The 53,832-nt window shown below is 60.4% G+C and carries 58 protein-coding genes (2 of these 58 running past the window's edge); 32 read left to right on the plus strand and 26 right to left on the minus strand.

All coding sequences use genetic code 11. The features are described from left to right. From lolA to cysG, 5 genes are all read left to right on the plus strand, one after another. Window positions 1-616, plus strand: partial view of an outer membrane lipoprotein chaperone LolA gene (gene lolA, locus ACV8MC_RS17125; protein WP_016775262.1) — the 3' portion only. The gene continues 5 nt to the left of window position 1, outside the view; 616 of the gene's 621 nt are visible here — the last part of the coding sequence; the start codon falls outside the window, past its left edge; its stop codon occupies window positions 614-616. 195 nt (window positions 617-811) lie between these two features. After that, window positions 812-2,134, plus strand: a complete 1,323-nt coding sequence (locus ACV8MC_RS17130; RefSeq protein WP_042609225.1) for a replication-associated recombination protein A — start codon at window positions 812-814, stop codon at window positions 2,132-2,134. Then, window positions 2,134-2,508: a fluoride efflux transporter CrcB gene (crcB, locus tag ACV8MC_RS17135; protein ID WP_016775261.1), complete on the plus strand. Its 375-nt coding sequence runs from the start codon at window positions 2,134-2,136 to the stop codon at window positions 2,506-2,508. The genes ACV8MC_RS17130 and crcB overlap by 1 nt, the downstream gene beginning before the upstream one ends. A gap of 15 nt (window positions 2,509-2,523) precedes the next feature. Then, window positions 2,524-3,804 carry a serine--tRNA ligase gene (serS, locus tag ACV8MC_RS17140; protein WP_041477066.1) on the plus strand — a complete coding sequence of 427 codons (1,281 nt, stop codon included), beginning with the start codon at window positions 2,524-2,526 and terminating at the stop codon, window positions 3,802-3,804. Then, window positions 3,805-5,199 (plus strand): siroheme synthase CysG, encoded by a 1,395-nt coding sequence (gene cysG / locus ACV8MC_RS17145; protein WP_041477064.1) that lies wholly within the window; start codon window positions 3,805-3,807, stop codon window positions 5,197-5,199. Window positions 5,200-5,293: 94 nt separating this feature from the next. On the opposite strand, the gene ACV8MC_RS17150 is transcribed toward cysG, so the two are convergent. From ACV8MC_RS17150 to ACV8MC_RS17180, 7 genes are all read right to left on the minus strand, one after another. Beyond that, window positions 5,294-6,295, minus strand: a complete 1,002-nt coding sequence (locus tag ACV8MC_RS17150) for a glutathione S-transferase family protein (protein WP_150741138.1) — start codon at window positions 6,293-6,295, stop codon at window positions 5,294-5,296. Window positions 6,296-6,386: 91 nt separating this feature from the next. After that, a complete protein-coding gene (locus ACV8MC_RS17155) occupies window positions 6,387-7,388 on the minus strand; it encodes a glycosyl transferase family protein (protein ID WP_252886421.1) in 1,002 nt (333 codons plus the stop codon). Next, window positions 7,385-7,720 (minus strand): TusE/DsrC/DsvC family sulfur relay protein, encoded by a 336-nt coding sequence (locus tag ACV8MC_RS17160; RefSeq protein ID WP_016770652.1) that lies wholly within the window; start codon window positions 7,718-7,720, stop codon window positions 7,385-7,387. Before ACV8MC_RS17160 ends, ACV8MC_RS17155 begins: the two co-directional genes overlap by 4 nt. Then, window positions 7,717-8,010 (minus strand): sulfurtransferase complex subunit TusB, encoded by a 294-nt coding sequence (gene tusB, locus ACV8MC_RS17165; protein ID WP_457262726.1) that lies wholly within the window; start codon window positions 8,008-8,010, stop codon window positions 7,717-7,719. Before tusB ends, ACV8MC_RS17160 begins: the two co-directional genes overlap by 4 nt. Then, window positions 8,010-8,366, minus strand: coding sequence for a sulfurtransferase complex subunit TusC (gene tusC / locus ACV8MC_RS17170; protein ID WP_095182056.1), 357 nt, complete (start codon window positions 8,364-8,366; stop codon window positions 8,010-8,012). The genes tusB and tusC overlap by 1 nt, the downstream gene beginning before the upstream one ends. A 2-nt stretch (window positions 8,367-8,368) precedes the next feature. Continuing rightward, a complete protein-coding gene (tusD, locus tag ACV8MC_RS17175; RefSeq protein ID WP_457262728.1) occupies window positions 8,369-8,761 on the minus strand; it encodes a sulfurtransferase complex subunit TusD in 393 nt (130 codons plus the stop codon). Between the two features lie 164 nt (window positions 8,762-8,925). Further along, window positions 8,926-9,255 (minus strand): DUF6388 family protein, encoded by a 330-nt coding sequence (locus ACV8MC_RS17180; RefSeq protein WP_041477057.1) that lies wholly within the window; start codon window positions 9,253-9,255, stop codon window positions 8,926-8,928. Window positions 9,256-9,388: 133 nt separating this feature from the next. On the opposite strand from ACV8MC_RS17180, the gene ACV8MC_RS17185 reads away from it, so the two are divergent. Then, window positions 9,389-9,739 carry a hypothetical protein gene (locus ACV8MC_RS17185; RefSeq protein ID WP_024013401.1) on the plus strand — a complete coding sequence of 117 codons (351 nt, stop codon included), beginning with the start codon at window positions 9,389-9,391 and terminating at the stop codon, window positions 9,737-9,739. Between the two features lie 102 nt (window positions 9,740-9,841). Here ACV8MC_RS17185 and ACV8MC_RS17190 read toward each other — a convergent pair whose 3' ends face one another. Beyond that, on the minus strand, window positions 9,842-10,267 hold the full coding sequence (locus ACV8MC_RS17190; RefSeq protein WP_095182055.1) for a GNAT family N-acetyltransferase: 426 nt from the start codon (window positions 10,265-10,267) through the stop codon (window positions 9,842-9,844). Between the two features lie 152 nt (window positions 10,268-10,419). On the opposite strand from ACV8MC_RS17190, the gene ACV8MC_RS17195 reads away from it, so the two are divergent. The 5 genes from ACV8MC_RS17195 to ACV8MC_RS17215 all read left to right on the plus strand — a co-directional run bounded on the left by ACV8MC_RS17195 (window position 10,420) and on the right by ACV8MC_RS17215 (window position 14,863). After that, window positions 10,420-10,860: a hemerythrin domain-containing protein gene (locus ACV8MC_RS17195; RefSeq protein WP_252882277.1), complete on the plus strand. Its 441-nt coding sequence runs from the start codon at window positions 10,420-10,422 to the stop codon at window positions 10,858-10,860. 207 nt (window positions 10,861-11,067) lie between these two features. After that, window positions 11,068-11,703 carry a lytic polysaccharide monooxygenase auxiliary activity family 9 protein gene (locus tag ACV8MC_RS17200; RefSeq protein ID WP_041477375.1) on the plus strand — a complete coding sequence of 212 codons (636 nt, stop codon included), beginning with the start codon at window positions 11,068-11,070 and terminating at the stop codon, window positions 11,701-11,703. 98 nt (window positions 11,704-11,801) lie between these two features. After that, window positions 11,802-12,389 carry an NUDIX domain-containing protein gene (locus ACV8MC_RS17205; protein WP_252867859.1) on the plus strand — a complete coding sequence of 196 codons (588 nt, stop codon included), beginning with the start codon at window positions 11,802-11,804 and terminating at the stop codon, window positions 12,387-12,389. Window positions 12,390-12,537: 148 nt separating this feature from the next. Beyond that, window positions 12,538-14,265, plus strand: a complete 1,728-nt coding sequence (gene ggt / locus ACV8MC_RS17210; RefSeq protein ID WP_041477051.1) for a gamma-glutamyltransferase — start codon at window positions 12,538-12,540, stop codon at window positions 14,263-14,265. Between the two features lie 64 nt (window positions 14,266-14,329). Beyond that, on the plus strand, window positions 14,330-14,863 hold the full coding sequence (locus tag ACV8MC_RS17215) for a cysteine hydrolase family protein (protein ID WP_095182052.1): 534 nt from the start codon (window positions 14,330-14,332) through the stop codon (window positions 14,861-14,863). A gap of 156 nt (window positions 14,864-15,019) precedes the next feature. On the opposite strand, the gene ACV8MC_RS17220 is transcribed toward ACV8MC_RS17215, so the two are convergent. Beyond that, a complete protein-coding gene (locus ACV8MC_RS17220) occupies window positions 15,020-15,334 on the minus strand; it encodes a DUF7693 family protein (RefSeq protein WP_150741133.1) in 315 nt (104 codons plus the stop codon). A 160-nt stretch (window positions 15,335-15,494) separates the two neighbouring features. On the opposite strand from ACV8MC_RS17220, the gene ACV8MC_RS17225 reads away from it, so the two are divergent. After that, complete coding sequence (locus ACV8MC_RS17225; RefSeq protein WP_041477048.1) at window positions 15,495-16,940, plus strand: SulP family inorganic anion transporter; 1,446 nt, start codon at window positions 15,495-15,497, stop codon at window positions 16,938-16,940. On the opposite strand, the gene ACV8MC_RS17230 is transcribed toward ACV8MC_RS17225, so the two are convergent. Together ACV8MC_RS17230 and ACV8MC_RS17235 are read right to left on the minus strand one after the other, a co-directional pair. Then, entirely contained in the window at window positions 16,908-19,139 is a 2,232-nt protein-coding gene (locus ACV8MC_RS17230) for a response regulator (RefSeq protein WP_236168582.1), read from the minus strand. The two genes, ACV8MC_RS17225 and ACV8MC_RS17230, sit on opposite strands and share 33 nt — an antisense overlap. 186 nt (window positions 19,140-19,325) lie before the next feature. After that, window positions 19,326-19,844: a carboxymuconolactone decarboxylase family protein gene (locus ACV8MC_RS17235; protein WP_095182048.1), complete on the minus strand. Its 519-nt coding sequence runs from the start codon at window positions 19,842-19,844 to the stop codon at window positions 19,326-19,328. Window positions 19,845-19,975: 131 nt separating this feature from the next. On the opposite strand from ACV8MC_RS17235, the gene ACV8MC_RS17240 reads away from it, so the two are divergent. After that, complete coding sequence (locus tag ACV8MC_RS17240) at window positions 19,976-20,791, plus strand: cupin domain-containing protein (protein WP_457262732.1); 816 nt, start codon at window positions 19,976-19,978, stop codon at window positions 20,789-20,791. 3 nt (window positions 20,792-20,794) lie between these two features. Here the strand turns inward: ACV8MC_RS17240 and ACV8MC_RS17245 are convergent, their stop codons facing one another. Next, window positions 20,795-21,688, minus strand: coding sequence for a DMT family transporter (locus tag ACV8MC_RS17245; protein ID WP_457262734.1), 894 nt, complete (start codon window positions 21,686-21,688; stop codon window positions 20,795-20,797). Between the two features lie 89 nt (window positions 21,689-21,777). Between ACV8MC_RS17245 and ACV8MC_RS17250 the strand changes: the two genes are divergently transcribed. Beyond that, window positions 21,778-23,109: an aminotransferase-like domain-containing protein gene (locus ACV8MC_RS17250; RefSeq protein WP_457262735.1), complete on the plus strand. Its 1,332-nt coding sequence runs from the start codon at window positions 21,778-21,780 to the stop codon at window positions 23,107-23,109. A 40-nt stretch (window positions 23,110-23,149) separates the two neighbouring features. Continuing rightward, on the plus strand, window positions 23,150-23,527 hold the full coding sequence (locus ACV8MC_RS17255; RefSeq protein WP_236168584.1) for a c-type cytochrome: 378 nt from the start codon (window positions 23,150-23,152) through the stop codon (window positions 23,525-23,527). A 503-nt stretch (window positions 23,528-24,030) separates the two neighbouring features. On the opposite strand, the gene ACV8MC_RS17260 is transcribed toward ACV8MC_RS17255, so the two are convergent. Next, window positions 24,031-25,686: a sensor domain-containing diguanylate cyclase gene (locus ACV8MC_RS17260; RefSeq protein ID WP_457262737.1), complete on the minus strand. Its 1,656-nt coding sequence runs from the start codon at window positions 25,684-25,686 to the stop codon at window positions 24,031-24,033. A gap of 177 nt (window positions 25,687-25,863) precedes the next feature. Between ACV8MC_RS17260 and ACV8MC_RS17265 the strand changes: the two genes are divergently transcribed. Then, a complete protein-coding gene (locus ACV8MC_RS17265; RefSeq protein WP_024013386.1) occupies window positions 25,864-26,199 on the plus strand; it encodes a hypothetical protein in 336 nt (111 codons plus the stop codon). A 74-nt stretch (window positions 26,200-26,273) separates the two neighbouring features. Here ACV8MC_RS17265 and ACV8MC_RS17270 read toward each other — a convergent pair whose 3' ends face one another. Beyond that, window positions 26,274-26,753 (minus strand): phage infection protein, encoded by a 480-nt coding sequence (locus tag ACV8MC_RS17270; protein WP_252867851.1) that lies wholly within the window; start codon window positions 26,751-26,753, stop codon window positions 26,274-26,276. Between the two features lie 124 nt (window positions 26,754-26,877). Then, entirely contained in the window at window positions 26,878-27,447 is a 570-nt protein-coding gene (locus ACV8MC_RS17275) for a chorismate mutase (protein ID WP_150634961.1), read from the minus strand. A 198-nt stretch (window positions 27,448-27,645) separates the two neighbouring features. On the opposite strand from ACV8MC_RS17275, the gene ACV8MC_RS17280 reads away from it, so the two are divergent. The 4 genes from ACV8MC_RS17280 (at window position 27,646) to ACV8MC_RS17295 (ending at window position 31,512) form a co-directional block, all read left to right on the plus strand. Then, entirely contained in the window at window positions 27,646-29,004 is a 1,359-nt protein-coding gene (locus ACV8MC_RS17280; protein WP_095182040.1) for an MATE family efflux transporter, read from the plus strand. A 73-nt stretch (window positions 29,005-29,077) separates the two neighbouring features. Then, on the plus strand, window positions 29,078-30,118 hold the full coding sequence (locus ACV8MC_RS17285; protein WP_457262741.1) for an acyltransferase family protein: 1,041 nt from the start codon (window positions 29,078-29,080) through the stop codon (window positions 30,116-30,118). 62 nt (window positions 30,119-30,180) lie between these two features. After that, a complete protein-coding gene (locus ACV8MC_RS17290; protein ID WP_305381059.1) occupies window positions 30,181-30,738 on the plus strand; it encodes a YceI family protein in 558 nt (185 codons plus the stop codon). Between the two features lie 87 nt (window positions 30,739-30,825). Continuing rightward, window positions 30,826-31,512 carry a GNAT family N-acetyltransferase gene (locus ACV8MC_RS17295; RefSeq protein WP_110600861.1) on the plus strand — a complete coding sequence of 229 codons (687 nt, stop codon included), beginning with the start codon at window positions 30,826-30,828 and terminating at the stop codon, window positions 31,510-31,512. 62 nt (window positions 31,513-31,574) lie between these two features. Here the strand turns inward: ACV8MC_RS17295 and ACV8MC_RS17300 are convergent, their stop codons facing one another. Then, window positions 31,575-32,015, minus strand: a complete 441-nt coding sequence (locus tag ACV8MC_RS17300; RefSeq protein ID WP_095182037.1) for a hotdog fold domain-containing protein — start codon at window positions 32,013-32,015, stop codon at window positions 31,575-31,577. 158 nt (window positions 32,016-32,173) lie between these two features. Here ACV8MC_RS17300 and ACV8MC_RS17305 point away from each other — a divergent pair, with 158 nt between their 5' ends. After that, window positions 32,174-32,806 (plus strand): TetR/AcrR family transcriptional regulator, encoded by a 633-nt coding sequence (locus tag ACV8MC_RS17305; RefSeq protein ID WP_130899260.1) that lies wholly within the window; start codon window positions 32,174-32,176, stop codon window positions 32,804-32,806. A 217-nt stretch (window positions 32,807-33,023) separates the two neighbouring features. Here ACV8MC_RS17305 and ACV8MC_RS17310 read toward each other — a convergent pair whose 3' ends face one another. Both ACV8MC_RS17310 and ACV8MC_RS17315 read right to left on the minus strand, forming a co-directional pair. After that, a complete protein-coding gene (locus ACV8MC_RS17310) occupies window positions 33,024-34,148 on the minus strand; it encodes a DmpA family aminopeptidase (RefSeq protein ID WP_258706899.1) in 1,125 nt (374 codons plus the stop codon). Window positions 34,149-34,221: 73 nt separating this feature from the next. Next, on the minus strand, window positions 34,222-35,325 hold the full coding sequence (locus tag ACV8MC_RS17315) for a polyamine ABC transporter substrate-binding protein (RefSeq protein WP_305381056.1): 1,104 nt from the start codon (window positions 35,323-35,325) through the stop codon (window positions 34,222-34,224). A gap of 111 nt (window positions 35,326-35,436) precedes the next feature. Here ACV8MC_RS17315 and ACV8MC_RS17320 point away from each other — a divergent pair, with 111 nt between their 5' ends. Continuing rightward, on the plus strand, window positions 35,437-36,216 hold the full coding sequence (locus tag ACV8MC_RS17320; RefSeq protein ID WP_305381054.1) for a helix-turn-helix transcriptional regulator: 780 nt from the start codon (window positions 35,437-35,439) through the stop codon (window positions 36,214-36,216). A 122-nt stretch (window positions 36,217-36,338) separates the two neighbouring features. Here ACV8MC_RS17320 and ACV8MC_RS17325 read toward each other — a convergent pair whose 3' ends face one another. Further along, window positions 36,339-37,280 carry a class I SAM-dependent methyltransferase gene (locus ACV8MC_RS17325; RefSeq protein ID WP_457262746.1) on the minus strand — a complete coding sequence of 314 codons (942 nt, stop codon included), beginning with the start codon at window positions 37,278-37,280 and terminating at the stop codon, window positions 36,339-36,341. A 198-nt stretch (window positions 37,281-37,478) separates the two neighbouring features. On the opposite strand from ACV8MC_RS17325, the gene ACV8MC_RS17330 reads away from it, so the two are divergent. The 4 genes from ACV8MC_RS17330 (at window position 37,479) to ACV8MC_RS17345 (ending at window position 40,198) form a co-directional block, all read left to right on the plus strand. Beyond that, window positions 37,479-37,892, plus strand: a complete 414-nt coding sequence (locus tag ACV8MC_RS17330; protein ID WP_056788985.1) for a response regulator — start codon at window positions 37,479-37,481, stop codon at window positions 37,890-37,892. A 56-nt stretch (window positions 37,893-37,948) separates the two neighbouring features. Continuing rightward, window positions 37,949-38,617, plus strand: coding sequence for an HAD-IA family hydrolase (locus tag ACV8MC_RS17335; protein ID WP_305381051.1), 669 nt, complete (start codon window positions 37,949-37,951; stop codon window positions 38,615-38,617). Between the two features lie 351 nt (window positions 38,618-38,968). Beyond that, window positions 38,969-39,766, plus strand: a complete 798-nt coding sequence (locus ACV8MC_RS17340) for an SDR family NAD(P)-dependent oxidoreductase (RefSeq protein WP_457262748.1) — start codon at window positions 38,969-38,971, stop codon at window positions 39,764-39,766. A gap of 21 nt (window positions 39,767-39,787) precedes the next feature. Further along, window positions 39,788-40,198: an SRPBCC family protein gene (locus ACV8MC_RS17345; protein WP_095182031.1), complete on the plus strand. Its 411-nt coding sequence runs from the start codon at window positions 39,788-39,790 to the stop codon at window positions 40,196-40,198. Window positions 40,199-40,329: 131 nt separating this feature from the next. On the opposite strand, the gene ACV8MC_RS17350 is transcribed toward ACV8MC_RS17345, so the two are convergent. Both ACV8MC_RS17350 and ACV8MC_RS17355 read right to left on the minus strand, forming a co-directional pair. After that, entirely contained in the window at window positions 40,330-41,724 is a 1,395-nt protein-coding gene (locus ACV8MC_RS17350) for a sensor histidine kinase (RefSeq protein ID WP_217849334.1), read from the minus strand. Continuing rightward, complete coding sequence (locus ACV8MC_RS17355; RefSeq protein WP_056788996.1) at window positions 41,702-42,385, minus strand: response regulator transcription factor; 684 nt, start codon at window positions 42,383-42,385, stop codon at window positions 41,702-41,704. The genes ACV8MC_RS17350 and ACV8MC_RS17355 overlap by 23 nt, the downstream gene beginning before the upstream one ends. A gap of 307 nt (window positions 42,386-42,692) precedes the next feature. Here ACV8MC_RS17355 and ACV8MC_RS17360 point away from each other — a divergent pair, with 307 nt between their 5' ends. The 4 genes from ACV8MC_RS17360 (at window position 42,693) to hcnC (ending at window position 47,014) form a co-directional block, all read left to right on the plus strand. After that, entirely contained in the window at window positions 42,693-43,622 is a 930-nt protein-coding gene (locus tag ACV8MC_RS17360; RefSeq protein WP_056788998.1) for a hypothetical protein, read from the plus strand. 419 nt (window positions 43,623-44,041) lie between these two features. Continuing rightward, a complete protein-coding gene (locus ACV8MC_RS17365; protein ID WP_130927315.1) occupies window positions 44,042-44,356 on the plus strand; it encodes a (2Fe-2S)-binding protein in 315 nt (104 codons plus the stop codon). Then, window positions 44,353-45,762, plus strand: coding sequence for a cyanide-forming glycine dehydrogenase subunit HcnB (gene hcnB / locus ACV8MC_RS17370; protein WP_353187569.1), 1,410 nt, complete (start codon window positions 44,353-44,355; stop codon window positions 45,760-45,762). Before ACV8MC_RS17365 ends, hcnB begins: the two co-directional genes overlap by 4 nt. After that, the gene (gene hcnC / locus ACV8MC_RS17375) at window positions 45,755-47,014 is read left to right on the plus strand and encodes a cyanide-forming glycine dehydrogenase subunit HcnC (protein ID WP_041477018.1); all 1,260 of its coding nucleotides are present in this window, start codon (window positions 45,755-45,757) and stop codon (window positions 47,012-47,014) included. The genes hcnB and hcnC overlap by 8 nt, the downstream gene beginning before the upstream one ends. Window positions 47,015-47,135: 121 nt before the next feature. Here hcnC and ACV8MC_RS17380 read toward each other — a convergent pair whose 3' ends face one another. Then, the gene (locus ACV8MC_RS17380) at window positions 47,136-48,944 is read right to left on the minus strand and encodes a monovalent cation:proton antiporter-2 (CPA2) family protein (RefSeq protein ID WP_095182026.1); all 1,809 of its coding nucleotides are present in this window, start codon (window positions 48,942-48,944) and stop codon (window positions 47,136-47,138) included. Between the two features lie 250 nt (window positions 48,945-49,194). On the opposite strand from ACV8MC_RS17380, the gene ACV8MC_RS17385 reads away from it, so the two are divergent. Further along, window positions 49,195-50,109 (plus strand): LysR family transcriptional regulator, encoded by a 915-nt coding sequence (locus ACV8MC_RS17385; RefSeq protein WP_016775221.1) that lies wholly within the window; start codon window positions 49,195-49,197, stop codon window positions 50,107-50,109. Here ACV8MC_RS17385 and ACV8MC_RS17390 read toward each other — a convergent pair. Continuing rightward, complete coding sequence (locus ACV8MC_RS17390; RefSeq protein ID WP_122612173.1) at window positions 50,099-50,869, minus strand: substrate-binding domain-containing protein; 771 nt, start codon at window positions 50,867-50,869, stop codon at window positions 50,099-50,101. The two genes, ACV8MC_RS17385 and ACV8MC_RS17390, sit on opposite strands and share 11 nt — an antisense overlap. Window positions 50,870-50,881: 12 nt before the next feature. Further along, on the minus strand, window positions 50,882-52,174 hold the full coding sequence (gene tcuC / locus ACV8MC_RS17395; protein ID WP_016775219.1) for an MFS transporter: 1,293 nt from the start codon (window positions 52,172-52,174) through the stop codon (window positions 50,882-50,884). 890 nt (window positions 52,175-53,064) lie between these two features. Here tcuC and ACV8MC_RS17400 point away from each other — a divergent pair. Beyond that, window positions 53,065-53,373: an RcnB family protein gene (locus ACV8MC_RS17400; protein ID WP_056789015.1), complete on the plus strand. Its 309-nt coding sequence runs from the start codon at window positions 53,065-53,067 to the stop codon at window positions 53,371-53,373. A gap of 21 nt (window positions 53,374-53,394) precedes the next feature. Here ACV8MC_RS17400 and ACV8MC_RS17405 read toward each other — a convergent pair whose 3' ends face one another. Together ACV8MC_RS17405 and ACV8MC_RS17410 are read right to left on the minus strand one after the other, a co-directional pair. Then, the gene (locus tag ACV8MC_RS17405) at window positions 53,395-53,706 is read right to left on the minus strand and encodes a protealysin inhibitor emfourin (protein WP_041477010.1); all 312 of its coding nucleotides are present in this window, start codon (window positions 53,704-53,706) and stop codon (window positions 53,395-53,397) included. 14 nt (window positions 53,707-53,720) lie between these two features. Then, a protein-coding gene (locus ACV8MC_RS17410; RefSeq protein WP_457262754.1) for a M4 family metallopeptidase crosses the window boundary here: on the minus strand, window positions 53,721-53,832 show its final stretch. 935 nt of this gene lie beyond the right edge of the window; the window shows 112 of its 1,047 coding nt (coding positions 936-1,047); its start codon lies beyond the right edge, outside the window; it ends in the stop codon at window positions 53,721-53,723.

Raw genomic sequence — 53,832 nt, forward strand, 5'->3', positions numbered from 1 at the left:
CCTTATCCGCATGCTGTTGCCAGTACTGGCGCTGACCACACTCACGGCCCACGCCGATGAAAAGGACGTGGCGCGTCTGACCCAATTGCTCGAAACATCGAAAACCCTGTCGGCGAACTTTTCGCAGTTGACCCTCGATGGCACCGGCACCCAGTTGCAGGAAACCACCGGCAACATGACCCTGCAGCGTCCGGGCCTGTTCTACTGGCACACCAATGCGCCGGCCGAGCAGACCATGGTCTCCGATGGCAAGAAAGTCACCCTGTGGGACCCGGATCTGGAGCAGGCAACCATCAAGAAGCTCGATGAGCGTCTGACCCAGACGCCGGCCTTGCTGTTGTCCGGCGATGTCTCGAAGATCAGCCAGAGCTTCGATATCAGCGCGAAAGAGGCGGGCGGCGTGATCGACTTCACCCTGAAGCCGAAAACCAAGGACACCCTGTTCGACAATCTGCGCCTGTCGTTCCGCAACGGCCTGCTCAATGACATGCAACTGATTGACAGCGTCGGCCAGCGCACCAATATCCTGTTTACCGGGGTCAAGGCCAACGAAGCGGTGCCTGCGTCCAAGTTCAAATTCGACATTCCCAAAGGTGCCGACGTTATCCAGGAATAAACACCGGCACTTTGTGTCAGGGCCTTTGTGGTGAGGGCCTGCTATTGAGGGGCTATTGTGGCGAGGGGATTTATCCCCGTCCGGCTGCGCAGCAGTCGTCGCTTTTGGGGCCGCTTCGCAGCCCAACGGGGATAAATCCGCTCACCACAGGTTCTTCAGCAGATTTCAGAAAATCAGAGGTTTCAACGCTACGTGATGGATCTGTTTCGCAGTGCACCGATTGCCCAACCCTTGGCCGCCCGTCTGCGTGCGGCCAATCTGGATGAGTACGTCGGTCAGGAACACGTGCTCGCTCGCGGCAAGCCTTTGCGTGAGGCGCTGGAGCAGGGCGCGCTGCATTCGATGATCTTCTGGGGACCGCCGGGCGTGGGCAAGACCACCCTGGCGCGCTTGCTCGCAGAAGTCTCCGATGCGCACTTCGAAACGGTTTCGGCGGTGCTCGCCGGGGTCAAGGAAATCCGCCAGGCCGTTGAAATCGCCAAGCAGCAGGCCGGCCAGTACGGCAAGCGCACGATCCTGTTTGTCGATGAAGTGCACCGCTTCAACAAGTCGCAGCAGGACGCGTTTCTGCCCTACGTTGAAGACGGCACGCTGATCTTCATCGGCGCCACCACCGAAAACCCTTCGTTCGAACTGAACAACGCTTTGTTATCGCGTGCCCGCGTCTACGTGCTGAAAAGCCTCGACGAGGCGGCGCTGCGCAAACTGGTGCATCGGGCTTTGACCGAAGAGCGCGGCCTGGGCAAGCGCAACCTGACCCTGAGCGATGAAGGCTTCCAGATGCTGCTGTCGGCCGCCGATGGCGATGGCCGGCGCCTGCTCAATCTGCTGGAAAACGCCTCTGATCTGGCCGAAGACAACAGCGAAATCGGCACCGAGTTGCTGCAAAGCCTGCTCGGCGATACGCGCCGACGTTTCGACAAGGGCGGTGAAGCGTTTTACGACCAGATCTCGGCGCTGCACAAATCCGTGCGCGGCTCCAATCCCGACGGCGCGCTGTACTGGTTTGCGCGGATGATCGACGGCGGTTGCGATCCGCTGTATCTGGCCCGGCGCGTGGTGCGCATGGCCAGCGAAGACATCGGCAACGCCGACCCGCGTGCGCTGAGCCTGTGCCTGGCGGCGTGGGAAGTGCAGGAGCGTCTCGGCAGCCCCGAGGGCGAATTGGCAGTCGCCCAGGCCATTACTTATCTGGCCTGCGCACCGAAAAGCAATGCGGTGTACATGGGCTTCAAAACCGCGCTGCGCGCAGCGGCTGAGAACGGCTCGCTGGAAGTCCCGCTGCACCTGCGCAATGCACCGACCAAGCTGATGAAGCAATTGGGTTATGGCGACGAATACCGCTATGCCCATGATGAACCGGATGCTTATGCTGCCGGTGAAGACTATTTTCCGGAAGAACTCGAGCCGATTCCGTTCTATCAGCCCGTACCCCGCGGCCTGGAGTTGAAGATCGGCGAAAAACTCAATCACCTCGCTCAACTCGATCGTCTGAGCCCTCGGCAGCGGAGAAAATAGTGGTTCCATTGATACTCGCAGTGTCGGTCGGCGGTGTTGCCGGCACCTTGTTGCGCTTCGCCACCGGTAATTGGGTCAGCGCCAATTGGCCGCGGCACTTCTATACCGCGACGCTGGCCGTTAATATCGTGGGCTGCCTGCTGATTGGCGTGTTGTACGGCCTGTTTCTGATACGCCCGGAGGTGCCGATCGAGGTGCGCGCCGGGTTGATGGTCGGCTTCCTCGGGGGGCTGACGACTTTTTCATCCTTTTCACTGGATACGGTGCGCCTGCTGGAAAGCGGGCAAGTGTTGCTGGCCCTGGGCTACGCGGCACTCAGCGTATTCGGCGGGCTGCTCGCGACGTGGGCCGGCCTGTCCCTGACCAAACTTTGATAACGAGAAACCGACATGCTCGATTCCAAACTGTTACGTAGCAACCTTCAGGACGTAGCGGACCGCCTGGCTTCCCGTGGCTTTGCCCTGGACACTGCGCGCATCGAAGCGCTGGAAGAACAGCGCAAGACCGTCCAGACCCGCACCGAAGCACTGCAGGCTGAGCGTAACGCGCGTTCCAAATCCATCGGGCAGGCCAAGCAGCGCGGCGAAGACATCGCGCCGCTGATGGCGGACGTCGAGCGCATGGCAGGCGAGCTGAGCGCTGGCAAGGTCGAGCTGGACGCGATCCAGACCGAACTCGATTCGATCCTGCTCGGTATCCCCAACCTGCCGCACGAATCGGTTCCGGTCGGCAAGGACGAAGACGACAACGTCGAAGTGCGCCGCTGGGGCACCCCGACCCAGTTCGATTTCGAAGTGAAAGACCACGTCGCCCTCGGCGAGAAGTTCGGCTGGCTGGATTTTGAAACCGCCGCCAAGCTGTCCGGTGCTCGTTTCGCCTTGTTGCGTGGCCCGATCGCGCGTCTGCATCGTGCGCTGGCGCAGTTCATGATCAACCTGCATGTCACCGAACATGGCTACGAAGAGGCTTACACGCCTTATCTGGTTCAGGCTCCGGCGCTGCAAGGTACCGGCCAGCTGCCGAAGTTCGAAGAAGATCTGTTCAAGATTGCCCGCGAAGGCGAAGCCGATCTGTACCTGATTCCAACCGCCGAAGTATCGCTGACCAACATCGTTGCCGGCGAAATCGTCGATTCGAAGTTGTTGCCGATCAAGTTTGTCGCCCACACCCCATGCTTCCGCAGCGAAGCCGGCGCGTCGGGTCGCGACACGCGTGGCATGATCCGCCAGCACCAGTTCGACAAAGTCGAAATGGTCCAGATCGTCGAGCCGTCGCAATCGATGGAAGCGCTGGAAAGCCTGACTGCGAACGCCGAAAAAGTCCTGCAGCTGCTCGGCCTGCCTTACCGCACCCTGGCGCTGTGCACTGGCGACATGGGCTTCAGCGCGGTCAAGACCTACGACCTCGAAGTGTGGATTCCGAGCCAGGACAAATACCGCGAAATCTCCTCGTGCTCCAACTGCGGTGACTTCCAGGCGCGTCGCATGCAGGCGCGTTTCCGTAACCCGGAAACCGGCAAGCCTGAGCTGGTGCACACCTTGAACGGCTCTGGTCTGGCGGTCGGTCGTACTCTGGTTGCGGTACTGGAAAACTACCAGCAGGCCGACGGTTCGATCCGCGTTCCGGACGTGCTCAAGCCGTACATGGGTGGCCTTGAGGTCATCGGCTAAATGAAATATCTGCCGCTGTTTCACAACCTGCGCGGCAGTCGTGTGTTGGTTGTCGGTGGGGGGGAAATTGCCTTGCGCAAATCCCGCCTGCTGGCCGATGCCGGTGCGCTGCTGCGGGTGGTCGCACCTGAAATCGAAACGCAACTGGCCGAACTGGTCGCTGCCAGCGGCGGTGAATGCCTGTTGCGCGGTTACGCCGAAACGGATCTGGACGGTTGCGGGCTGATCATTGCCGCTACCGACGACGAAACGCTCAACGCGCAAGTCTCCACCGACGCCCACCGCCGTTGCGTGCCGGTCAACGTGGTCGATGCGCCGGCCTTGTGCAGCGTGATCTTCCCGGCGATCGTCGATCGCTCGCCGTTGATCATCGCCGTGTCCAGCGGCGGCGATGCGCCGGTACTGGCGCGTCTGATCCGCGCGAAAATCGAAACCTGGATTCCTTCGACTTACGGCCAGTTGGCTGGATTAGCTGCGCGTTTCCGCAATCAGGTGAAAAACCTGTTTCCGGATGTTCAGCAGCGTCGCGGCTTCTGGGAAGACGTTTTCCAGGGCCCGATCGCCGATCGTCAACTGGCCGGGCAGGGCGCTGAAGCCGAGCGCCTGTTGCAGGCCAAGGTCGATGGCGAGCCAATGGTCACCACTGGCGAGGTTTATCTGGTCGGTGCCGGTCCGGGTGATCCGGATCTGTTGACCTTCCGCGCACTGCGTCTGATGCAGCAAGCCGATGTGGTGCTCTATGACCGCCTGGTGGCGCCGGCGATTCTCGAGTTGTGCCGTCGCGATGCCGAGCGGGTGTATGTCGGCAAGCGGCGCTCCGAACACGCCGTGCCGCAGGATCAGATCAACCAGCAACTGGTCGATCTGGCCAAGGCTGGCAAGCGTGTGGTGCGGTTGAAGGGCGGCGATCCGTTTATCTTCGGCCGCGGTGGCGAAGAGATCGAAGAACTGGCGGCCCACGGTATTCCATTCCAGGTGGTGCCAGGCATCACGGCGGCCAGCGGTTGCGCCGCTTATGCGGGGATCCCGCTGACCCACCGTGACCATGCGCAGTCCGTGCGGTTTGTCACTGGCCACTTGAAGGATGGTTCCACCGATCTGCCATGGGCTGACCTGGTGGCTCCGGCGCAGACGCTGGTGTTCTACATGGGCCTGGTGGGCCTGCCGATTATCTGCGAGCAGTTGATCAAGCATGGTCGCGCGGCGGATACCCCGGCGGCGTTGATTCAGCAGGGCACTACAGTCAATCAGCGGGTTTTCACCGGCACGCTGGCGGATCTGCCGCGAATGGTGGCGGAGCATGAAGTGCATGCGCCGACTCTGGTGATCGTCGGCGAAGTGGTGCAACTGCGCGAGAAGCTGGCGTGGTTTGAAGGGGCTCAAGCGCAGGTCTGAGTCAGATCAAAAGATCGCAGCCTTCGGCAGCTCCTACAGAGGAACGCATTCTCATGCAGGAGCTGCCGAAGGCTGCGATCTTTTGCTTCTGCTGTTAGCCCTTTAACCAAACCCCTTTCCCGATCAACCGCGACCGGTCATGCGCTACGCTGAAATCCTGCTGCGGCCCCTTCGGCACCACGCCGGTCGGGTTGATGGTCTTGTGGCTGCCATAGTAGTGATGCTTGATGTGCTGGAAATCCACCGTCTCGGCAATACCCGGCCATTGATACATCTCGCGCAGCCAGTTCGACAGATTCGGGTAATCGGCAATCCGCCGCAGGTTGCACTTGAAGTGCCCGTGATACACCGCGTCAAAGCGAATCATCGTGGTAAACAGGCGCACGTCGGCCTCGGTCAGGTATTCCCCGCTCAGGTATCGATTGGCACCCAGCAGTTGCTCCAGATGATCCAGTTCGGCGAATACTTCATCGAACGCCTGTTCGTATGCCTGTTGCGAGGTGGCGAACCCGGCACGATAGACACCGTTGTTCACCGCCGGGTAGATCCGCTCGTTCAGCGCATCGATCTCGTTGCGTAGCGGCGCCGGATAAAAGTCCAGATCGTTGCCAGTGATCCCGTCGAAGGCGCTGTTGAACATGCGGATGATTTCCGCCGATTCATTGCTGACGATGCGCTTGAGTTTCTTGTCCCACAGCACTGGTACCGTCACGCGCCCGGTGTAATCAGGCGTGTCGGCGGTGTATCGCTGATGCATGAAATCGAAGCCATCGAGTTTGTCGCCTGTCGAACCGAGCGCCTTGTCGAAGGTCCAGCCGTTCTCCAGCATGAGCCAGCTGACCACCGACACGTCGATGAGACTTTCCAGCCCTTTGAGTTTGCGCACGATCAGCGTGCGATGCGCCCAAGGGCAGGCGAGGGAAACATAGAGGTGATAGCGCCCGGCTTCAGCAGTGAAACCGCCTTCACCGCTGGGGCCTGGTTGACCGTCGGCGGTCACCCAGTTGCGGCGTTGCGCCTGTTCGCGCTGGAACGCGCCGTCCTTGCTGCTTTCGTACCACTTGTCCTGCCAGTGGCCGTCGACGAGTAAACCCATGATCAAGACTCCCAAAACCAATATTCGTTGGAGTCGAGTCTATTCCGATGAGTTCGAACAAAAAGCGCAAAGATCGGGCGCTAATGATCAGTTAGATCGATGTGTTGCGCGCCGCCCAATACTGCTCGGCGGTTGCGAACGCCTCTTCGCGATTCTGACCGAGACCGCGCAGGGCGAGGGCCATGGTCGCAATCAAGGCCATTTGCGGGTAACTGTCGACCACATCGCCACGCCACACGGCTTTCAAGTGCTCGATTTCCAGCGAAGCGGGTTTGACGTGGCGCTGCGCTGACAGCTGCGGCCATTCTTCATCCCAGCTCTGACCGCCGCTGGTGCCATAAAGGTGGCTGGTGGCGTCGGGGTTGATCTCGATTTCACCGCCATCACCCTTGACCACAATTGCCGCGTCGCCGAGCAAGCCGCTGGCATCGCGATGCACCGCCTGGTAACCCGGGTGAAAAATGCTTTGCAGGCCGCAGCGTGCGCCCAACGGATTGAGAATTCGCGCCAGCGAGTGGATCGGCGACCGCAGGCCCAAGGTATTGCGCAGGTCGATCATCTTCTGCAGTTGCGGCGCCCAGTCCACCAGCGGCATAAAGGCCAGGCCGCCGTTGTCCAGTGCCGCGCCGACCTGCTGCCAATTGCGGCACAGGGGAATGTTCAGTTCGCCCAGCAGTTGTTCGCTGTACAGGCGCCCGGCCGTGTGCGCGCCGCCGCCATGCATGAAGATGCGTACGCCGTTTTGCGCCAGGCATTTGGCCGCGAGCAGATACCACGGCAGATGGCGTTTTTTGCCGGCGTAGGTCGGCCAGTCCAGGTCGACATTCAGCGCCGGTGCCTGCAAGCGTTCGCGCAGGGCTTCGGTGAAACCGGCCATTTCCTCTGCGCTTTCTTCCTTGTGCCGCAGCAACATCAGGAAGGCACCCAGTTGCGTATCTTCGACCTTGTCATCGAGCACCATGCCCATGGCCTCGCGGGCTTCCTCGCGCGTCAGGTCGCGGGCGCCGCGCTTGCCCTTGCCGAGAATGCGCACGAATTGCGCGAACGGATGCTCGGCAGGCGTTTCGAGGGTCAAAGCTGGAAAGTCGTTCATAGGCAATTCGTCGGTTTGGGCAGGCCCGCCAGTTTCGCGGCGAGTTTGGCAGGGGTGCCTTTGAACAGTCGGTTCAGGTGCAGGCTGTTGCCTTTGTCCGCGCCAAGTTTCAACGCGGTGTACTTGATCAGCGGCCGCGTGGCCGGCGATAGCTGGAATTCGGCGTAGAAGCTGCGCAGCAGCTCGAGGACTTCCCAGTGTTCAGGCGTCAACTCGATGTCTTCTGCGGCGGCGAGGGCGCTGGCGACTTCAGCCGACCAGTCGCTGAGGTCAACGAGAAAGCCGTCCTTGTCCAGTTCGATGGCGCGGGCGCCGACGGTCATTGAATTCATAGCCAGCTGTTGACCTTGGCGTGATGGATCGACAGTTCGACAAACGCCGGGTAATCGATGGCCTCGGCCCAGTCTGGAATCTCGATCGCACGCGCCTGTGCGTCCTCAGTCAATACAAACAGTCTGATTGCTCGCTCTTGAAGGGTTGAGAACGGCACAGTGTCCGGTTGCAGCGCATACACCGCATCGCCGGACAACAACACGGCATCGGCGCTGCCGAGCAGGCGCAGGCAACTGCTCAGACGATCGTCGCCGAACGGGGAATGAGACAACACATGCAAAGTCGACATCAGAGGGTGATCACCTGATCGTAACGGTCAATAAGGGCGGTGATGTGGTCAGCAGCAAGCGGCTGTGCCTCGTCCAGCGACAGGTTGCCAAGACCGCGAGCATTGGCGCTTTCGGCGCAATAGAACAGCTCTTCGACACCAAACATCGGCAGCGCCTGCAGATTGGCGCTGAGGTCTTTCTGCTGCAAGGCCTTGGCGTTCTGCCCGGCGGCCAGTTGCAGCACGCCGTCATCGAGAAACAGCAAACCGATCGGCAGATCAAAGGCGCCACCGGCCAGCACGATATCCAGCGCTTCCCGCGCACCGGGGCCGGACCATGGCGATTGGCGGCTGATGATCAACAGCGATTTGGCCATGTTCAAGCGCCTCCGAAACAGATGAGACGGTCAGCGTCCTGCACGGCATCGTGCAATTGACCCAGACCGGACAATTCCCACGGCGCGCTCAGCGAAATCGCTTCACGCTGGTAACGCTTGGATTCTTCTTCGTTCAACACGCCACGGCGCAGAGCGGCGGCGATGCAGACCACGCCATCCAGTTGCCTTTCGTTGATGAAGGCGCGCCATTGCTTGGGCAAATCCAGTTCATCCTGCGGCGTCACCACTGCATCGGAGGCGTTGAACACGCCGTCCTGATAGAAGAACAGCCGGACAATCTCATGGCCGCCGGCCAGCGCGGCCTGGGCAAACAGCAGGGCACGGCGCGAGGAGGGCGCATGGGCGGCGGAAAACAGCGCGATGGCGAACTTCATGATGGACTCGATCAGCGAAACTGCGGCCATGATAAAGCTTTATCGCTCGTGCCGCGAAACCCGAGTTTTACGCAGATACCTTTGTAGGAGCTGCCGAAGGCTGCGATCTTTTGATCTTGAAGGCAAAATCAAAAGATCGCAGCCTTCGGCAGCTCCTACATCGATTACGGGGTGATGCCGTAAAGATCGCAATACTCGATCCAGTCCATCCCCGCCATTTCCGCCACTTCCCGATGCACTTCCAGGCGTTGCGCCTGATAGTCCTCCGGTGAATCAGCGGTCAGCTGCAACGTCAGCTCCCAGGCAAACAACCCCTGGCTTTCCGCCTCAGCCTCGAATGCTTCATGCAAGCGTTCTTCGCGGTACTGCGCCTGGGTTTCACCCTTGGCCTGAGCCAACAGCGGATTGAGGTGGTCGAGAGTCTCACGCAGTTCGGGTCGCGCATCGAGAAACAGTTTCAAGGCGTGTTCATGTCGTTGGTCGCTAGGCGCCATGTAATGTCCTTGTGTGGCTGAAGATCTCAGAGTGCCGCAGCTGCTCACGCGTGTCGCGCATAAAAACAGTAAAGCAGAACGATTTGCCGCGTCGCAGTGCTACAGTCCGCTTTTTTCTCGATGAGCAAATGCAATGCGAATGCTGATGGTAGTGCTGGCGGCGGCCCTGTTGGCCGGGTGCGCCGGTTCGGTGATGAACGATGCTCGCAGCAAGAGCCCGGACAAGGTCCTGACCTCGGACAAGCCGGAGAAAGACGTCGCCCGGTGCGTGCAATTCGCCTGGCAGGACGAAGCGGTTTTCGGCGTGGACGCGGCGGCCTATCTGGAGCCGCGCGAGTCTGGCGGCACGACGGTCTACACGCGTTCAGCGGAGTCGTTTGTCGATGTGATCACCGAAGCGTCCGGCACAACCTTGAACTATTACGCGCAGAAGAGTGATTTTGTCGCGATGCGGCGCATGGCGGCGATGGCGACCTGCCTCTGATTGTGTGTCGAGGCGGCTGGCGCTTTCGCGAGCAGGCTCGCTCCCACCGATTGAATGCTTTCCAGTGTGGGAGCGAGCCTGCTTGCGCAAAGAGCGACACAGTCAGTTGATCAGCCGCTTTTGGAAAAAATGCCGCTTGTGCCCCGGTGGATAGTCAACGATCTCACCGAACTGGCTGAAGCCCAGCTTCTTGTAGAACTCCGGCGCCTGAAAATCGAAGGTGTCGAGCCAGATTCCGTAGCAGTTCCTGTCTTCGGCCAACGCTTCTGCCTGTGCCATTAACCGGGAACCAATCCCCTCTCCGCGACTTTGTTCCGGTACTGACAGCAAATCGATGAACATCCAGCGCAAAGTCACTCGCCCGTACAACCCGCCCAGTATCGCGCCATACTCATCTTTTACCATCAAGGCGAACGGCTCGGTTTTCGATATGCCGGTCTTCGCATCGTTGTATTCAATCAACGGTTGGAGAATGGCCTGACGCTGTTCCTCGGTAGGATTGTCCGTCAACTCGATACGCAAATTCATGCATGACTTCCTTGTGTGATTGAACGCCCAGCCTAACCCGTCCGGGCAAACGCCTCCAAGCCCTTCGATCGAACAAGCGGAACCGTCAAACCAGCGTTGCGGTCTAGGCTTTTATCGCGTCTTTCCCTGAGCGCGATTGATGAGGAAATCCCGTGAATATTTTTGAAGCCCTGCGCGAAAGCCACGAGCGCCAGCGCACTTACGCCAAGGCTCTGATCGCGACCAGCGGCGACAGCCCTGAGCGGGTCGAGGCCTACAAGCAGCTCAAAGCAGAACTGCAAGCGCATGAAACCGCTGAAGAGCGGCACTTCTACATCCCGTTGATGGAAATCGACGAAGGCGTTGACCTGAGCCGCCACGCCATCGCCGAGCACCACGAAATGGACGAGATGATGGAAGAACTCGACGAGACCGAGATGTCCAGTCCGGCGTGGCTGGTCACGGCCAAGAAGCTCTCCGACAAGGTTCATCATCACCTCGAGGAAGAAGAGCACAAGTTCTTCCAAATGGCCGGCAAACTGCTCGACGATAAACAGAAAACGCAACTCGCCGGGCAGTACGAAAAGGAGTATCAGGCGCAACTGTCTGAATGACCAAAGGCGACTCGGCGTGTAGGTGTTCAGCTACACGTTGAGTGCGATGCGTCGTCGAGCACTGGTTATGCATCCAGTATTTCCGGGCTTTTTACGTCTTGCACGGTGGGACTGTGACAAAAGCGCCGATGGACAAAAAATTCACCTCCGTTAGCTTGAAGGCCTCTCCTCGGGAAGGAGAGTTCTCAAATCAACGGAGTGAACATGATGAATCAGGCAATCCCACAAACCCAACTCAAACACGGTCGTGTCATCTCGCCAGCAAGTCGCGGCGCAGTGGCCATTGACCTCGGCTTGCTCGGCGCTTGGCAAGTCAATGAAATGGAGGGCGGCAAAAACTTTCCGGCCGTGAATGCCGGGCCGTTCCCGCAACCCTTCGAGACCGACTCGGACAGCGTCGCGCCGCCGGCCGATGGCTACATTCTCAGCGGCGGCAAGACCGATGCCCGCGATTGCGTCAATTACACCGACGACGAGATGAGCAAGAAGCTCGGCCGTTCATTCAACTGGCCGCTGCTTAATGTCGATCCGGGGCAGATTCTCGAGGTCAGCTGGGCGTACACCGCGCCGCACACCACCCGTGGTTATCGCTGGCTGATCACCAAAGACGGCTGGGATCCACAGCAACGCATCAGCCGTGCGCAGCTCGAAACCCAGCCGTTCTTCGAAGACTTCTACCTGCAAGTGCCGTATTACAGCCATGCCGGCGAATTGAAGGCCAAGGTTGATCACCAAGTGCAACTGCCGACGAACAAGAAGGGTCATCACGTCATTGTGCTGATGTGGATCGTCGCCAACACCGGCAACGCCTTCTACCAGGCCTTCGACGTCGACTTCCAGTAACAACCCAGGCTGAACGAGCCCGGTAGCGCTGCCGGGCTTTTTTTGTCGGCGCAATTGTCCGACCATGGCAGTCCCCCATGAAGACAGGATCAGACGCGATGTCCAACACAGCCGAACGGGTCAACATCGTCGACACACAGGTGTTGTCCCACGACTGGTATCTGTTGAAGAAAATCACTTTTGATTACCACCGCAACAACGGCGAATGGCAGCGCCAGACCCGCGAGGTCTACGACCGGGGCAACGGCGCGGCGATTCTGCTGTTCAACCGCGAAAAGCGCACGGTGGTGCTGACCCGCCAGTTTCGTTTGCCGGTGTTCGTCAACGGCCACGATGGATTGTTGATCGAGGTGGCGGCGGGGTTGCTGGAAGGTGCCGCGCCGGAGCAACGCATTCGTGACGAAGCCGAGGAGGAAACCGGTTATCGCGTGCATGACGTGAAGAAAGTATTCGAGGCGTATATGAGCCCCGGCTCGGTGACGGAGAAGCTGCACTTTTTTATCGCCGAATACGACGCCGCGTCCAAAGTCAGCGACGGTGGTGGGCTGGAAGAGGAAACCGAAGAACTGGAAGTGCTCGAATGGGGCTTCGATAAGGCACTGGCAGCATTTCAACGCGGCGAGATCTGTGACGCCAAGACCATCATGCTGTTGCAATACGCAGCGATGAATAACCTCTTCGCTTGATTCGGGCAGGAGCTGCCAACGGCTGCGATGGCTCAGCACACTGGCTGAACGGGGAGGCGCAATACGCAAAGCCGACCATACTGCTTGTTGCTTCTGAAGCGTTGCCCTGCGTTTTGCGCAGTCCCCAAAAACAAAAAGAGATCGACTCATGAAGTACGAACCTTTGGCCAGATCGCTCATTGCGACCTCCCTGGCGCTCAGCTGTCTCATGGCTCACGCGGCATCGGTGGCGCCGGTGGCGGCGGAAAACGGCATGGTGGTCACCGCGCAACATCTGGCGACCCATGTCGGCGTCGATGTGTTGAAAAACGGCGGCAATGCCGTGGATGCGGCAGTGGCCGTGGGCTATGCGCTGGCGGTGGTCTACCCGGCTGCGGGCAATCTTGGCGGTGGCGGGTTCATGACCATTCAACTGGCGGACGGACGCAAGACCTTTCTCGACTTCCGCGAGAAAGCCCCGCTGGCAGCGACCGCCAACATGTATCTGGACAAGGACGGTAACGTCATCCCGGACCTGAGCACCCGCGGCCATCTGGCCGTCGGGGTGCCGGGCACTGTGTCCGGCATGGAGCTGGCGCTGAGCAAATATGGCACCAAACAGCGCAAGGACATGATTGCCCCGGCGATCAAACTGGCCGAAGACGGTTTCGAGCTGCAGCAGGGCGATGTCGAGCTGCTCGAATACGCGACGGATGTGTTCAAGAAGGACATGCGCGATTCCGGCTCGATCTTCCTCAGCAACGGCGAGCCGATGCAGGTCGGGCAGAAACTGGTGCAGAAGGATCTGGCGAAAACCCTGCGGACGATTTCCGAGAAGGGCGCCGACGGCTTCTACAAAGGTTGGGTCGCCGATGCCATTGTCACGTCCAGCCAAGCCAACAAAGGCATCATCAGCCAGGCCGACCTGGACAAATACAAGACTCGCGAACTGGCCCCGGTGGAATGCGATTATCGCGGCTATCACGTAGTCTCGGCGCCACCGCCCAGCTCCGGCGGGGTGGTGATCTGCCAGATCATGAATATCCTCGAAGGCTATCCGATGAAGGACCTGGGCTTCCATTCCGCTCAGGGCATGCACTACCAGATCGAAGCGATGCGCCACGCGTACGTTGATCGCAACAGCTACCTCGGCGATCCGGATTTCGTGAAGAATCCGATCGAGCACCTGCTGGACAAGAACTATGCGACCAAACTGCGCAACGCCATCCAGCCGCAAAAGGCCGGCGTGTCGGCTGAGCTCAAACCCGGTGTAGCGCCGCATGAAGGCAGCAACACCACGCACTATTCGATCGTCGACAAGTGGGGCAATGCGGTCTCGGTCACCTACACCCTCAACGACTGGTTCGGCGCAGGCGTGATGGCGAGCAAGACCGGGGTGATTCTCAACGATGAAATGGACGACTTCACCTCCAAGGTCGGCGTGCCGAACATGTACGGTCTGGTTCAGGGGGAAGCCAATGCCATCGCGCCGGGCAAGGCGCCGCTGTCGTCAATGAGTCCGACCATCGTCACCAAGGATGGCAAAGTGGTGATGGTGGTCGGCACGCCGGGTGGTAGCCGGATCATCACCGCGACCTTGCTGACCATGCTTAATGTGATCGATTACGGCATGGGCCTGCAGGAAGCGGTCGACGCGCCGCGCTTCCATCAGCAGTGGATGCCGGAGGAAACCAACCTCGAAGACTTCGCCGCCAGCCCGGATACGAAAAAGCTCCTCGAGAGCTGGGGCCACAAGTTTGCCGGCCCGCAGGATCCCAACCACATCGCCGCGATTCTGGTCGGCGCGCCGTCACTGGACGGCAAACCGGTTGGCAAGAATCGCTTCTACGGCGCCAATGATCCACGGCGTAATACCGGCTTGTCACTGGGTTACTGAGCGGAGTAAAAAGGGGCGGGCTCAGGTCCGCCCCATCTCAAGGACTGATCAAGGAAGGCTCGACATGACCACCGCATTACTGATCATCGACGTCCAGCAAGCACTGTGTGCTGGTGAATATCAGTGTTTTGAAATCGACCGCGTGATCGCCACGATCAATGATCTCAGCCAACGCGCCCGCACAGCTGGCGTTCCGGTGGTGTTGATTCAGCACGAAGAAAAGGACGGTCCGTTCGTGCATGGCGCGGACGGTTGGCAACTGGCCGAAGGTTTGCTGACTTCGACGAAAGACCTGCGTGTAGGCAAGACTACCGGGGATTCTTTCTACCAGACCGATCTCGGCAAGCTGCTGCCCAGCGAGGACTTCGAACGCCTGATCATCTGCGGCCTGCAAACCGATTACTGCGTCAACGCCACGGTGCGCAGCGCGCATAAGCTGGGCTACGACGTCGTAGTCGCGCAAGATGCACATTCGACGGTCGATAACGGCAACATGAGCGCCGAAGACATCATTGCCCAACACAACAAGGACTTCGCCGCCCTGACCAGTTCCGTGGCACGGATCGACGTCAAACCGGCAGCCCAAATCACCTTCTGAACTCACACAAACCCCCTGTGGGAGCGAGCCTGCTCGCGAAAGCGCTATGACAGCCAACATCAAACCGACTGATATACCGCCTTCGCGAGCAGGCTCGCTCCCACAGGCATTTGGTCGGTCTCAACATCAGAGAGCACCGCAGTCGGAAACGATGCACTAGGTTTGGACGCGATTCGCATCACGCAGCAACCGCTCGATCTGCGCCAGTTCCCATGTGCTGAGCAGACTCACCGGGTCCGTGCCATAACGCTGCCAAGTGTCCAGCGTCGCTTCATCCCCGGCGCAGTTGCGCGCGTATTCACAGTGATGCAAGTGTCCCTCGGCGAAGTCCAACAGCAGATGCCAGCCCTCGATGTAAACGGCAATCAGCCCGGACTGGGACATTACCTCGCAGACTTCGAACGCAAGCACGCCCAGCGCAGCTTCGCGCAGACGCTGACACACATCCCGGGCGGACAAAAACGCTGACATGCTGCGACTCGATTCGATGGACAAGCCTGCAAGGATAAGGTCCGCGCTACTCCATGTCAGCGTTTCACTGGCCCGAGGCCGAACAATTCCGTAACATTCGCCTCCCTCTTTTTTCGCGAAAACAGCAGCCGTGCCCAGCGGCCGCTCAGTCAGGTAAGCCATGAAACCGATTCGTCTGCGCGCCGATGTCCTCGCCGGACTCACCACCTCGTTCGCCCTGTTGCCCGAATGCATTGCTTTCGCCCTGGTCGCGCATCTCAATCCGCTGATGGGCCTGTACGGCGCGTTCATCATTTGCACGCTGACAGCGTTGTTTGGCGGCCGGCCGGGCATGGTTTCCGGCGCGGCGGGCTCGATGGCGGTGGTGATCGTCGCGCTGGTGGTGCAACACGGCGTGCAATATCTGCTGGCAACGGTGCTGCTCGGCGGTCTGATCATGATGGCGTTCGGGCTGTTGCGCTTGGGCAAACTGGTGCGCATGGTGCCGCATCCGGTGATGCTCGGTTTCGTCAACGGCCTGGCGATCATCATTGCCCTGGCGCAACTGGAGCACTTCAAAAGCGGCGAGCACTGGCTCAGCGGTACGCCGCTGTATCTGATGACCGGGCTGGTGCTACTGACCATGGCCATCGTTTACATCCTGCCGCGCCTGACCAAAGCGGTACCGCCGGCGCTGGTGGCGATCCTTGGTGTCGGCCTGCTGGTTTACCTCTTCGGCCTGCCGACCCGCACCCTCGGCGACATGGCGCACATTGCCGGCGGTCTGCCGACTTTCGCCATGCCGGACATTCCGTGGAGCCTGGAAACGCTGCGCATCATCGCTCCGTACGCGATCCTGATGGCGATGGTCGGCCTGCTGGAAACCTTGCTGACACTGAACCTGACCGACGAAATCACCGAGACCCGTGGCTATCCGGATCGTGAGTGCGTGGCGCTCGGCGCGGCCAACATGGTGTCCGGTGCGTTCGGCGGCATGGGCGGTTGCGCGATGATCGGCCAGACCGTGATCAACCTCAGCTCCGGCGGGCGCGGGCGCTTGTCCGGTGTTGTTGCCGGTGTGCTGATTCTGTTGTTCATTCTGTTTCTGTCGCCGCTGATCGAGCGTATTCCGCTGGCCGCACTGGTGGGGGTGATGTTTGTGGTATCGCAGCAGACGTTCGCCTGGGCGTCGTTGCGGGTGATCAACAAGGTGCCGCTGCACGATGTGCTGGTGATCATCGCCGTGACCACCATCACCGTGTTCACCGATCTGGCCACGGCCGTGCTGTGCGGGATCATCATCGCCGCGCTCAACTTCGCCTGGCAGCAGGCGCGCGAACTGTACGCCGATGAACACCTGGAGGCCGACGGCAGCAAGCTCTATCGCCTGCACGGCACGCTGTTCTTTGCCTCGACCACGCCGTTTCTCAATCAGTTCGATCCGGCCAACGATCCGGCGAAAGTCACTCTCGACTGCCGACACCTGAGCTTTGTCGATTACTCGGCGATTGCCGCGTTGAAAACCTTGCGTGAACGCTACGCCAAGGCTGGCAAGCACTTACAGGTGTTTCATCTGTCGGAACGCTGCAAGAAATTACTCAAGCGCGCCGGCGTCGATCACGACTGACGCCGCTGGTTTTGCGTCCTTGAGCCAGGTCTTGCCGAGAATCCGTGAGACCTGTTCGGCGGAGTAGGGCTTGGCGAGAAACTCGAAACCTTCGTAACCGCTGCGGGCCAGTTCTTCGCTGTAGCCGGAGGTCAGAATCACCGGTAGATCGGGGCGGCGCTGGCGCAGCTCCCTGGCCAACGCGACGCCGGTGATGCCCGGCATGACCACGTCGGAAAACACCGCATCGAACGCGCTGGCATCGCCGCCCGCCAACTGCAGGGCTTCTTCAGCGTTGGTTGCCCATGCGGTTTCATAGCCCAGATCCTGGAGGATCTGGTTGGCAAAACGACCAACATCGAGATTGTCCTCGACCACCAGTACCCGGCGTTTTTCGCAGGCCGGCTGCACCTCGCCATCGTCCTCAGTGTTGTCCTGTTCAGCCTCGTCCGCCGGCACTTGCGGCAAATACAAGGTGAACTCGGTGCCTTGGCCAAGGACGCTGGAAACATCGACGTTGCCGCCGGATTGCTTGGCGAAGCCGAACACCTGCGACAGCCCCAGCCCCGTGCCTTTGCCGACCGCCTTGGTGGTAAAGAACGGTTCGAAGATGTGTTCAAGGGTGTGTGCGTCGATGCCGGCACCGGTGTCGGCCAGGGCAATCGACACGAAATGGCTGCTGGACCCGGCGTGACCGCGAATCGGCGGCAGCGCTTTGTGGCACTCCAGGCGCAATTTCAGCTCACCTTGACCATTCATGGCGTCGCGGGCGTTAAGCGCAATGTTGATCAACGCGGTTTCAAACTGACTCAGATCGACACGGATGTAGCAGGGGTGATCCGGACGTTCGACGCACACGTGAATCTGCGCGCCGGTGACCGATTCGAGCATTTCGCCAATATTGGCCAGACGTTCGCCGGCATCGACCACTTGCGGATTGAGCGGCTGGCGGCGGGCGAACGCGAGCAACTGGCTGGTCAGCTTGGAGGCGCGCTCGACGGTGTCGGACACCGCGCGCATGTAGCGCTGACGGCGTTCTTCCGGCAGGTTGGGCTGGCGCAGAAAGTCCACCGACGAACGAATGATCGTCAGCAGATTGTTGAAGTCGTGGGCGACGCCGCCGGTCAATTGGCCGATGGCTTCGAGCTTCTGCGACTGGCGCAACGCCGACTCGGCCTGGGCCAGGCGCAAGCTGCGCTCTTCGACCCGTTGCTCCAGCGTGGCGTTGAGCTCCGCCAGCGCCAGCAGGCCTTCGCGCACATTGGCATCGGCGCGCACCCGCTCGATGTGCGCCCAGCACCGTTCGGTCACTTCGCTCATCAATGCCTGCTCAAATTGCGACCAGACCCGCGGCACTTTGTCGTGGACGGCCATCAATGCGGTCAGACGGCCCTGCTTGATCAGTGGTACACAAATGGTCGCGGTAATACCGATGGCCTGAAAGGTCGCCGACTCTTCCGGTGGTAGCTCGCTGCGGTTGTCATGGATGACCAGCGGTTCCCCGGCGCGCAGCAGACGCACTGCCTTCTCACCGAAATCGCGCAGGCGGTAGTGGCCGACGATGCTTGGCGAACCCGGTGCCGCATAGTCGCCGCGAATGGTGAAGCCGTCCTCGTCGGCATCCATGTCGGCGTACGCGCAGTTGGACAATTGCAACTGCTCGACCATCAGCCGGGTGCTCGCCGCCAGGATTGCTTGCGCATCGGTGGCATTGGTCACCGCTTCGCCGATGGCATCGAGGACGGCCAGGCGTTGGTTGAGATAAACGGTCTGGGTGGTCTCGGTGACCGTGTCGAGCATGCCGACGACATTGCCGTGGGAGTCACGAATCGGGCTGTAACAGAAAGTGAAGAACGCCTGCTCCGGACCGTTGCCGCGTTCGATCTTCAGGGCAAAGTTTTCGATGTAGGTGGCTTGGCCGGCATAGGCCGCCTCGGCTATCGGGCTGATCTCATGCCAGGCTTCTTTCCAGATGTCGCTGAAAGGACGTCCCAGCGCATGCGGCTTGTCGCCGAGAATCGGCACGAAGGCGTCGTTATAAAGGGTGATCAGTTGCGGACCCCAGACGATCGCCTGAGGGAAATGCGACGCGAGACTGAGCGAGACAGTGGTCTTGAGTACATCGGGCCAGTTTTCCAACGGGCCGAGGGGCGAATTCGCCCAGTCGTGACGGCGGATCTGCCCGGCCATCTCGCCGTTGTCTTGCAACCAGTCTGTCATGGGGTTCGTATCTTTCCGGGCATTTGTCTGAGAACAAAGACCTGCGCGCAGGGTGTTTGGTTTCAGCGCACCAGACACTGTTTGCGCTGCGAATTATTCTGACCTACATCATGGCAGCAAAAAACAGCGCTGGCGAAAAGAGCATCTTTTCGCCAGCGGATTTTTCTTCAGTTCGTGAGCGACTGCTCAGGCCTCGACGGTCGGGAAATCAATGTCGGTCAACGCCGTGTTGTTCAGGTAGTTGGTCAATGTCTGCACGGCCACTAGGGCAATCACTTCGATGATCTTGCGGTCATCGATACCGGCAGCGCGGGCAGCGGCCAATTGTTCATCGCTCAAGTGGCCACGGGTTTCGGTCAGTTGGCGGGCGAGGGCGGCGTAGGCATTCAGTTCGCCGTGACGGGCCGCGACGATGTCCTGTGGCGAGAGCCCGGCCTTGCCGGCGAACATTGTGTGTGCGGACAGGCAGTAGTCGCAGCCGTTTACTTGCGAAGTGGCGAGGTAGACGGCTTCTTTTTCCTGGGCGCTGAGCGAGGTCTTGCCGAGGATCGCCGAAGCTTGCAGGTAAGTGTCGAATGCAACTGGCGCTTGGGCGAGGGTAGTGAAGACGTTGGGCAGGAAGCCGATTTTTTTCTTCACGCCTTCCAGTGCAGGACGGGTGGCATCGGTGGCGGTGTCGAGGCTGATAGCGGGGATGCGGCTCATGGTGATTCTCCGAAATTCCGCAGCGAAGTGCAGCGGCGATGGAGAGATCTTAGGGGCTGCCAATGGCGCTTTGGCGGCAAATCGTCGAGGATATGCGGCAGATCGTCCAGATATGCCTTCGGGAGTCAGCCATGGATCGCCTTTCCACATTACTCAGTCATTTCGGCGTGAACGCCGGCACCTTTCATAGCGGCGCGTTTTGCGGCGTGAGCGTTCACGAAGGCGAGCCGGTCGGGCACGTGCATGTTCTGCAAGCCGGGGCGTTGCTGCTCAAACCGGGCAACGAGCGGGAGATCCGTCTGGACGAACCGTCACTGATTTTCTTTCCCCGGCCGTTTACCCATCGGATGTTTGCCGACGAAGCCATGGCCAGTCAGATTGTCTGTGCCTCGCTGACCTTCGACGGTGGCTCGGGCAATGTCCTGGCCGCCGCGTTACCGGACTATCTGGTATTGAAACTCACCGACATCCCGGAACTGCGCAGCACCCTTGACTGGCTGTTCAATGAAGCCTTTGAAGGGCATTGCGGGCGCGTGGCGGTGATGGATCGCCTGTTCGAATTGCTGGTGATTCTGTTGCTGCGCCATCTCATCGGCAGTCGAGATCAGCAACCGGGCATGATGGCCGGGCTGGCTGACCCGCGCTTGTCTCGCGCTTTGAACCTGATCCATGAGCAGCCGCACAAGCCTTGGAGTGTGGCCGATCTCGCGGCGGCGGCGAACCAGTCCCGCGCCGGTTTCGCCGAGCAGTTTCGCCGCGTGGTCGGGCAGACGCCGGCCGATTATCTGCTGAGCTGGCGCGTCAGTCTTGCGCAGAAACGCCTGCGCGAAGGCCGGCCGATTGCGTTGATTGCCGAAGAGGTCGGTTACGAAAGTCCGTCGGCGCTGGCCCGGGCGTTTCGGCGCAAGACCGGTCTCAGTCCTCGGCAATGGAAAGCCGGACACTGAACATTACCTGGCGAATTTCTTCGCTCCGGCCACGCAAAGAATCACCCCAAGCGTTACGCCGAGCATGCCGACGCTGACCTGCTCATGCAGCAACGTCGCCGCCAGTGCCAGACCAAAAAACGGCTGCAGCAACTGCAACTGCCCGACCGCCGCAATCCCCCCTTGGGCCAAGCCGCGATACCAGAACACGAAGCCGATCAGCATGCTGAACAGCGACACGTAGCCCAGACACATCCGCGCAGGCAAGCTGATGTTGCCGAACGAGGCGGGCGCCAGCCACAGGCTCAGCACTGCCATCAGCGGTAACGACATTACCAGCGCCCAGCAGATCACCTGCCAGCCGCCGAGGCTGCGTGACAGTTTCGCGCCTTCGGCGTAACCGAGGCCGCAGGCAAGAATCGCCGCGAGCATCAGCAAGTCCCCGGTCGGCGACGCGCTAAGGCCTTGGGACAGAGCGAAGCCCACCACCAATGCGCTGCCCAGCACCGAAAAGATCCAGAACACCGGCCGTGGCCGCTCACCGCCACGCAAGACACCAAACATTGCCGTGGCCAGCGGCAGCAATCCTACAAACACGATCGAATGCGCTGACGTTACGTGCTGCAATGCCAGCGCGGTCAACAGCGGAAAACCCAACACCACGCCCAGCGCAACAATCACCAGCGACAGCCACTGATGGCGCGACGGTCGCGGTTGCTTGAACAACAGCAGAAGTCCGACGGCCAGTGCGCCGGCAATCGCTGCTCGCACCACGGTCAGAAACACCGGATCGAATTCCAGCACCGCCAAACGTGTGGCCGGCAGCGAACCGCTGAAAATCAGCACGCCGATAAAACCGTTGATCCAGCCGCTGGTTTTTTCCAGCGCCGGGTTGGCCGCAGTCGATGTTGTGTGCATGTCGGTCGCGCTCAAAGAGTGGCTTGTATCGCCGTGATCCTAGGGCGGACAATCAGCACAATCAAAAAATTGTCATGGATACAGCCGGCATGCCCCGATCCCGTTACAAGACCTTGGTTGACCGCTATGCGGCGGATATTCGTGGCGGACGACTGCCACCGGGCACGCGATTACCTACGCATCGGCAACTGGCGGCGCAGGAAGGACTGGCGCTGGTTACCGCTTCACGGGTTTATGCCGAGCTTGAGGCGATGGGCCTGGTCAGTGGCGAAGCCGGGCGCGGCACTTTTGTGCGGGAAACGTCGCTGGCGCCGGGGCAGGGCATCGATCAGAAAGACGTAGCGGTCGGCATGATCGACCTGAATTTCAACTATCCGTCGTTGCCCGGTCAGGCTGAGCTGTTGCGCACGGCGTTGCGGCAACTGGCGTTGTCCGGCGATCTCGAAGCGTTGCTGCGTTATCAACCCCACGCCGGCCGTGCCCACGAACGCGCCTCGGTGGCGCGACATTTGTCGACACGCGGCGTGACCGTTGAAGCCGACCAAGTGCTGATCGTCAATGGCGCTCAGCAAGGTTTGGCGGTGACGCTGATGGCCCTGCTCAAACCCGGTGATGTGATCGCCGCCGATGCGCTGACGTATTCCGGGTTCAAGGTGCTGGCCGACGCGTTGCATCTGGAAGTGCTGGCGATCCCGATGACAGAGCAAGGCCCGGATTTGCCGGCACTGGACAGGCTCTGCCGCCAGCGTGCGGTGCGCGCCGTGTACAGCATGCCGACGCTGCACAATCCGCTGGGCTGGGTCATGCCACTGGAACAGCGCGAGCAATTGGTGGCGATTGCCCGGCGCTATGATCTGACACTTATCGAAGATGCGGCCTACGCGTTTCTGGTGGAAAATCCGCCGCGAACCTTGATCGATCTGGCACCGGAACGGACGTTTTACGTATCGGGCCTGTCGAAAAACATCGCCACCGGTTTGCGCGTCGGCTTCATCGCGGCGCCGCCGCCTCAAGTGCCCGCACTGGAGCGAATCATTCGCGCGACAACGTGGAACACGCCCGGGGTGATGACCGCCATTGCGTGCGGTTGGCTCGACGACGGCACCGTCACCGTGCTTGAGGAGCAGAAACGTCGTGATGCGATGGCGCGACAGGCCTTGGCCGCCGAGGTGCTGAAAGGGCTGCGCTACATTGCTCATCCGGCCTCGTATTTTCTGTGGTTGCCGTTGCCCGAAGATGTGCGTGCCGATCAGATCGTGGTCGAGTTGATGCAGCAGCAGATTTCGGTCACCACCGCCGAGCCGTTTTCGCTGTCGGCCAATACGCCCCATGCGATTCGTCTGGCGTTGGGTTCGGTGGACATGAAGGTGTTGCGTCAGGCGTTGATCACTGTCAGAACGATTGTCGGCGCTTATCTGTAAACTGCGTTCACGCCATGCAAAGCCAGGTTTGGACTGTTTAATGAAATTCACCACAGCACTGCTTCTCGCCTTGATCTTCAGCACCAGCGCTCAGGCTGAGGGCGATCCTGAAGCCGGGGCGAAAATCTTTCCGCGTCTGTGCGGCGGTTGCCATCAGGTTGGCGAGTCGGCTCGTTCGGGGTTTGGTCCGCAGTTGAACGGCATCGTTGGCCGGGCTGCGGGGACTTCGGCAAATTATGTTTATTCCGCTGCGATGAAGAACTCGGGGATTACTTGGGATCGGGCGACGTTGAAGGCTTATCTCAAGGATCCGAAAGGGGTGGTGCCGGGGACGCGGATGATTTTCTGGGGGCTGAGTGATGAGGAGAAGTTGAATAATTTGTTGGCTTATCTGCAGAGGTTCAGTGCTGAGCCCTAGTCGGGCGATGGTTTCCTGGCTGATTGAGTACATATCCATTGCTGCGGTAACGGCTGCTTAGGGTTCCGCCCTTACGGCGGGTCACCTTTTTCAAACGCCAAAAAGGTAACCCAAAAGGCTTGCTCCTGCGTTCGGCCCTCGCAGGCTCGGGTCCCTTCGCTGCGGGATCGATCCGGGCGCAGCGGCTACGGTTTGCTTCGCTGCACCTCCTTCCGCTGTGTCTGGCTGCGCCAGACGGTCGCTGCGCTCCCACGCCCGGATCAATCCCTCCGCTCAGCCTTCCGACGTCGCCAGTAGATCAAGATCAAGAGCACTCGAGCTAACGCTCATTGTTGAGTGGGGCGGCTTCGCCGCGGGCAGCTGCGCTGCTTTGCTTTTCTGTGGGAGCGAGCCTGCTCGCGAAAGCGGTTCTCCAAACGACCAATATCTCCGGCTTTACCTCATCCCTGTGGGAGCTGGCTTGCCAGCGATGGCAGCCTGTCTCTGGTTGATATACGCCCGTGTCAGTGGGCATGAAACGCAACCTGATTGCGCCCTGCAGCTTTCGCCTGATACAGCTGCTGATCGGCGCGTTTGATCAGGGCCGTGTGGTTGTTGTCTGCCGGATCTGCCAGGCCAAGGCCAATACTCACCGTGACGTTGCCGACGCCCGGAAACTGCGCTTCGGCGACTGCCGTGCGAATCTTTTCGGCAACGACTTCCGGGGTGTCGGGTTGCGCGACTTCCGGCAGCAGTACGGCGAACTCTTCGCCGCCGTAGCGGGCGACGAAATCGGTGCTGCGTACGCTGTTCTGGATCAAGGTCGCCAGTTGTTGCAGGACCTCATCACCGACCGCGTGGCCGTGGCTGTCATTGATGCGTTTGAAGTGGTCGGCATCGATCAGCAGCAGGGCGAACGGGCGTCCGGTGCGTCGGGACAGCAGCGAATACTCAGTGATTTTTTCGTCAAAACGGCGGCGGTTGTAAACGCCGGTCAGGCCGTCGTGAGTGGCCAGGCTCAGCAGTTCGGCGTTGGCCTCGGTGAGTGCGGCAGTGCGTTGCGCCACGGTGGCTTCCAGCGAGGCGTTGGCTTCTTGCAGCTCGCGTTCCTTGCCGAGCAGTGACTGCGTCATTGCGTCGATGGACTGGCCGAGCTGGGCGATTTCCAGTACCGGATGCTGCAGCTGAAACTGTGCGCCGGCCTGGTTGTTTTGCACTTGTTTGGCCGAGCGTGCCAGTTGTTCGATAGGGCGGCTCAGGTACAGCGCCAGGTAATAAGCCACCAGACCGAAAACGATGGCGGCGAAAACGCCGAGTATCAGCAATTCGTATTGCAGCGTCCGCGCCGGTTGCAGCGCAGTCTCCAGTGGCTGGCGAATGGCGATCGACCACGACAGCGCCGTGCCCGATGGCGTCGGCACAGTGACCATGCTGGTCAGGTAACCGTTGGCCGCCGTCCAGCCCGACAATACCGGATCGTTGGTCGCCAGCTGTTGGCCCATCAGGGCTTCGGGGTAGAGCACCTTGCCGTCGTGGTCGACGATCAGCGCCTGGATATCCGGCGCCGAGTTCTTGTGGGAAAACGCCGCCGACTCGACGATGCGCGTCACCCAACTCCAGTGTGCATGTGCGCCCAGCACGCCAATCACCTGTCCTTCGGCATTGTGGATTGGCGCGGCGAAATCGATGAAGCGCAGCGGCTCGCCATTGGGCAGGCCCGGCAACAACTTGGCCAGCAACACCGCTTCGTGGGGATCGCCGGTGTATTGCCGGCGCAAGCCGATCTGGAACCACGGGCGTTTCTGCACCGATTGACCGACCAGCAGATCATTGACGGCCTGGCGGACGTTGCCCTCGGCGTCGGTGACGCCCATCCACGCATATTCGGCGCGCGCCTGGGTGCGCAACTGCATCGACTTGAGGATGGCTGGGTTGTCCAGATCTCCGCGCTCCAGATGCGGTGCGCGACTGAGCAGGTAGACCTCCAGTTGCCGTTCGCGCAGTTGTTCGCCCAACAGCGTCGCCGCTGCACGCGCGGTGTTCAGCAAGGCGTTGCCGCTGGCCTGCTTCATTTGTTCGGTGGCGATATGACCGACATAAAAGCCGACGCTCAATAACGTCAGCAGGGACAAACCGCCGAACCACAGGGTGAGATGGCTACGCAGACTGGCTTTGAACATGGAGGCGGGTGTCTGTCTTTATTGAAGTGGCGCCATGGTATGCGACATCGCCGATGGGCGGCCAGCGAACGGGTTCATGTAAATATAAAGAAGATTGATGTTAATGAGCCATCATTTTGGTTAGAATGCGCGCCGCCCGAGAGACGGATCCCGGGCGTTTTCCCATGGAGTTTTACCGTGAAATACCTCAGCAAAGTAGTCGCCGCCGCACTGTTCGGTGTGGTTCTGGCAGGTTGCACCGGCGCCCCGATGAAAACCGCCCATTACGACAGCAACCAATACACCGTGGTTGGCCACAGCGAAGCATCGGCCACCGGCTTGCTGCTGTTTGGCATCATCCCGATCCGCCAGAACAGCCGATTTGTGCGCGCGCAAAACGCGGCCATCCAAGCCAAGGGCGGCGATGCAATGATCAACACACAGGTTCAGGAAAACTGGTTCTGGGCCTGGGTCCTGACCGGTTACACCACCACCATCTCCGGTGATGTGGTCAAGCTGAAAACCGCGCAGTAAGCGACGGTTGAATGCAAAAAAGCCCGGCTGATCAGGCCGGGCTTTTTCATGGGTGTTGCGGTCATGCAGATGATTCAGGCGACACGGCGTTCGATCAGACGATCAGAACCACCTTCGGCGACACGGCGTTCGAGCAGACGATCCGAACCACCTTCGGCAACGCGGCGCTCGATCAGACGATCAGAGCCACCTTCAGCAACGCGGCGTTCGAGCAGACGATCAGAGCCACCTTCAGCAACGCGGCGATCGATCAGACGATCAGAGCCACCTTCAGCAACACGGCGTTCGATCAGACGATCAGAGCCACCCTCGGCAACACGGCGATCGATCAAGCGATCGGAGCCACCCTCGGCAACACGGCGTTCGATGAGACGATCCGAACCGCCTTCAGCAACACGGCGTTCGAGCAGACGATCTGAACCACCTTCAGCCAGACGGCTTTCGATCAGCTTGTCCGAGCCGCCTTCAGCGACCAGGGTGTGAGCAGGCGTTACTGCAAAAGCGTTAACTGCGAAAACCGAGAAAGCGATGCCGAGAAGGGTTTGGCGTTTCATGATCGTGTGCTCCAGAAAGTTGTTTGTTTGTCTGGAGCCGATGTTACGCCGCGCAGTTTTTATGAGAACTTCATTGACGTGATGGTGAACATCGACGCCGATGATGTTTGCCATGAGCGGCGATTCAGAGGGCTTTTGCCCGAATGCACAACTCGCCGCTGGCACGAATCAGCGCCATGTCATGCAGCGAATCAGCGGCCAGACCGTTGCGGACATTGGCCAGCCATGCCGGGCAATTCGGATCTTGGCGATAGGGCGCGAAGGCGGCGTACTGCTGCAACAAGCGCTTTTGCAGTTCATCCAGGCGCGGGCGGATCTGTTTGCCCAGATCCGGACGCGGTGTGTCCGGTGCAGCACCTGCCGCTTGCCATTGCGCGAGCAGACCGTATTGCACCAGTTTGTTCGCTTCCATCTGTGCGGCGATCAGCTGCGCGACGTCGTCCGGATCGAGTTTGTGTTCGGTGGCCAGAGTTCGGGCATTGGCGATGACCTGCGCCTCTCGCGGGCTGTCCTGGATCGGCTTGCCGCTGTCCCACTTGGTCAACGCAACCAGATCGCCGATGCTCAGGCGTTCATTCAAAGTGGCCAGTAGCGGTTTCAATGAAGCAGGCGCCGCTGCGGGTGCGGCCGCTTGAGCGTAGGCGGCCGACAGAGCGAGGAGGGAGCCAAGCAGAAAATTTGCAACGTTACGCATGAACCGAGCCTCAATAGTACGTGTCGACAGAATCGCTGATTTACCACAGCCGCACACTGACACAAAGCGATGCCTGGCATTTACACAAATGCAAAACAGGCAATCAACGCCGATGGGAAATGTTGATTGCACGCTGCACGCAACTCACCGAAGCTATCGTCAATCAGGCCTGCCGCCGTCGAGATGGACCTCCATTCAATGCAAAGCGCCACCTTCGCCAAGCCGCTCTGGCAAACCTATCTGCTGTTTCTCGCGCCGATGGTGCTGTCGAACTTCCTGCAATCGATGTCCGGGACGGTCAACAGCATCTACATCGGCCAGATGCTCGGCACCCAGGCGCTGGCGGCGGTATCCGGCATGTTTCCCGTCGTGTTCTTTTTCATCGCCCTGGTCATCGGCCTTGGAGCTGGCGCGGGCGTGTTGATCGGTCAGGCGTGGGGCGCGCGCGAAACGCACATGGTCAAGGCGATTGCCGGAGCGACGTTGCTACTGGGTGTGTTGATCGGTTTGGTCGCGGCGGTGCTGGGCACGGTGTTTGCGCGACAGGCACTGACGGGGTTGGGCACGCCGGCGGATGTGCTCGACGACGCGGTGGACTATGCCCACGTCATGTTGTGGATTCTGCCATCGCTACTGGTATTCGTGCTGTTCACCCAATTGCTGCGTGGTGTCAGCGATACGCTGTCGCCATTACTCGCGCTGATCGTCTCCACCACCGTGGGGCTGGCGCTGACGCCGGCATTGATTCGCGGCTGGCTGGGCTTGCCACCGTTGGGCATTCAGAGCGCGGCGTATGCCGGGCTGGCGGGGAATCTCTCAGCAATGGCGTGGCTGGCCTGGCGGCTGATCCGCAAGGGCCATCCGCTGGCGCCGGATCGAGAGTTCTTTGCCGCATTGCGACTGGATCGGGTCATTCTCGGCAAGGTCCTGCGCATCGGCCTGCCCACCGGCGTACAGATGATCGTGCTGTCGTTATCGGAGCTGGTGATCCTGGCACTGGTCAACCAGCACGGCTCGCAAGCGACGGCGGCGTATGGCGCAGTAACGCAGATCGTCAACTATGTGCAGTTTCCGGCGCTGTCGATTGCGATCACCGCATCGATTCTCGGTGCCCAGGCAATCGGCGCCGGGCATCTGCAACGCATGGGGCCGATCCTGCGCACCGGGCTGTTGATCAATGTGTGCCTGACCGGTGGCCTGATTGTGCTGGGTTATCTGCTATCGCACTGGTTGCTGGGCCTGTTCCTGACCGAGGACTCGACCCGGGCGATGGCCGAGCATCTGCTGCACATCATGCTCTGGAGCCTGTTGGTGTTCGGCTTCCAGGCCATCATCGGCGGGATCATGCGCGCCAGCGGCACCGTCCTGGTGCCGGTGGTCATTTCGATTGTCTGCGTGGTCGGCGTGCAGTTGCCGGCGGCGTACTGGCTCGATGGGCAGTTCGGTTTGCAGGGTGTGTGGATGGCTTTTCCGGTTGCCTATCTGGGGATGCTGATACTGCAGACGCTCTATTACAAACTGGTCTGGAAACACCAGAAGATCGAGCGGTTGATTTAGGCACGGCGGACAAACATTTCTCTGTCCCCCGAGACGAAAGCATCGTAGCGTATGCGCCCACAACGATAAGGGAATGACGAGGGTTCAAGTGGGAGCTTTTCGACTGCTGTTGGCGGTGTTGGTCGCTGTATCTCATATGGGCAAAAAGTTCGCCGGACTGAATCCTGGTGTGATCGCCGTCATCTCGTTCCTGATCATCAGTGGATTCGTCATGGCTTCGCTCATCGAGCGAAACTACCGTGAGCCGAGGAAGATCGGTCTGTTCTATATCGACAGGGCTCTGAGGTTGTATCCGCAATTTCTGGTCTACTTCGTCGCCTCGTGTCTGGTTATTCATTTTCTGTTGCCCGGTACGCCCCAAGCGGCTGAGCTGACATGGAAGACCCTGTCCACCAGTTTGCTCATGCTACCGCTTGGCTATTACATGTTCGGCGTCGGCGGGACCGAGATCCTGCCACCGGGCTGGTCGCTGGGGCTGGAAATGAGTTTCTACCTGCTGATTCCATTTCTGCTGATTTGCAAGGCGCAGGGTGTCGCCTTTGCTGTCTCGGTCGGGGTTTTTCTGCTGGCCTGCCTGGGCTTCATCAATACCGATGTCTATGGATATCGTCTGTTGCCGGGTGTGTTGTTCATCTTCCTGTGCGGCTGTTATCTATACCAACGCAATATCAGAGCAATGGTCGTTGTCACCGGCACAGCCGTTGCGGCGGGACTGCTGTTTGTAGCGATCATGGTCGGATGGATTGAGCGTCGTCCGTTCAATGCCGAAGTCACTCTCGGTATCGCGGTGGGCATTCCCTTGGTCTACCTGTTGACCAAACTGAAATTCCACCGGATGGACGAGTTCCTGGGCAATATCAGTTATGGCGTGTTTCTTAACCACTTTGTGGTGATGTATCTACTGCGGGGTTTTTGGCCCGTCGCGTATGACGCCTACGTTGTCGGAGCGGTGCTGGCGTTGTCATTTTTCTGCAGTGGCCTGACGTATTACTGCGTCGAGCGACCGGCGCTGAAGTTGCGTCACCACCTGCGCGGCAGGGCGAAGGAAAGGCCGGTTCAACCGGGGAGCGCCGAGAAAATTGTATCCCCTTTGGGTGAGCGTGAACTGGCATAACGCTCGGCTGTTTGCTTAAGTCAACCAAGGCCCTCGACGACACACGCCGCCCGGAGAATTCCATGACGTCGCGATTGCTGCTGGTTGCCGCGTTTACATCCTTTGTCATGGCCTGTGCGCAGGCCGCTGAATATAACCGGGTCAACACCAGCGCCAGCCAGATCAGTTTCACCTACAACCAGATGGGCTCGCGAATGTACGGCACCTTTGGCAAGTTCGAGGCGGCTCTGGATTTAGATACCGAAAACCTTGCCAACGCCCGCACCACCTTGCATATCGACCTGAGCAGCATTGACGCCGGCAGCGAAGACGCCAATACCGAGCTGGTGAAACCCGCCTGGTTCGATACTGAAAAATTCCCGCTCGCGGTATTCGAGTCCCGTCGTTTCACCCAGGTGGCCGAGCATCGTTACCAGGTCGCCGGTCAGCTCACGCTCAAAGGCATCACTCGCGATGTCGAAGTGCCGGTAGAGCTGAAACCGGACAACGCCATTGGCATTTTCGACGGCGAGCTGGTGCTCAACCGTGAGGAGTTCGGCCTCGGCGCAGGGGAGTGGGCGGACAGCGTGGTGTCGAAGGACATCTACATCAAATTCAGGGTGGTGGCGCCACAACAGTGACGGTTCGATAGATTCGGCGCGGTATGATGTCGCGGTTCGTCGACGGCTCTGATCATCGGCAACGTTTTTTATCGCCGGAGTTTGCCCATGCCACGCATCACCCACTACACCTCCCCATGCCCGGAAAGCGTCAACAGCCAGATCCTGCAAATGGTCGTCGATTACCTGACCGACATCAGTGCTGTCGGCCTCGGCCCGAGCAATCTGCTGTACAACGTTTATCAGTACGCGGTGGGTTATGAGGTGCATCTGTACCTCGAGGCGTTGAACGGCCAGAAGGGCACCGAGGTGGAATTGCTGGTGGCCACTGACGATGAGGATCCAGAGCAAGTCATCGGATTTCTCATCTGTCTGCCGGTGCAGGGCGATTGGGAGGCGTGCAGCGTCGCGTACATGGCGGTGCGTGAAGGCCATCGGCGCCAAGGTGTGGCGCGGGCGATGCTCGCGGACATGGTCGGGCGCTATCCGCATGCGGAACTGGCCTGCAGCATTGGCAAGGTGCCGTATTTCGAGGCGCTGGGTTTTGAAGTGATCGGCCAGCGCGAGACTCAGGTGCTGATGAGCACGCGGCATTACCGCAGCAACGGCTTGCGCGGGTTCATCGACACCACGCCGATCTACCGCTCGCTGGAAGTGCAGCAGATTCATACTTACTTGCTGCAGAAAAACGGCAAGCGCGCGATGCTCGATGCGGAAAAACAACGCGACCGCCATCTGGACCAGACCAGCCGCCACGTAGAAGAGTTTGTCCGTCAGCGCCTGACTCTGCACTGACCCGGCCAGTAAAAAGCCCTTGCTGCGCATTGCGCAACGAGGGCTTTTTTGTGCCTGCAATCTCAACCGATCTTGACGTTCATGGTGATGCGCGCGGTGAAGACTTTTTTGCCCTCGGTATCGTGAATGTCGACGTTGACCACCTTGTCGCCATCGCTTTGCCAATCCACACCTTCGGCGCTGGCCACGGCGGTGACGTCGGTTTTCGCCTTGGCCAGGTATTCCACGGTCATGCCCTTTGGAATCCAGCGCGCGCCGGGCGGGATCGAGACGTCGGTCATCATTCCGCCGGCCAGTTCCGCCGCGTTGCACAGGGCGATCGCATGCACCGTGCCAAGGTGATTGGTAATTTCCTTGCGAAACGGCACTTGTACGGTGGCGGCGTTCGGGCGCAATTCGCTGATCAGCGGATTGATGGTGCTGAAGTACGGGGCGAACTGACAGGCCATTTTGCTGAATGCATCCGCGCCGACGCTGTTGAACATGCTGAGAGATTGACTCATGGAAGCCTCACTGGGTGGTTTGCAGAATTATGTTCCGTTACAGAATAATGTTCTGTAACGGAACGGTATTCTGTTCGCGGCAAATCTGTCAACCTAGGCGCGATTTGTTCACGGGCACTTGATGCCTTTTTCAACCTCCGTTTTTGGACCCGAGCAGCATGGACACCGCCGATCTACTGGAGCGCAGCTACCCCGGCCGCCGCGCCGAACTCAAACGCGATATCTTTCGCAAGGCCCTGAGCCTGTTCAATGAACAGGGGATCGAGGCGACCACCATCGAGATGATTCGCGCCGAATGCGACACCAGCGTTGGCGCGATCTACCACCATTTCGGCAACAAGGAAGGGCTGGTCGCGGCGCTGTTTTTCACCGCGCTGGAGGATCAGGCGCGTTTGCGTGATGCGTATCTGGACGCGGCCAATACCACTGAAGAAGGCGTGCAGGCGCTGGTCTTCAGCTATGTCGACTGGGTCGAGCAGCAGCCGCAGTGGGCGCGTTTTCAGTACCACGCACGATTTGCAGTGACCAAAGGCCCGTTCAAGGAAGAGCTGGCCGAGCGCAACAAGACGCGCAACCTGCGCTTGGGCCAGTGGTTGGCCGAATCGGGTCGCGCCGCTGAGCTTAAGGATTTGCCTGCGGAGTTGCTGCCATCGCTGATCATCGGCCAGGCGGACAGTTACTGCCGGGCCTGGCTGGCAGGGCGAGTTAAGGGCAGTCCGATGGCTTATCGCGAAGTGCTTGCGCAGGCGGCATGGCGGTCGATTCGCGCCGAAGGTCTCGCCGAGAACTGAAATACGCAGACAAAAAAAGAGCCTCCAAGCTCTTTGATGCGGAGGAAGTAGAGCCCGTGAGGCTCAAGAGGCGTGTGAAGCAGAACTTGGGCTTGATTGGGAGTCAGTACACCCACGCCTACGCAGCGCCGGATCAATCCAGGCACCGCGTAGCTTCATCCTGGGAGCGTGCAATGGACGACTCAAGTACCGCCAATCGTCCCTGCACAATGCCGGTTCATGCCGGACGCGATCCCGGCCAACCGGATTTTTTCAGCGCCGCCAGAAGCGTCTGCGCATCCAGGCCCGGCACCGAATGGCCGTTGCCCTCGCTGCTGTCGCTGGCGAGCAGGGCATTGATGATCGCTTCTTCAACGGCTTCGGTCGCGGCCAGAAACAGCTCGCTGATGTGGTCGTTGTTGACCATGCGCAAGCCGTCGCAGGTGGCTGCGCGTTTAGCCTCGTAAGCGGCGGGCGGGACGTGATCATTGCCGGTGGCGAAGGCAATGAAGATGTCGCCGCTGTGGTCTTCGTTACCGCCGCCGGTGCGCGCCAGGCCCAGGCTGGCACGCTGTGCCAGGCGCGTGCATTGATGGGGCAGCAGCGGCGCATCAGTCGCCAGGCAAACGACGATCGAGCCCATGCCCGGGTGCGGCAGCGCTGCCCGCAGGAACGGTGAATCCTTCTGTTCCATATAGCGCCCGACCGGGTAACCATCGACGCGTAATTCACTGCGAATACCGTGGTTGGCCTGCACGATCGCGCCAACGGTCCAGCCACCCTGGGCAGCACTCAAACGGCGCGATGCGGTGCCGATACCGCCCTTGAACTCATGGCAGATCATGCCGCTGCCACCACCCACCGCACCTTCGACTACCGGCCCATCCACGGCGCCGTTCAGTGCCTCGGCGACATGCTCGGGCTTGACGTGAAAGCCGTTGATGTCATTGAGCAGTCCATCGAAGGTTTCCAGCACCACCGGCATATTCCAGTAAAGCCGCCCGTCATCCGGCTGTTGCTCACGGTCCAGCACAATCAGCGCATCCCGCACCACACCCAGGCTGTGGGTGTTGGTAAAGGCAATCGGACTGGTCAGCAGGCCGGCCTCGCGAATCCATTCCAGGCCGGTCGCATCACCGTTGCCATTGAGTACATGCACGCCGGCAAAGCACGGTTGCTGGCTGGTCGAGCCGGGGCGCGGCTCGATCAGCGTGACGCCGGTGCAGATGTCACGGCCGCTGCTGCTGCGACCGCGTACATTGCTGTGACCGACGCGCACGCCCGGCACATCGGTGATGGCATTGAGCGGGCCGGGTTGCATCTGGCCAATGAGGATGTCGAGATCACGGGCACGCGGATTCATAAGATTCAGTCTCTTCATTGAAAAGGTCGGGCGGCTTACCGCTCGGATGAGGCAGGCAGATTTCTCGCGCGGACTATTGGCCGTTCTTGACCTTGCTCCACACCCGCGTACGCACGCGTTCGGCGGCTTTGGGCAAGGGTTCGAGGGTGTAGAGGGTGGCCATGGCGGCGGGGGACGGGTAGACCGCCGGGTTGTCGCGAGTTGCTGCTGCCACCAGCTTTGTCGCGGCCCGATTGCCATTCGGGTACGACAAGTGATCACTGACCGGCGCGATCACCTCCGGTCGCAGCAGGTAATCGATAAACGCCAGGCCCTGGGCGCGATTGGGCGCGTCCTTGAGCAGTACCAGAGTGTCGAACCACACCGGCGCGCCTTCCTTTGGCAGGCTGTAGGCGATCTTTACGCCGTTATTGGCCTGCTCGGCGTTGGTCTTGGCTTCGAGCATCGCCCCGGACCAGCCAACCGCCACGCAGATATTGCCGTTGGACAGATCGCTGATGAACTTCGAAGAGTTGAAGTAGGCGATGTGCGGGCGCAGCCTGAGCAGCAGTGCTTCGGCTTTTTTGTAGTCCTCGGGATCGGTGCTATTGGGCGGCAAACCCAGGTAATGCAGGGCGACCGGCAGCATCTCCGACGGCGAATCGAGCATCGCCACGCCGCACTCGCTCAGTTTGGCCAGATTGGCTTCGTCGAACAGCAACTCCCAGGAATCCACCGGCGCTTTGTCACCCAACGCGGCGCGGACTTTTTCGACGTTGTAGCCGATGCCGTTGGTACCCCACAGGTAAGGCACGGCGTACTGATTACCCGGATCGTTGACCGCAAGTTTTTCCAGCAGATCGGGGTCGAGGTTTTGCCAGCCTGGCAGTTGATCGCGAGGCAACGGAGCGAGGGCGCCGGCCTTGATCAGGGTCGGCAGGCTGAAGTTGCTCGCCACGACAACGTCGTAGCCGCTGCGGCTGGTCATCAGTTTGCCTTCGAGCACTTCGGCGCTGTCGAAGGTGTCGTACACCGGCCGGATGCCGCTGTCGCGCTGGAAATCGTGCAGCGTGTTCGGCCCGATGTAGTCGTACCAGTTGTAGACATGCACGCTCGGTACGTCTGCCGCCATGGCGACCGAGGAGAGACAAAAACAGGCCAGCAGGCCCGGGTTGATAGATCCACGGTGACGACGCATGATGCGGCACTCCTGGCCTGTCGCAGGCCGGTGAGGAACTGGAGTGGTCAGGCTAACGGGCCGGTCACACCAGCCCCATTCCCATCATGGGTTACTCGAAAGGGGTAGTGCGTGGACGCGTTGTTGCAGGAACTGCCGGTGCATCAGAGTCTGGCGCGGGTATTTTCCCACCTCGGGCAGGAGGGTTTCTGGCGCGCGCTGGTCGACACCCTGCGCCTGCTGGTGCCGCTGGACAATGCCCTCGTCGCCCTGATGCAGCCCGGCCAGCCGCCGCGTTTGCTGATCGACTTCGACAGCAAGGGGGGCGTGGACGACCAGCAGGAGCTGGCCGGTTATACCGCCGGCATGTACCTGCTCGATCCGTTCTATCAAGCCGCCGTCAGCGGGATCAGCGACGGCCTGCACAGCCTGACGTCCGTTGCGCCGGATCAGTTTCTGCACAGCGAGTATTACCAGAGCTACTTTCGTGCCGTGGTGGGCGAGGATGAATTGCAGTTTCTGATCAACGTCGAAGGCGCGGTACTCGGCTTGTCCCTGGGCCGCTCGACCGCGTTTGGCATGGCCGAGCAGGGCCGACTGTTGTGCATTCGTGATTGGGTATTGGCGGCGATGCATCGCCACATGCAGTTGCTGCCGCCGCAAGGGCCGGTGGCTGACGCGGTGGTGGGTGATCTGGCGACGCTGCTGGACCGTTTCGATGCCCGGCTGACCGTGCGCGAGATCGACACGGCGCGTCTGATCCTGCAGGGCTTTTCCAGCAAGGCGATGGCCCAGCAGATGGGGATTTCGCCGGAGACCGTGAAAGTGCATCGACGTAATCTCTATCACAAGCTCAACGTCACCGGGCATGGTGAGTTGTTTGCACTGGTGCTGCGGCCGACGGCTTTTTGATCAACACAGAACTTGTGTGGGAGCGAGCCTGCTCGCGAAAGCGGTGTATCAGTCAACAAAATTGTTATCTGACACTGCGCTTTCGCGAGCAGGCTCGCTCCCACAGGTGAACTTACGCTGTGTTAGTGGCTGCGCTGGAAGACCAGGGCTTTCAGGCCGCTCTCTGGATCGATATCGGGAAACTCCGGCGGATTGTCCAGCCGATGATCGAAGCGCAGGCTTGGCGCTTCCTGGGTCACGCCATCAATCAGAAAGTCGGAACCGAACGACGGATCGTTCATGCACGCCAGCACTGTGCCTTGCTCAGTCAACAGTTCCGGCAAGCGGCGCAATACGCGTTGATAGTCCTTGGTCAGCAAAAAGCTGCCTTTCTGAAACGACGGCGGGTCGATGATCACCAGATCGTACGGGCCGCTGTTGATCACTTTGCCCCAGGATTTGAACAGGTCGTGGCCGAGAAAGCTGACCTTGCTCAGGTCGTGGCCGTTCAAACGGTGATTGTCGCGACCTCGGCTCAGGGCCGCACGGGACATGTCGAGATTCACCACATGGCTGGCGCCACCCTCGATTGCCGCTACGGAAAAGCCGCAGGTGTAAGCGAACAAGTTCAACACCCGCTTGCCCGCTGCCTGTTCACGGACCCAGTTGCGTCCGTAACGCATATCGAGAAACAGCCCGGCGTTCTGCTTGCGTCCCAGGTCGACGCGGTACTGCAAGCCGCCCTCGACGATGGTCATTTCTTCGATTTCCTCACCGATCAGCCATTCGGCCGTGCTTTGCGGCAGATAACGGTGCTGGATCAGCAAACTGTGCGCGCCGGACTGCTGCCACTCGGCCGAGGCGGCGAGGTGCAATAGCCAATCCCGCAGATCTTGCAGCTGCTCAGGCGCCGGTTCCTTGAACAGCGACACCAGCACCACGCCCTGCAACCAGTCCACGGTCAGTTGCTCCAGCCCCGGCCAGCAGCGTCCGCGCCCGTGAAACAAACGGCGGGTTTCGCTGGGCGCCGTTGCCAGTGCGGGCAGCAAATGAGCGTGGAGGGTAGCGAGGGCTTCAGGGTTCATGGATCAGGATCGGCCAGGCAAAGGGCCGGCATTTTAACCACAAATGAGGGGATTCGATGGGCGCCGCGCTTCGAAAAACAACACCTTGGCGAAATCCTCTGTATCAAAAATGAATTTCTACAGGGCGCGCTGCTCATACCAGATAAGCAGCGGATTCAAAACCGCTTATCAAAAATGTAATTCGGGGGAGTGCTGTTCATGTGCCCTACACCTACGTCGAGCGCGCACCTTCCTGGCGGGTTGATTCTGGTTGTCGAGGACGATCCGTTGATTCTGGAGTTTCTTTGCGAAATTCTTCAGGAGGAAGGGTTCAAGGTCGAACCGCAAACCAGCGCCGACGCCGCCTCACTGTATCTGGAAGAACACGCGGCGAACGTCGCGCTATTGCTGACCGACATCACCATGCCCGGCACGCTTAACGGCGCCGACCTGGCGAATCTGGTCGGCGATCGCTGGCCGGAAAAACCGGTGATGGTCATGTCCGGCTACGAGACGCCCGAGACCTCCGGGGTCAAGCATTCGGTGGCGTTCATCAAGAAGCCGTGGGCGATCGGTCAATTGCTCGACTGTGTGGAAAGTGCGTTCAAATCCAAGGCCCCGCAGTTGCACTGACAAGTGCTACATTGCCGGGCCAGGCTGCCCGGCCAACTGTCAGAGGATTTGTTCTTTTGTCTGCACAAGCATCGGTTTTTGATCGCGCATTCGGCGCGTTCCTGTTCGACATGGACGGCACCGTCCTCAATTCCATCGCCGCCGCCGAGCGCATCTGGTCAGCGTGGGCGGTGCGTCATGGTGTTGATGTCGAGACGTTTTTGCCGACCATACATGGCGCACGTGCGATCGACACCATCACCCGGCTGAATCTGCCGGGAGTGGATGCCGATGAACAAGCGGCGTTCATCACCGCAGCGGAAATCAATGACGTTGAAGGCATTGTCGAGATTCCTGCGGCGGCGGCATTTCTCAACGGTCTGCCGAAAGATCGCTGGGCAATGGTGACTTCTGCGCCTCGCGATCTGGCGTTGCGGCGGATGGCGGCGGCGGGTATCCCCGAGCCGGCGGTCATGATCACGGCGGAAGATGTAAAGGCTGGCAAGCCTGATCCTGCGGGTTATCTCTTGGCTGCAAATGAGCTGGGAGTCGAGCCGGCTGACTGTCTGATTTTTGAAGACGCCACGGTTGGTATTCAGGCTGCGGAAGCGGCGGGCGCGGCGTTGATGATCATCACCACCACGCACCAGCACCCGATCGAAACGGCGCATGCGACGTTGGCCAGTTACGATGCGATCGGCGTCAGGGTCGGCGCCGATGGTCTGCTTCGTCTGACGGAAATCTGATCTGTTCCGAAATGCCCCTCACCCTAGCCCTCTCCCGGAAGGAGAGGGGACTGACCGGGGGATATTCAGGTAATACGCCGACGTGAAAGGTCTTCTCTGAATCCATAATCGCTATGGTCTTTCAGGTCGAGGGCAAACTCAGCACAACTCGATCGGTTCCCTCTCCCCCGGGAGAGGGCTAGGGTGAGGGGCTACGGTCTGCCAGACACAGGGGATCGTCGATCAAACAACATCCCCGTCACCGGTCGGCAGCTCAACCATGCCGGCAATATCGCAACTACGCTGATCCATGCTTGTGAAATCGTCGCCAAAGTCGAGCGCGGTGGAACTCCTTGCTAATGAGGTAAACGCATGAAGATTGATCTGAGTGGAAAACTGGCCATCGTTAGCGGCAGCACTGCCGGCATCGGTCTGGGCATCAGCCAGTCGCTGGCCGAAGCCGGGGCGACGGTGGTGGTGATCGGTCGTGACACGGCAAAGGTCGAGCAGGCGCTGGCGAGCATACGCGAAGCGGTGCCCAGCGCGCAGTTGCGCGGTCTGACCGCTGATCTGGGCACGGCCGAGGGCGCGGAAAAGCTGTTCGCCGCCGAACCGCGCGCGGACATTCTGGTGAACAACCTCGGCATCTTCAACGACGTCGATTTCTTCGAGACTCCCGACAGTGAGTGGACGCGCTTCTACGAGGTCAACGTGATTTCCGGCGTGCGCCTGGCGCGGCATTATGTGCCGGCGATGGTTGAGCAGGGCTGGGGCCGGGTGATCTTTCTGTCATCGGAATCCGGCGTGGCGACGCCGGCTGACATGCTCAATTACGGCGTGACCAAAAGCGCCAACCTGGCGGTGTCCCACGGCCTGGCCAAACGTCTGGCTGGTACCGGTGTCACGGCCAATGCGATCCTGCCGGGACCGACCTTCACCGACGGCCTGCAAGACATGCTCAGAGACGCGGCCGCCGAGTCCGGGCGCGAGCTGCGCGACGAAGCCGACGCCTTTGTGCGCAAGGCCCGTCCGACCTCGATCATCCAGCGCGTGGCGGATGTTTCGGAGGTGGCGCATCTGGTCACGTACATTGCTTCACCGCTGTCCTCGGCCACCACGGGCGCAGCCTTGCGCGTTGATGGCGGTGTGGTCGACAGCCTGACTATCTGAATTTTCCAAAAGAGAGGTTTTATGCCAACTGCATCCGCAACCATCGACATCCCGGCCTCGGCCGATCAGGTCTGGCAATTGATCGGCGGCTTCAACACGCTGCCGGACTGGCTGCCGTTGATCACCAACAGTGAACTGAGCGAAGGCGGGCGAGTGCGCACCCTGAAAACTGCTGACGGGGGTGTAGTGGTCGAACGTCTGCAGACATTCGATAACGCCGCGAAAACCTACAGCTATTCGATTGAACAGGCACCGTTTCCGGCCAGCGATTACCTGGCGACGATCAAGGTTGAAGCCCAAGGGCAGGGCGCGCGGGTGACGTGGTCGGGGCGCTTCAATGCGGTCGGCGTGAGCGATGAAGAAGTGGTGGCGCTGTTCAACGGCATCTACCAGGGCGGGCTCGAAGCCTTGCGGGCCAATTACCCAACCTGAGACGCAGATCGTTCCCACGCTCTGCGTGGGAATGCAGCCCGGGACGCTCTGCATCCCATTTCGAAAGCCGGAACGCGGAGCGTCCCTTGAGGCATTCCCACGCGGAGCGTGGGAACGATCGGCGCGAGACGTCAGGCCTGACTAATCAAACTCTGCCGACAATCCAGCACCAGTTTCGCCCCACCCAAATCACTGCCGCCCACCTCAAGACTGAAGCCGTGCAGGCTGACTATCGCCGCAACGATCGACAACCCCAGACCAAAACCACTCTGCGGCTGGCCACCCTCGGTGCGATAAAAGCGCTGGAACACCGCCTCACGTTCCGCCTCGGGAATCCCCGGCCCTGAATCGTGCACCTCGATCCGCGTCTGCCCACCGGCATTGACCCCACGCAACATCACCGTGCCGCCGGGCGGGGTGAATTTGATCGAGTTGCTCAGCAGGTTCGCCAACGCTTCGAACAGCAGTGCGCGGTCGCCATTGAGCGGCGGCAGCGTCTCCGGCATGTTCAACTGAAAGCGCAGATCGCCTTCCTCGGCCAGCGGCAGATAGAACTCGTGCAACTCCTCCAGCAAACGCACCGGATCAAGTTCGACGAAACCTGAACGACGCTGGCGATCTTCCAGTTCGGAAATCCGCAGCAAACCGCGAAAGCGCGCCATCAGCGTATCCGCTTCAGCCAGTACCAAGTCCAGTTGCGCCGCTTCTTGCGAACCTTCACCCGCCTGTTGCTGCATGCGATACAACTGCGCGCGCAAACGGGTCAGCGGCGTGCGCAAGTCGTGGGCGATGTTGTCGCAGACGCCCTTGACCTCGTTCATCAAGCGCTCGATGCGCTCGAGCATGGCGTTGACGATGGCGGCGAGCATGTCCAGTTCATCGCGGCGATTGGACAGCGGCAAGCGGTGCGTCAGGTCGCCGGCAACGATGGCCTGCGCGCTATTCTGGATCGCGCGGATGCGCTGCAACGGTCGACGCCGCAGCAGATGCCAACCGGCGACCCCGGGAATAATCGTCAGCGACACCCCCCAGAACAGCGCGTGCAAAATGATCCGCGTCACCGCGAACAGCGAGCCATTGTCACGCAGCAACACCAGCCAGCGCCCGTCACGGGTTTGCGTGGCTACGGCATCGCAGCTGTCGCTCGGCAGGGTCGGGTCATCGGAATCGGCGCACTCGGCGAGCATATGGATCTTGCCATCCAGCGGCAGTCCTTCGGGAATTTGCTGGAGTGCGCCGCCCAGGTAAACACCGTCAGCGCTGAACAGACCATAGGCGTCGATACCGCGAATATCGAAGGTCATGCTGGCCGCGAGCGCGTCTTCGAGTTGCTCGCCGCGAAAATGCGAGAACAGGTGCTGGCGTTGCATCAACGAATGTTTGGCCAGTTTGTCGAGGTAGCCGGACACCTCGTAATACATGACCCCCATGAGGATCGCGCTCCACGCCACGAACAGCGAGCTGTACAGCGCCAGCAAGCGGCTGCTGGAGGAGCGCCAGCCGTCAGACGGGTTCGGCAATGACATAGCCCGAGCCCCGTACCGTGCGGATCAGCGGAACGTTGCCGGCTGCGTCGATCTTCTTGCGTAGCCGGCCGATATGCACGTCGATGAGGTTGGTGCCCGGGTCGAAGTGATAACCCCAGACCTCTTCGAAAATCATCATCCGCGAGAGAATCTGGCCGCTGTTGCGCATCAGAAACTCCAGCAGTTTGTATTCGGTGGGCAACAGCGTCAGCACCTGCTCGGCGCGACGGGCTTCGTGGCTGATCAGGTCGAGTTCGAGGTCGGCGACTTTCAGCGTGGTGGCCTGGGTGGCGACGCTGTTCTGCCGGCGCAGCAACACTTCAACCCGCGCGGCCATTTCATCGGTGGCGAACGGCTTGGTCAGGTAGTCATCACCACCGGCGCGCAAGCCGCGTACGCGCTCATCGACATCGGAGAGGGCGCTGATCATCAGAATCGGCGTCGCCACGCCCATGGTGCGCAGGGTGGTGACGATGGCCAGACCATCCAGCTCGGGCAGCATGCGGTCGAGGGTGATCAGGTCGTAGTTGCCGCTCACGGCGCGGTCGAGGCCTTCGCGGCCATTGTCGACCCAGTCGACGTCCAGCCCGTGGCTGCTCAGTTCGGCAACGATTTCCCGCGCGGTCACGGCGTCGTCTTCGATGGTCAAGATACGAGTCATAGGCAGGCCTGCTGATCGGTTCAAACGGAATGGCAGCATTTTGCCAAGAATTTGCCGTGACGCTTTAAATTAACTTTCATCTTCGTCGCCTGGTGAATTAGAACTGATCGGATTTGCCACGCTTTGGTTAATGCAGAAAACCCGCAATCGGATGCGCTTTATTGCAAGTTGCACGGTCCGAGGAAGTTCAAGTTTTGTAACTCATTGAAAGAAAAGGGGTTATTAAAAGTGTTTGACTGGCACGGTCACTGCAATTCCTCACCCGACGACTTGTAACACCATTTTTCATGCCTGGAGCACTACAACAATGAATAGATCCCCTGATGGCTATTATCCTGCCTTGGAAGAGTCGAGCAGCGTGTCAGGCGTGTCCTGGGGCGCGATCTTCGCCGGTGCTGCGGCTGCCGCCGCGCTGTCGATGATTCTGGTGCTGCTCGGGTTTGGCCTGGGCTTTTCGGCTGTATCACCGTGGGCCGGAGAAGGCGTCAGCGCCAAGGGCCTGGGCATTTCAACGATCGTCTGGCTGGCGGTGACGCAGATCATCGCTTCCGGCATGGGCGGCTACATTGCCGGCCGTCTGCGCGTTAAGTGGGCCAACATGCACGGTGACGAAGTCTACTTCCGCGACACCGCCCATGGTTTCCTCGCCTGGTGCGTCGCTACTTTGGTGACCGCTGTGCTGGTGGTCGGTTCGGTCAGCAGCGTCGTCAGTGGCGGTGTGCAGGCGGGTGCCAACGTAGTCGGCGGTGCTGCCGGTGCGATGAGCCAGGCCGCCGGCTCTGCCGCAGCCAATACTGACAGCGATCAGTACGGCTACTTCGTCGACAGCCTGTTCCGCGATGATCGTCCTGCTGCCGTCAGCGATGACGCTGCACGCGGCACTGTGACCCGCATCTTCACGCAAAGCCTGGCCAACGGTCAGCTCAGCGCCGAAGACCGTACCTACCTCGCACAACTGGTATCGCAACGTACCAATCTGAGCCAGGCCGATGCTGAACGTCGTGTCGACGAAATCTACGCCAACACCCAGAAAGCCATCGCTGACGCGAAACTGAAAGCTCAGCAAGCGGCCGATACCGCCGCCAAAGTCGCGGCCTACACCTCGCTGTGGATGTTCGTCGCGCTGCTGGCCGGTGCGTTCTTCGCCAGCCTGGCAGCCACCTTCGGCGGTCGTCGTCGCGATGCAGTCGAGTACGTTGAAGTCGACACCTACACCACTACCACTCCGGTCCGTTAAAAAGGAGAGTCACCATGCGCTCATTACTGCTGTTTTTCCTCGGCGTACCGATCCCGATCATCATCCTGATCGCCCTGTTCGTACACTGATCCCTCTGAGGCAGGATGCCTCTGCCGCTTTCATCTTCGGGTGAAAGCGGCTTTTTGCTTTCGGCGGGGCCAGTTCGTTTTCTCCAACTAACCGTTTCCATCCCGCCATTTTCACTGGCCTGGATCAATATTTCGCCTGGCGATATCGCCTACCGTAAATGATCCAGGCCTTTGCTGAGGTATGAGCTACAGTGCTTGTCGCGCACCTTGTTGCGCTGATGAAGTATCCGCGTCGACGTTGAAAACACAGCAATAAAAAAGCGTCGACGAGGCGTAGTGCGGCAAGGAGCTGACACAACCTCAACTGAATCTTCACGGACGAACACCGTAATGAACTGCCTAGAAAGAACCTTCGATATCCAGCCCTTGGTGCAGGCGGACATGACCGTGCACATCAATGGCCAAGCGGTCAGCGCCGCCATCGGCGAAACCGTTCTCAGCGTCATCCAGTCCCTCGGCGTGCGCCAGATCGCACGCAACGATCACGATCAGATCAGCGGCGCCTATTGCGGCATGGGCGTGTGCCAGTGCTGTCTGGTGAAAATCAACGGTCGCCACAAGCGCCGCGCCTGCCAGACCGTAGTGCGCGACGGCATGCTGATTGAAACCCGAGTCAACCGCGTCGTCGGGCAGGAGGTTGTATGAGCCTGCAACCGTTGATTGTCGGCGGCGGGCCGGCGGGAATGGCGGCGGCCATCGAACTGGCGCGCCACGGCGTGCGCTGCACCTTGCTCGAAGAGGCGTCGCGCCTCGGCGGCGTGGTCTATCGCGGGCCGCTGCGTGATGGTGTGCAACTGGATTATCTCGGCCCGCGTTATTCCGAAGCACTGGACAAACTGCACGGCGAATTTCAGCAGCAATCGGGGCTGATTGACGTGCGCCTCAACCATCGCGTGGTCGGCGCCGAAGGCACCCGCGCAGTGGTGGTGCTCGACGGTGATGAGCAACTGCACGAGATCGCTTATCCGCAACTGCTGTTGGCCGCTGGATGTCACGAACGCAGCGTGCCGTTTCCCGGCTGGACGTTGCCGGGAGTGATTCTGCTCGGTGGTCTTCAATTGCAGATCAAGAGTGGCGTGGTCAAGCCGCGGGGGCCGGTGATCATCGCCGGCACCGGGCCGTTGCTGCCGCTGGTTGCGACCCAGTTGCATGCCTCTGGCGTGCGCGTCGCCGGCGTCTATGAGGCTTGCGCATTCGGCAAGATCGCCCGCGAGAGTCTGGCGCTGCTGAACAAGCCGCAGCTGTTCCTCGACGGCTTGAGCATGCTCGCTTACCTCAAGTTGCACGGCATCCCGATGAAGTATGGTTGGGGCGTGGTTGAAGCCCATGGCGACGGCGAGCTGAAAAGCGTTAGCGTCGCGCCGTATTCGCCGACGTGGGAGGCAGATCTGTCGCGGGTCGAGCGTTTCGAAGCGCAGACGCTGGCGGTCGGTTACGGTTTTATTCCGCGCACGCAATTGAGCCAGCAGATGGGCCTTGATCACGGCTTCAGCGACGATGGCTACCTGCGTGCGCACGCCAATGTCTGGCAGCAAAGCAGCGTGGCGCATGTGCATCTGGCCGGCGACATGGGCGGGATCCGCGGCGGTGAAGCGGCGATGCTGGCGGGCAAGATCGCCGCCACTTCGATCCTGCTGCAACGCGGTGTGCTCGACGCCGAGCTGGCCCGGGTGCGCCGCGATCGTTACGCGAGCAAGCTCAGAGCCATCGTGCGCTTTCGTGCGGCGGTGGATCGCTACACCGAGCGCGGCGTTGGTCAGATCGCTTTGCCCGCAGCCGACACGGTGATCTGCCGCTGCGAACATGCGACCCGCGCCGACATCGATCTGGCGCTGGAGCAGGGTGTGCAAGACATCGCCAGCCTGAAAATGCGCACCCGCGTGAGCATGGGCGATTGTCAGGGGCGGATGTGCGTCGGCTATTGCAGCGATCGTTTGCGCCAGGCTACCGGACGTCAGGATGTCGGTTGGTTGCGCCCGCGCTTCCCGATTGATCCGGTGCCGTTTTCCGCGTTCCAGTCCCTCGGCAAGGAGGGCGCTTGCCATGAGTAAGTTCTACGACGTGGTCATCGCCGGTGGCGGAGTGATCGGCGCCTCCTGCGCCTACCAATTGTCCAAGCGCAAAAATCTGAAAGTTGCGCTGATCGACGCCAAGCGCCCCGGCAACGCGACCCGCGCTTCGGCTGGCGGTTTGTGGGCGATCGGCGAGTCGGTCGGCCTCGGCTGCGGGGTGATTTTCTTTCGCATGATGTCGGCCAACCGCAAGCGCGAAACCCAGGGCGCAGCGGTGGCGGTGGACGCCAGTACGCCGCATATCTTGCCGGCGTCGTTTTTCGATTTTGCCTTGCAGTCCAACGCGCTGTACCCGGCGCTGCACCGCGAGCTGAAAGACAATCACGGCATGGATTGCAAGTTCGAGAAGACCGGGCTGAAATTCGTGATCTATGACGATGAAGACCGGCTCTACGCCGAGCACATCGTCGGCTGCATTCCGCATCTGGCTGATCAAGTGCGCTGGCTCGATCAGGCGGCGTTGCGCGCGGCGGAGCCGAGCGTCAGCCATGAGGCGCGCGGGGCGCTGGAGTTTCTCTGCGATCATCAGGTCAGCCCGTTCCGCCTCGCGGATGCCTACATGGAAGGCGCGCGGCAGAACGGCGTCGATATCTTCGTCAACACCAACGTCACCGGCGTGCTGCATCACGGCACTCGCGTGACCGGCGTGCAGACGGCGGAGGCGGGGGTGTTCCACTGCAAGACGCTGATCAACGCCGCCGGTGCCTGGGCGGCGGATCTGAGTGAGTGGGCGACGGGGATTCGCATTCCGGTGAAACCGGTGAAAGGGCAGATTCTGCTGACCGAACGCATGCCGAAAATCCTCAACGGCTGCCTGACCACCAGCGATTGCTACGTGGCGCAAAAGGACAACGGCGAAATCCTTATCGGCAGCACCACCGAAGACAAAGGCTTCGACGTCACCACCACCTACCCGGAAATCGCCGGGCTGGTGCAGGGCGCGGTGCGCTGTCTGCCGGAGCTGGCGGACGTCAACCTCAAGCGCACCTGGGCGGGATTGCGCCCGGGCTCGCCGGATGAGTTGCCGATCCTCGGGCCGATGCGTGGGGTAGAAGGGTATCTGAATGCTTGCGGGCACTTCCGCACCGGCATTCTGACCTCGGCGATTACCGGTGTGCTGCTGGATAAACTGGTGAATGACGAGCCTTTGCCGCTGGATATCACGCCGTTTCTGGCGGATCGGTTTGCAGTCACAGCCGTCGAGCCTGCGCCCGCGCTGGAACTGGCCTGACCCAATCCCCTGTGGGAGCGAGCCTGCTCGCGAATGCAATCTGTCAGTGAAGTATTGGGTGACTGACACGACGCTTTCGCGAGCAGGCTCGCTCCCACAGTTGGTTCTGGGCAAGGCACGATCAGGATTTTCGGGCTTCCTCTTCGAGCTGATCCGATTCAAACAATTTGGCCAGTTCCGCCCGGGCTTCCTGGGCGGTCTGCAGGACTTTGGCGGCGTCGTCGTAGACGGCGTGTTGCGCCTCCAGCACCTGTTCGTCGTGATGCTTGAAACGCTTGATCCGCGCATCGGCCTGGGCTTGCGTCAGACCGAGGCCGACCAGCGTGCGCCGGCTCATTTCCAGGCTCGAATAATAGGTCTCACGAATCGCTTCCGCGCCGACATCCACCAGGCGATGCACGTGCTGACGATTACGCGCGCGGGCGATGATTTTCATGTGCGGATATAGCTTGTGCACCACTTCGGCAGTCTTGATGTTGGTCTCCGGATCGTCCGTGGCGATGACGAAATATTCCGCCTCGCCGACCTTCGCCGCGTGAAGGATTTCCGGGCGCATCGGGTCGCCGTAGAACACCGGTACGCCGCCGAAGCTGCGTGACAGTTCGATGGTTTCCACCGAGGTGTCCAGCGCAACGAACTTGATGTTCTGCGCGCGCAGAATCCGCGCCACGATCTGCCCCATCCGGCCCATGCCGGCAATCACCACGCGCGGCGCTTCGGTGTCGATTTCGCGGAATTTCTCCGGCACTTCCACCGGCTGCACTTTCGGGCTGACCAGACGCGCGCAGATCAACAGCAACAACGGCGTCAGCGCCATCGACAGAGTGATGGTCAGCACCAGCAGGTCGTACAGACGCGGCTCGAACAGGCCCTGATCGCGACCGATCTTGAACACCACGAACGCAAACTCACCGCCGGCGGCAAGGACGATGCCGAGGCGGATTGCGCTGATTTTGTTCAATCCTCCTGCCAAGCGCCCAACCACGAACAGCAGCGGCAATTTCAGACCGATCAGCAACAAGGTCAGGCCCAATACGGTGATCGGCGCGCTCAACAACAGGCTGAGATTGGCGCCCATGCCGACGCTGATGAAAAACAGCCCGAGCAGCAGGCCCTTGAACGGTTCGATCTGCGCTTCCAGCTCATGCCGGTATTCCGAATCCGCCAGCAGCAGTCCAGCGAGAAACGCACCCAGCGCCATCGACACACCGACCAGATCCATCAGCCACGCCGTGCCGATCACCACCAGCAACGCGGTGGCGGTGGACACTTCCGGCAGCCCGGTTTTTGCCACCACGCGGAACACCGGACGCAGCAGATACCGTCCGCCGATCACCACCACGGCAATGCCGCCGAGCACCTGCAAGCTGTGACGAATATCGTCGGCGGTGCTGGTGTGATGATCGACGCCGGCGAGCATCGGCACCAGGGCGATCAATGGAATCGCCGCGATGTCCTGGAACAGCAGAATCGCAAACGCCAGCCGCCCATGGGGGCTGGTCAGTTCCTTGCGTTCGGCAAGGCTTTGCAAGCCAAAGGCAGTGGAGGACAGCGCCAGACCGAGGCCCAGCACAATCGCGCTGTTCAGCGGCTGGCCGAACACCGCCAGTGCCAGCACGCCGATCACCGACGCGGTCAGCAGCACCTGCGCCAGACCGACGCCGAACACCGATTTGCGCATCACCCACAAGCGCCGCGGCGACAATTCGAGGCCGATGATGAACAGCAGCAACACCACGCCCAGCTCGGAAATATGCGCAACGCTTTGCGGGTTGCCGATCAGACCGAGCACCGACGGGCCGATGATCACCCCGGCAAACAGATAACCGAGCACCGCGCCCAGTTGCAGACGTTTGGCCAAAGGCACGGTGAGCACGGCCGCGAACAGAAACACGACGGCGGCTTGCAACAGATTGCCTTCATGGGGCATTGGAACGACTCCTGACTACGGCTACGGCGAGGGTGACAAGGATAAGGGTTACGCGGTCTCCAGACCATTCGAGAACCAACGTGGGAGCGAGCCTGCTCGCGAATGCGCCGGGTCAGCCACCTATCCATTGACTGATGCCCCGCGTTCGCGAGCGGGCTCGCTCCCACAAGGGCAGCTTCCATCAGGTCTGTAATAATTTGCATCAACTGGTTACATTTATAACCCCTGCGCATCAATTTCCGGAAACGCCATGGCCATCAACTTCGACCTAAACGACCTGCAAGCCTTTCGCGCGGTGGTCGAGCAGGGCAGTTTTCGCAAGGCTGCCGACACCGTGCGCCTGTCACAACCGGCGCTGAGCCGGCGCATTGAAAAGCTCGAAGATGCCCTCGGCGTGAAACTGTTCGAGCGCACCACGCGCAAGGTCAGCCTGACCCAGGCCGGGCGCGGCTTCATGCCCAGCGTCGAGCGCTTGCTGGATGATCTCGACATTGCCTTGCTCGGCATCAGCGAAGTCGCCTCGACCCGTCTGGGCCATGTCACCGTCGCCTGCGTGCCCTCGGCGGCCTACTACTTCATGCCCCGCGTGGTCGCGCGCTATCACCAGCAGTTTCCGCGGATCAAGGTCAAAGTCCTCGATTCCAGCGCTCACGATGTGTTGAGTGCGGTGGTCAATGGCGAGGCGGATTTCGGTTTGAGTTTTCTCGGCACGCAGGATGCCAAAGTCGAGTTCGAACCGCTTGTGCAGGAGTGCTACGTTGTCGCCTGTCGTCGCGATCATCCGCTGGCCGGGCGCAGCAGCGTCAGTTGGGACGAGTTCTATCAGCAGGATTACATCGCGCTGGACAAGACCTCGGGTAATCGCTTTCTGCTCGATCAGGCCTTGGGCGGGGTGGTGCCGCAGCGTCAGAGCATCTGCGAGACGCGGCATGTGACGACGATGATCGGTCTGGTAGAGGCGGGTCTGGGCGTGGCAGCGGTGCCGTTGATGGCGATGCCCGGGCCGGATCATCCGATCCTGACGCGGGTGCCGCTGATTGAGCCGCAAGTGATGCGCAGTGTCGGCATCATCAAGCGCCGGGATCGCACGTTGACCCCGGCGGCACTGGAGCTGGAGCGGCTGGTCGTGGAGATGCGCGTCCAGCCGCCAACGATCAACGCTTGACCGAATCCAGCCCGGTGGCCTGTACGTCAGCCTGAGCGGCCGGTGCAGCGAGGTAGGCGAGCAGGGCTTTGGCCTCTTCCGGATGCTCGGCCTTGACCGGAATCCCAGCGGCGAAACGCGTCACCGACTGAACCGATTCCGGAATCTTCGCGACGAAGCTTACGCCCGGCACCGGCAGCAATTCGCTGACCTGCTGGAAGCCCAACTGATAGTCGCCAGTGGCAACCACCGAGCCGACCGGGATCCTGGCAATCATCTTCGCTTTCGGTTTCAACTGATCTTCGATGCCGAGTTTCTTGAACAGCTGCTGCTCGATGTACACGCCGCTGGCGCTGTCGGAGTAGGCCACCGACTGCGCGTCGAGCAGGGTTTTCTTCAGGCCATCGACGCTGCTGATGTCCGGTTTCGCCGCGCCTTCACGCACTACCATGCCGATCCGCGAATCCGCCAGTTCAACGCGGGAGGCCGGGTCGACCTTGCCTTGTTTGATCAGCTCATCGAGGGCGTAACCGACCATGATCACCACGTCGGCGTGCTCACCGCGCGCCAGACGATTGGGGATCGCTTCCGGCGCCTTGCCCATCGATGGGCCGAGGCTGGTGGTCAGCGTGTTGCCCGTTGCGGCGGCGAATTTCGGCCCGAGGATCTTGTAGGCGGCAGTGAAACCACCGGAGGTCATCACGCTGAGTTCTTCGGCCTGGGCCGCGAAGTTGAACGCGAGACCGGCGAGCAGGGCGGTGACAGTAAAGAGTTTTTTCATGGCGAGTATTCCTCAGGCCGCGACAGGTTGCAGACGACCACCGGCACGGCGGTACAAGTAAAGAGTGGCGCACAGAGCGCACAGGGCACCGATGCTCATCCAGTAGCCTGGCGCGGCTTTGTCGCCGGTGTACTGGATCAGGAAGGTCGACATCGCCGGGGTGAAACCGCCAAAGATCGCCGTGGCCAGGCTGTAAGCCAGGGAGAAACCGGCGACGCGCACTTCAACCGGCATGATTTCGGTCAGCGCCGGAATCATCGCGCCGTTGTACAGGCCGTAAATGAAGGACAACCACAGCAGCGACAGCAGCATGTTGGTGAAGCTCGGCGCCTGCACCAGGAACGACAGCGCCGGATAAGTCGTGGCCAGTGCCAGCAGGGCCATGCCGATCAGCACTGGGCGACGGCCGATACGGTCGGACAACGCACCACCAATCGGCAGCCAGAAGAAGTTCGACACGCCCACCAGCAGCGTTACCAGCAACGCGTCGGATGTGCTCAGGTGCAGCACGGTCTTACCGAAGGTCGGTGCGTACACGGTGATCAGGTAGAACGCGGTGGTGGTCAGCGCGACCATCAACATTCCGCCGAGTACCACGCCCCAGTTCTGGCCGAGGGTGCGGAACACTTCGCGCATGCTTGGACGGTGTTTGCGTGCGGCGAACTCTTCGGTTTCCGCCAGGTTGCGGCGCAGGAAGAAGATGAACGGGACGATCATGCAGCCGACGAAAAACGGAATGCGCCAGCCCCAGGCGGCCACGGCTTGCGGCTCCATCCACTGATTCAGACCGTAGCCCAGCGCGGCCGCGACGATGATCGCCACTTGCTGACTGGCCGACTGCCAAGCGGTGAAAAAGCCTTTGCGGCCCGGCGTAGCGATTTCGGACAGATACACCGAGACACCGCCCAATTCCGCACCGGCCGAGAAGCCTTGCAGCAGCCGCCCGATCAACACCAGCGCCGGGGCGAACAGGCCAATGGTTTCGTATCCGGGCACCAGCACAATCAATATCGTGCCGCTGGCCATGATCGACAGGGTGACGATCAGACCTTTGCGCCGGCCGACGTCATCGATGTATGCGCCGAGCACGATGGCGCCCAGCGGCCGCATCAGGAAACCGGCGCCGAATACCGCGAACGTCATCATCAGGGAGGCGAACTCGCTGCTCGCCGGGAAGAACACCGCCGCGATCTGCGTGGCGTAGAAGCCGAACAGAAAGAAGTCGAACTGTTCGAGGAAGTTGCCCGAGGTCACCCGGAAGATGGCACCGGCCCGCGAGCCGTTGGTTGGGATTGAGGCTGTCATTGAAAAGTACTCCACCGCTTTTATGACGTGCGCTACGGAGAGGCGGCGCACGGTTTTTATTGAGGTGGATGGTGGCGCAGATGTAACAATCTGTTAATTGCATTGTTGGCATGGATTGATGCGTGGGGCGGATCAATGGCTTCAGTGCCTGGCGCATTTGTGGGAGCAAGCCTGCGTCGCGTCGCGCGATGATTTGTTCTGGCTGACCGGGTACATATCCGTTGCTGCGGTCATGGCCGCTTAGGGTTTCGCCCTTACGGCGACTCACTTTTTTTTCAAACGCCTAAAAAAAGTAAGCAAAAAAACGCTTGCTCCTGCGTTCGGCCCTCGCAGGCTCGGGTTCCTTCGCTGCGGGATCGATCCGGGCGCAGCGGCTACGGTTTGCTTCGCTGCACCTCCTTCCGCTGTGTCTGGCTGCGCCAGACGGTCGCTGCGCTCCCACCCCCGGATCAATCCCTCCACTCAGCCTTCCGACGTCGCCGGTGGATCAAAAGCAGGATCAAAAGCACTCGAGCTTGCGCTCATTGTTGAGTGGGGCGGCTTCGCCGCGGGCAGCTGCGCTGCTTTGCTTTTCTGTTGGGGGCGAGCCTGATCGCGACGACGGCCTGCAGGTGAACCCGTTTCCATCGAATTCACGCGATCCAACTGTAGGAGCTGCCGAAGGCTGCGATCTTTTGATCTTGCTTTGCTTTGCTTGGTTTTGTAGGAGAGGACCGGAGCTCTGGACAATAATTGCGCTGTAATACCAATCCCTGTGGGAGCTGGCTTGCCAGCGATGGCGGTCTGATGGACAAAGCCTTCTAACGGCCGCATCCGGCAAAAAAACAAGGAATGTTTCCCGCGCCACGCAGTCGGAGTTCAGGTACTACCCATCTGAAAGAGGTTCACCGATGAACAGCAAAACCCTAATCGCCAGCCTGGCCCTTGTTGCCGGTATTGCCGGGATCACGCCCGTTGTTCAAGCGGCGCAAACCTCCAGCGAACCCGCCGTGCAATCGCCGACCAGCGATCGCCAACTGAAGGTCAACGACCGCGCACCGGAAATGTACCAGCGCGAAGACAAGGCGCTGAAGAACTGGAAAGCCAAAGGTCTGAAAGCACCGATCGAGCAGGCGCAGTGGGTGCAGATCAATGACAAGTACGTGATGGTGATGATCACCAATGGCACGATTGTCGAGATGCATCCCGTCGAGAAATAGCCTGAACATCGGGGGGAGCGTTTACAGAAGCTCCCCCTTGTCCCAAAGCTGCACCAGCTCCCCAGGCGCCCGATCCTCTGGCACCTTCAACACCATTTCCCCTGACGGGTAGCGCACCTCAATCTGGTAGAAGCGCTGATCCCCACGGCCGGATTCGCTGCTGTCGAGTGGCAGGCAACCCTCAAGCACCGAGCATATTCTCGAACGCTGACTGATGTCGCATTGCGCGAATTCGATTTCCCGTGGGCGGCTCAGGCTGTGAATCGCTGCAACGCCACCCTGGCGAGATACGCGCAAAACGGAATCTTTATCCAGCTCGGGTAGCGTTTTCATACGGTCTCCTCGGATTATTCGATACCGACCTGTGCCCAGGCTTGCTGCACCGTGTCGGCTGCTTCGGCGCTGAAGCGCTGGCCAGCGTGGTCGATCGTCAGTTTCGCGAACGCATCGAACGTTGCC

This window comes from Pseudomonas sp. PK-RTE-24, from assembly GCF_054052265.1.

What these genes read in the sequence shown, in the direction of transcription:
- ACV8MC_RS17130 (WP_042609225.1), top strand. Translation starts at nt 812, where the DNA reads ATGGATCTGTTTCGCAGTGCACCGATTGCCCAACCCTTGGCCGCCCGT.
- serS (WP_041477066.1), top strand. Translation starts at nt 2,524, where the DNA reads ATGCTCGATTCCAAACTGTTACGTAGCAACCTTCAGGACGTAGCGGAC.
- cysG (WP_041477064.1), top strand. Translation starts at nt 3,805, where the DNA reads ATGAAATATCTGCCGCTGTTTCACAACCTGCGCGGCAGTCGTGTGTTG.
- ACV8MC_RS17150 (WP_150741138.1), bottom strand. Translation starts at nt 6,295, where the DNA reads ATGGGTTTACTCGTCGACGGCCACTGGCAGGACAAGTGGTACGAAAGC.
- ACV8MC_RS17155 (WP_252886421.1), bottom strand. Translation starts at nt 7,388, where the DNA reads ATGAACGACTTTCCAGCTTTGACCCTCGAAACGCCTGCCGAGCATCCG.
- ACV8MC_RS17160 (WP_016770652.1), bottom strand. Translation starts at nt 7,720, where the DNA reads ATGAATTCAATGACCGTCGGCGCCCGCGCCATCGAACTGGACAAGGAC.
- tusB (WP_457262726.1), bottom strand. Translation starts at nt 8,010, where the DNA reads ATGTCGACTTTGCATGTGTTGTCTCATTCCCCGTTCGGCGACGATCGT.
- tusC (WP_095182056.1), bottom strand. Translation starts at nt 8,366, where the DNA reads ATGGCCAAATCGCTGTTGATCATCAGCCGCCAATCGCCATGGTCCGGC.
- tusD (WP_457262728.1), bottom strand. Translation starts at nt 8,761, where the DNA reads ATGAAGTTCGCCATCGCGCTGTTTTCCGCCGCCCATGCGCCCTCCTCG.
- ACV8MC_RS17180 (WP_041477057.1), bottom strand. Translation starts at nt 9,255, where the DNA reads ATGGCGCCTAGCGACCAACGACATGAACACGCCTTGAAACTGTTTCTC.
- ACV8MC_RS17185 (WP_024013401.1), top strand. Translation starts at nt 9,389, where the DNA reads ATGCGAATGCTGATGGTAGTGCTGGCGGCGGCCCTGTTGGCCGGGTGC.
- ACV8MC_RS17190 (WP_095182055.1), bottom strand. Translation starts at nt 10,267, where the DNA reads ATGAATTTGCGTATCGAGTTGACGGACAATCCTACCGAGGAACAGCGT.
- ACV8MC_RS17200 (WP_041477375.1), top strand. Translation starts at nt 11,068, where the DNA reads ATGAATCAGGCAATCCCACAAACCCAACTCAAACACGGTCGTGTCATC.
- ACV8MC_RS17205 (WP_252867859.1), top strand. Translation starts at nt 11,802, where the DNA reads ATGTCCAACACAGCCGAACGGGTCAACATCGTCGACACACAGGTGTTG.
- ggt (WP_041477051.1), top strand. Translation starts at nt 12,538, where the DNA reads ATGAAGTACGAACCTTTGGCCAGATCGCTCATTGCGACCTCCCTGGCG.
- ACV8MC_RS17215 (WP_095182052.1), top strand. Translation starts at nt 14,330, where the DNA reads ATGACCACCGCATTACTGATCATCGACGTCCAGCAAGCACTGTGTGCT.
- ACV8MC_RS17220 (WP_150741133.1), bottom strand. Translation starts at nt 15,334, where the DNA reads ATGTCAGCGTTTTTGTCCGCCCGGGATGTGTGTCAGCGTCTGCGCGAA.
- ACV8MC_RS17225 (WP_041477048.1), top strand. Translation starts at nt 15,495, where the DNA reads ATGAAACCGATTCGTCTGCGCGCCGATGTCCTCGCCGGACTCACCACC.
- ACV8MC_RS17230 (WP_236168582.1), bottom strand. Translation starts at nt 19,139, where the DNA reads ATGACAGACTGGTTGCAAGACAACGGCGAGATGGCCGGGCAGATCCGC.
- ACV8MC_RS17235 (WP_095182048.1), bottom strand. Translation starts at nt 19,844, where the DNA reads ATGAGCCGCATCCCCGCTATCAGCCTCGACACCGCCACCGATGCCACC.
- ACV8MC_RS17240 (WP_457262732.1), top strand. Translation starts at nt 19,976, where the DNA reads ATGGATCGCCTTTCCACATTACTCAGTCATTTCGGCGTGAACGCCGGC.
- ACV8MC_RS17245 (WP_457262734.1), bottom strand. Translation starts at nt 21,688, where the DNA reads ATGCACACAACATCGACTGCGGCCAACCCGGCGCTGGAAAAAACCAGC.
- ACV8MC_RS17250 (WP_457262735.1), top strand. Translation starts at nt 21,778, where the DNA reads ATGCCCCGATCCCGTTACAAGACCTTGGTTGACCGCTATGCGGCGGAT.
- ACV8MC_RS17255 (WP_236168584.1), top strand. Translation starts at nt 23,150, where the DNA reads ATGAAATTCACCACAGCACTGCTTCTCGCCTTGATCTTCAGCACCAGC.
- ACV8MC_RS17260 (WP_457262737.1), bottom strand. Translation starts at nt 25,686, where the DNA reads ATGTTCAAAGCCAGTCTGCGTAGCCATCTCACCCTGTGGTTCGGCGGT.
- ACV8MC_RS17270 (WP_252867851.1), bottom strand. Translation starts at nt 26,753, where the DNA reads ATGAAACGCCAAACCCTTCTCGGCATCGCTTTCTCGGTTTTCGCAGTT.
- ACV8MC_RS17275 (WP_150634961.1), bottom strand. Translation starts at nt 27,447, where the DNA reads ATGCGTAACGTTGCAAATTTTCTGCTTGGCTCCCTCCTCGCTCTGTCG.
- ACV8MC_RS17280 (WP_095182040.1), top strand. Translation starts at nt 27,646, where the DNA reads ATGCAAAGCGCCACCTTCGCCAAGCCGCTCTGGCAAACCTATCTGCTG.
- ACV8MC_RS17285 (WP_457262741.1), top strand. Translation starts at nt 29,078, where the DNA reads ATGACGAGGGTTCAAGTGGGAGCTTTTCGACTGCTGTTGGCGGTGTTG.
- ACV8MC_RS17290 (WP_305381059.1), top strand. Translation starts at nt 30,181, where the DNA reads ATGACGTCGCGATTGCTGCTGGTTGCCGCGTTTACATCCTTTGTCATG.
- ACV8MC_RS17295 (WP_110600861.1), top strand. Translation starts at nt 30,826, where the DNA reads ATGCCACGCATCACCCACTACACCTCCCCATGCCCGGAAAGCGTCAAC.
- ACV8MC_RS17300 (WP_095182037.1), bottom strand. Translation starts at nt 32,015, where the DNA reads ATGAGTCAATCTCTCAGCATGTTCAACAGCGTCGGCGCGGATGCATTC.
- ACV8MC_RS17305 (WP_130899260.1), top strand. Translation starts at nt 32,174, where the DNA reads ATGGACACCGCCGATCTACTGGAGCGCAGCTACCCCGGCCGCCGCGCC.
- ACV8MC_RS17310 (WP_258706899.1), bottom strand. Translation starts at nt 34,148, where the DNA reads ATGAATCCGCGTGCCCGTGATCTCGACATCCTCATTGGCCAGATGCAA.
- ACV8MC_RS17315 (WP_305381056.1), bottom strand. Translation starts at nt 35,325, where the DNA reads ATGCGTCGTCACCGTGGATCTATCAACCCGGGCCTGCTGGCCTGTTTT.
- ACV8MC_RS17325 (WP_457262746.1), bottom strand. Translation starts at nt 37,280, where the DNA reads ATGAACCCTGAAGCCCTCGCTACCCTCCACGCTCATTTGCTGCCCGCA.
- ACV8MC_RS17330 (WP_056788985.1), top strand. Translation starts at nt 37,479, where the DNA reads ATGTGCCCTACACCTACGTCGAGCGCGCACCTTCCTGGCGGGTTGATT.
- ACV8MC_RS17340 (WP_457262748.1), top strand. Translation starts at nt 38,969, where the DNA reads ATGAAGATTGATCTGAGTGGAAAACTGGCCATCGTTAGCGGCAGCACT.
- ACV8MC_RS17345 (WP_095182031.1), top strand. Translation starts at nt 39,788, where the DNA reads ATGCCAACTGCATCCGCAACCATCGACATCCCGGCCTCGGCCGATCAG.
- ACV8MC_RS17350 (WP_217849334.1), bottom strand. Translation starts at nt 41,724, where the DNA reads ATGTCATTGCCGAACCCGTCTGACGGCTGGCGCTCCTCCAGCAGCCGC.
- ACV8MC_RS17355 (WP_056788996.1), bottom strand. Translation starts at nt 42,385, where the DNA reads ATGACTCGTATCTTGACCATCGAAGACGACGCCGTGACCGCGCGGGAA.
- ACV8MC_RS17360 (WP_056788998.1), top strand. Translation starts at nt 42,693, where the DNA reads ATGAATAGATCCCCTGATGGCTATTATCCTGCCTTGGAAGAGTCGAGC.
- ACV8MC_RS17365 (WP_130927315.1), top strand. Translation starts at nt 44,042, where the DNA reads ATGAACTGCCTAGAAAGAACCTTCGATATCCAGCCCTTGGTGCAGGCG.
- hcnB (WP_353187569.1), top strand. Translation starts at nt 44,353, where the DNA reads ATGAGCCTGCAACCGTTGATTGTCGGCGGCGGGCCGGCGGGAATGGCG.
- hcnC (WP_041477018.1), top strand. Translation starts at nt 45,755, where the DNA reads ATGAGTAAGTTCTACGACGTGGTCATCGCCGGTGGCGGAGTGATCGGC.
- ACV8MC_RS17380 (WP_095182026.1), bottom strand. Translation starts at nt 48,944, where the DNA reads ATGCCCCATGAAGGCAATCTGTTGCAAGCCGCCGTCGTGTTTCTGTTC.
- ACV8MC_RS17385 (WP_016775221.1), top strand. Translation starts at nt 49,195, where the DNA reads ATGGCCATCAACTTCGACCTAAACGACCTGCAAGCCTTTCGCGCGGTG.
- ACV8MC_RS17390 (WP_122612173.1), bottom strand. Translation starts at nt 50,869, where the DNA reads ATGAAAAAACTCTTTACTGTCACCGCCCTGCTCGCCGGTCTCGCGTTC.
- tcuC (WP_016775219.1), bottom strand. Translation starts at nt 52,174, where the DNA reads ATGACAGCCTCAATCCCAACCAACGGCTCGCGGGCCGGTGCCATCTTC.
- ACV8MC_RS17400 (WP_056789015.1), top strand. Translation starts at nt 53,065, where the DNA reads ATGAACAGCAAAACCCTAATCGCCAGCCTGGCCCTTGTTGCCGGTATT.
- ACV8MC_RS17405 (WP_041477010.1), bottom strand. Translation starts at nt 53,706, where the DNA reads ATGAAAACGCTACCCGAGCTGGATAAAGATTCCGTTTTGCGCGTATCT.